50 protein-coding genes (1 of these 50 running past the window's edge) are annotated in these 57,671 nt (G+C 60.8%); 28 read left to right on the top strand and 22 right to left on the bottom strand.

The genetic code is table 11. The features are described 5' to 3' along the window. The 14 genes from AWB69_RS22380 to AWB69_RS22445 all read left to right on the top strand — a co-directional run. Positions 1–480 (top strand): Hsp70 family protein (locus tag AWB69_RS22380; protein ID WP_156528936.1); only part of this gene is annotated, 480 nt, incomplete at its 5' end. Between the two features lie 590 nt (positions 481–1,070). Further along, the gene (locus AWB69_RS22385; RefSeq protein ID WP_062088845.1) at positions 1,071–2,114 is read left to right on the top strand and encodes an NAD(P)-dependent alcohol dehydrogenase; all 1,044 of its coding nucleotides are present in this window, start codon (positions 1,071–1,073) and stop codon (positions 2,112–2,114) included. 48 nt (positions 2,115–2,162) lie between these two features. Next, positions 2,163–2,459, top strand: coding sequence for a hypothetical protein (locus tag AWB69_RS22390; RefSeq protein WP_062088985.1), 297 nt, complete (start codon positions 2,163–2,165; stop codon positions 2,457–2,459). Further along, positions 2,456–3,460 carry a CobW family GTP-binding protein gene (locus tag AWB69_RS22395; protein WP_062088847.1) on the top strand — a complete coding sequence of 335 codons (1,005 nt, stop codon included), beginning with the start codon at positions 2,456–2,458 and terminating at the stop codon, positions 3,458–3,460. The genes AWB69_RS22390 and AWB69_RS22395 overlap by 4 nt, the downstream gene beginning before the upstream one ends. Then, positions 3,457–4,548, top strand: a complete 1,092-nt coding sequence (locus AWB69_RS22400; protein WP_062088848.1) for a WD40 repeat domain-containing protein — start codon at positions 3,457–3,459, stop codon at positions 4,546–4,548. The genes AWB69_RS22395 and AWB69_RS22400 overlap by 4 nt, the downstream gene beginning before the upstream one ends. 42 nt (positions 4,549–4,590) lie before the next feature. Beyond that, positions 4,591–4,782, top strand: a complete 192-nt coding sequence (locus AWB69_RS22405; RefSeq protein ID WP_062088850.1) for a hypothetical protein — start codon at positions 4,591–4,593, stop codon at positions 4,780–4,782. Positions 4,783–5,308: 526 nt separating this feature from the next. Further along, positions 5,309–6,979 carry an aromatic/alkene/methane monooxygenase hydroxylase/oxygenase subunit alpha gene (locus tag AWB69_RS22410; RefSeq protein WP_062088852.1) on the top strand — a complete coding sequence of 557 codons (1,671 nt, stop codon included), beginning with the start codon at positions 5,309–5,311 and terminating at the stop codon, positions 6,977–6,979. An 84-nt stretch (positions 6,980–7,063) separates the two neighbouring features. Next, the gene (locus AWB69_RS22415) at positions 7,064–8,155 is read left to right on the top strand and encodes an NADH:ubiquinone reductase (Na(+)-transporting) subunit F (RefSeq protein WP_197500298.1); all 1,092 of its coding nucleotides are present in this window, start codon (positions 7,064–7,066) and stop codon (positions 8,153–8,155) included. 63 nt (positions 8,156–8,218) lie between these two features. Beyond that, on the top strand, positions 8,219–9,304 hold the full coding sequence (locus tag AWB69_RS22420) for a ferritin family protein (protein WP_062088854.1): 1,086 nt from the start codon (positions 8,219–8,221) through the stop codon (positions 9,302–9,304). 44 nt (positions 9,305–9,348) lie between these two features. Further along, complete coding sequence (locus AWB69_RS22425; RefSeq protein ID WP_047897150.1) at positions 9,349–9,702, top strand: MmoB/DmpM family protein; 354 nt, start codon at positions 9,349–9,351, stop codon at positions 9,700–9,702. A 98-nt stretch (positions 9,703–9,800) separates the two neighbouring features. Next, the gene (locus AWB69_RS22430; RefSeq protein WP_062088856.1) at positions 9,801–10,820 is read left to right on the top strand and encodes an amidohydrolase family protein; all 1,020 of its coding nucleotides are present in this window, start codon (positions 9,801–9,803) and stop codon (positions 10,818–10,820) included. Between the two features lie 5 nt (positions 10,821–10,825). Further along, positions 10,826–11,605, top strand: a complete 780-nt coding sequence (locus AWB69_RS22435; RefSeq protein WP_062088988.1) for a metal-sulfur cluster assembly factor — start codon at positions 10,826–10,828, stop codon at positions 11,603–11,605. Between the two features lie 44 nt (positions 11,606–11,649). Continuing rightward, positions 11,650–13,287 (top strand): molecular chaperone GroEL, encoded by a 1,638-nt coding sequence (groEL, locus tag AWB69_RS22440; protein ID WP_062088857.1) that lies wholly within the window; start codon positions 11,650–11,652, stop codon positions 13,285–13,287. A gap of 492 nt (positions 13,288–13,779) precedes the next feature. Next, the gene (locus AWB69_RS22445) at positions 13,780–15,804 is read left to right on the top strand and encodes a sigma-54-dependent Fis family transcriptional regulator (RefSeq protein WP_062088859.1); all 2,025 of its coding nucleotides are present in this window, start codon (positions 13,780–13,782) and stop codon (positions 15,802–15,804) included. A 56-nt stretch (positions 15,805–15,860) separates the two neighbouring features. On the opposite strand, the gene AWB69_RS22450 is transcribed toward AWB69_RS22445, so the two are convergent. From AWB69_RS22450 to AWB69_RS22460, 3 genes are read right to left on the bottom strand one after another with little or no spacing between them, the layout of a single operon-like run. Beyond that, positions 15,861–17,012, bottom strand: a complete 1,152-nt coding sequence (locus AWB69_RS22450; protein ID WP_197500297.1) for a serine hydrolase domain-containing protein — start codon at positions 17,010–17,012, stop codon at positions 15,861–15,863. Between the two features lie 35 nt (positions 17,013–17,047). Further along, complete coding sequence (locus tag AWB69_RS22455) at positions 17,048–18,430, bottom strand: GIN domain-containing protein (protein ID WP_063977878.1); 1,383 nt, start codon at positions 18,428–18,430, stop codon at positions 17,048–17,050. After that, the gene (locus tag AWB69_RS22460; protein ID WP_197500299.1) at positions 18,427–18,741 is read right to left on the bottom strand and encodes a PadR family transcriptional regulator; all 315 of its coding nucleotides are present in this window, start codon (positions 18,739–18,741) and stop codon (positions 18,427–18,429) included. The genes AWB69_RS22455 and AWB69_RS22460 overlap by 4 nt, the downstream gene beginning before the upstream one ends. Before the next feature lie 1,192 nt (positions 18,742–19,933). Between AWB69_RS22460 and AWB69_RS22475 the strand changes: the two genes are divergently transcribed. After that, the gene (locus tag AWB69_RS22475) at positions 19,934–21,349 is read left to right on the top strand and encodes an NAD(P)/FAD-dependent oxidoreductase (protein WP_062088867.1); all 1,416 of its coding nucleotides are present in this window, start codon (positions 19,934–19,936) and stop codon (positions 21,347–21,349) included. A 73-nt stretch (positions 21,350–21,422) separates the two neighbouring features. Here the strand turns inward: AWB69_RS22475 and AWB69_RS22480 are convergent, their stop codons facing one another. The 7 genes from AWB69_RS22480 to tauA all read right to left on the bottom strand — a co-directional run bounded on the left by AWB69_RS22480 (position 21,423) and on the right by tauA (position 28,648). Beyond that, a complete protein-coding gene (locus tag AWB69_RS22480; protein WP_062088869.1) occupies positions 21,423–22,394 on the bottom strand; it encodes a CobW family GTP-binding protein in 972 nt (323 codons plus the stop codon). Further along, the gene (locus tag AWB69_RS22485; RefSeq protein WP_062088872.1) at positions 22,391–24,046 is read right to left on the bottom strand and encodes an amidohydrolase; all 1,656 of its coding nucleotides are present in this window, start codon (positions 24,044–24,046) and stop codon (positions 22,391–22,393) included. Before AWB69_RS22485 ends, AWB69_RS22480 begins: the two co-directional genes overlap by 4 nt. 37 nt (positions 24,047–24,083) lie before the next feature. Next, entirely contained in the window at positions 24,084–25,469 is a 1,386-nt protein-coding gene (locus AWB69_RS22490) for a sodium:solute symporter family protein (protein ID WP_062088874.1), read from the bottom strand. 13 nt (positions 25,470–25,482) lie between these two features. Continuing rightward, complete coding sequence (locus tag AWB69_RS22495; protein ID WP_062088876.1) at positions 25,483–25,692, bottom strand: DUF3311 domain-containing protein; 210 nt, start codon at positions 25,690–25,692, stop codon at positions 25,483–25,485. Positions 25,693–25,814: 122 nt separating this feature from the next. Then, entirely contained in the window at positions 25,815–26,732 is a 918-nt protein-coding gene (locus tag AWB69_RS22500) for an ABC transporter permease subunit (RefSeq protein ID WP_082913530.1), read from the bottom strand. Positions 26,733–26,736: 4 nt separating this feature from the next. After that, the gene (locus AWB69_RS22505; protein ID WP_062088878.1) at positions 26,737–27,552 is read right to left on the bottom strand and encodes a taurine ABC transporter ATP-binding protein; all 816 of its coding nucleotides are present in this window, start codon (positions 27,550–27,552) and stop codon (positions 26,737–26,739) included. A gap of 31 nt (positions 27,553–27,583) precedes the next feature. Next, positions 27,584–28,648 carry a taurine ABC transporter substrate-binding protein gene (tauA, locus tag AWB69_RS22510; RefSeq protein WP_062088880.1) on the bottom strand — a complete coding sequence of 355 codons (1,065 nt, stop codon included), beginning with the start codon at positions 28,646–28,648 and terminating at the stop codon, positions 27,584–27,586. 265 nt (positions 28,649–28,913) lie between these two features. Here tauA and pdxR point away from each other — a divergent pair, with 265 nt between their 5' ends. From pdxR to AWB69_RS22535, 4 genes are all read left to right on the top strand, one after another. Then, on the top strand, positions 28,914–30,431 hold the full coding sequence (gene pdxR / locus AWB69_RS22515; RefSeq protein WP_062088882.1) for a MocR-like pyridoxine biosynthesis transcription factor PdxR: 1,518 nt from the start codon (positions 28,914–28,916) through the stop codon (positions 30,429–30,431). 159 nt (positions 30,432–30,590) lie between these two features. Further along, positions 30,591–30,995 (top strand): nuclear transport factor 2 family protein, encoded by a 405-nt coding sequence (locus tag AWB69_RS22520; RefSeq protein ID WP_062088884.1) that lies wholly within the window; start codon positions 30,591–30,593, stop codon positions 30,993–30,995. A 308-nt stretch (positions 30,996–31,303) separates the two neighbouring features. Beyond that, positions 31,304–31,567, top strand: a complete 264-nt coding sequence (locus AWB69_RS22530) for a FitA-like ribbon-helix-helix domain-containing protein (RefSeq protein WP_062088887.1) — start codon at positions 31,304–31,306, stop codon at positions 31,565–31,567. Then, on the top strand, positions 31,564–31,980 hold the full coding sequence (locus AWB69_RS22535; protein ID WP_062088889.1) for a type II toxin-antitoxin system VapC family toxin: 417 nt from the start codon (positions 31,564–31,566) through the stop codon (positions 31,978–31,980). The genes AWB69_RS22530 and AWB69_RS22535 overlap by 4 nt, the downstream gene beginning before the upstream one ends. A gap of 80 nt (positions 31,981–32,060) precedes the next feature. On the opposite strand, the gene AWB69_RS22540 is transcribed toward AWB69_RS22535, so the two are convergent. Together AWB69_RS22540 and AWB69_RS22545 are read right to left on the bottom strand one after the other, a co-directional pair. Beyond that, entirely contained in the window at positions 32,061–32,816 is a 756-nt protein-coding gene (locus tag AWB69_RS22540) for an IclR family transcriptional regulator (protein WP_062088891.1), read from the bottom strand. Positions 32,817–32,989: 173 nt separating this feature from the next. Continuing rightward, positions 32,990–33,874: an IclR family transcriptional regulator gene (locus AWB69_RS22545; RefSeq protein ID WP_082913526.1), complete on the bottom strand. Its 885-nt coding sequence runs from the start codon at positions 33,872–33,874 to the stop codon at positions 32,990–32,992. 223 nt (positions 33,875–34,097) lie between these two features. Here AWB69_RS22545 and AWB69_RS22550 point away from each other — a divergent pair, with 223 nt between their 5' ends. Together AWB69_RS22550 and AWB69_RS22555 are read left to right on the top strand one after the other, a co-directional pair. After that, positions 34,098–35,756 (top strand): GMC family oxidoreductase, encoded by a 1,659-nt coding sequence (locus AWB69_RS22550; RefSeq protein ID WP_062088892.1) that lies wholly within the window; start codon positions 34,098–34,100, stop codon positions 35,754–35,756. A gap of 191 nt (positions 35,757–35,947) precedes the next feature. Continuing rightward, complete coding sequence (locus AWB69_RS22555; protein ID WP_062088894.1) at positions 35,948–37,252, top strand: MFS transporter; 1,305 nt, start codon at positions 35,948–35,950, stop codon at positions 37,250–37,252. A gap of 54 nt (positions 37,253–37,306) precedes the next feature. Here AWB69_RS22555 and AWB69_RS22560 read toward each other — a convergent pair whose 3' ends face one another. Next, positions 37,307–38,071, bottom strand: a complete 765-nt coding sequence (locus tag AWB69_RS22560) for an IclR family transcriptional regulator (RefSeq protein ID WP_062088896.1) — start codon at positions 38,069–38,071, stop codon at positions 37,307–37,309. A gap of 203 nt (positions 38,072–38,274) precedes the next feature. Between AWB69_RS22560 and sauS the strand changes: the two genes are divergently transcribed. From sauS to AWB69_RS22575, 3 genes are all read left to right on the top strand, one after another. Next, a complete protein-coding gene (sauS, locus tag AWB69_RS22565; RefSeq protein WP_062088898.1) occupies positions 38,275–39,720 on the top strand; it encodes an acylating sulfoacetaldehyde dehydrogenase in 1,446 nt (481 codons plus the stop codon). Further along, positions 39,717–41,342 (top strand): AMP-binding protein, encoded by a 1,626-nt coding sequence (locus AWB69_RS22570; RefSeq protein WP_062088900.1) that lies wholly within the window; start codon positions 39,717–39,719, stop codon positions 41,340–41,342. The genes sauS and AWB69_RS22570 overlap by 4 nt, the downstream gene beginning before the upstream one ends. A 139-nt stretch (positions 41,343–41,481) precedes the next feature. Beyond that, positions 41,482–42,873 (top strand): MFS transporter, encoded by a 1,392-nt coding sequence (locus tag AWB69_RS22575; protein WP_062088908.1) that lies wholly within the window; start codon positions 41,482–41,484, stop codon positions 42,871–42,873. Between the two features lie 42 nt (positions 42,874–42,915). Here the strand turns inward: AWB69_RS22575 and AWB69_RS22580 are convergent, their stop codons facing one another. From AWB69_RS22580 to AWB69_RS22590, 3 genes are all read right to left on the bottom strand, one after another. Continuing rightward, the gene (locus tag AWB69_RS22580) at positions 42,916–43,827 is read right to left on the bottom strand and encodes an NAD(P)-dependent oxidoreductase (protein ID WP_062088910.1); all 912 of its coding nucleotides are present in this window, start codon (positions 43,825–43,827) and stop codon (positions 42,916–42,918) included. A 133-nt stretch (positions 43,828–43,960) separates the two neighbouring features. Continuing rightward, the gene (locus tag AWB69_RS22585) at positions 43,961–44,296 is read right to left on the bottom strand and encodes a GNAT family N-acetyltransferase (RefSeq protein ID WP_062088912.1); all 336 of its coding nucleotides are present in this window, start codon (positions 44,294–44,296) and stop codon (positions 43,961–43,963) included. Between the two features lie 49 nt (positions 44,297–44,345). Next, complete coding sequence (locus AWB69_RS22590; RefSeq protein WP_062088998.1) at positions 44,346–45,098, bottom strand: IclR family transcriptional regulator; 753 nt, start codon at positions 45,096–45,098, stop codon at positions 44,346–44,348. Between the two features lie 516 nt (positions 45,099–45,614). Here AWB69_RS22590 and AWB69_RS22595 point away from each other — a divergent pair. After that, complete coding sequence (locus AWB69_RS22595) at positions 45,615–46,775, top strand: 2-aminoethylphosphonate--pyruvate transaminase (protein ID WP_062088914.1); 1,161 nt, start codon at positions 45,615–45,617, stop codon at positions 46,773–46,775. Between the two features lie 64 nt (positions 46,776–46,839). Here the strand turns inward: AWB69_RS22595 and AWB69_RS22600 are convergent, their stop codons facing one another. Continuing rightward, on the bottom strand, positions 46,840–48,597 hold the full coding sequence (locus tag AWB69_RS22600) for a cobaltochelatase CobT-related protein (RefSeq protein ID WP_062088916.1): 1,758 nt from the start codon (positions 48,595–48,597) through the stop codon (positions 46,840–46,842). Beyond that, positions 48,597–49,580: an AAA family ATPase gene (locus AWB69_RS22605; RefSeq protein WP_062089000.1), complete on the bottom strand. Its 984-nt coding sequence runs from the start codon at positions 49,578–49,580 to the stop codon at positions 48,597–48,599. The genes AWB69_RS22600 and AWB69_RS22605 overlap by 1 nt, the downstream gene beginning before the upstream one ends. Before the next feature lie 277 nt (positions 49,581–49,857). Here AWB69_RS22605 and xsc point away from each other — a divergent pair, with 277 nt between their 5' ends. Together xsc and pta are read left to right on the top strand one after the other, a co-directional pair. After that, positions 49,858–51,690, top strand: a complete 1,833-nt coding sequence (gene xsc, locus AWB69_RS22610) for a sulfoacetaldehyde acetyltransferase (protein WP_062088918.1) — start codon at positions 49,858–49,860, stop codon at positions 51,688–51,690. A 114-nt stretch (positions 51,691–51,804) separates the two neighbouring features. Next, entirely contained in the window at positions 51,805–52,842 is a 1,038-nt protein-coding gene (pta, locus tag AWB69_RS22615) for a phosphate acetyltransferase (protein WP_062088920.1), read from the top strand. Here the strand turns inward: pta and AWB69_RS22620 are convergent. After that, positions 52,836–54,176, bottom strand: a complete 1,341-nt coding sequence (locus tag AWB69_RS22620) for a TAXI family TRAP transporter solute-binding subunit (protein WP_075643968.1) — start codon at positions 54,174–54,176, stop codon at positions 52,836–52,838. The genes pta and AWB69_RS22620 overlap by 7 nt on opposite strands. A gap of 376 nt (positions 54,177–54,552) precedes the next feature. Then, positions 54,553–54,945, bottom strand: a complete 393-nt coding sequence (locus AWB69_RS22625; protein ID WP_062088923.1) for a hypothetical protein — start codon at positions 54,943–54,945, stop codon at positions 54,553–54,555. An 809-nt stretch (positions 54,946–55,754) separates the two neighbouring features. Between AWB69_RS22625 and AWB69_RS22635 the strand changes: the two genes are divergently transcribed. Further along, complete coding sequence (locus tag AWB69_RS22635) at positions 55,755–56,636, top strand: transporter (protein WP_062088927.1); 882 nt, start codon at positions 55,755–55,757, stop codon at positions 56,634–56,636. Positions 56,637–56,723: 87 nt separating this feature from the next. On the opposite strand, the gene AWB69_RS22640 is transcribed toward AWB69_RS22635, so the two are convergent. Further along, complete coding sequence (locus tag AWB69_RS22640) at positions 56,724–57,485, bottom strand: bestrophin-like domain (protein ID WP_062088929.1); 762 nt, start codon at positions 57,483–57,485, stop codon at positions 56,724–56,726. A 108-nt stretch (positions 57,486–57,593) separates the two neighbouring features. Continuing rightward, positions 57,594–57,671, bottom strand: partial view of a hypothetical protein gene (locus AWB69_RS22645; protein WP_062088931.1) — the 3' end only. Its footprint extends 2,373 nt past the window's final position; the window shows 78 of its 2,451 coding nt (coding positions 2,374–2,451); its start codon lies off the right edge, out of view; it ends in the stop codon at positions 57,594–57,596.

The raw sequence follows: 57,671 nt of genomic DNA on the forward strand, positions 1-57,671 counted from the left end.
ATCGTCATCAAGGCGAACTCGGGTCTGTCGGACGCCGAGATCGACAAGATGGTCAAGGACGCCGAAGCGAACGCCGAAGAAGACCGTCGTCTGCGTGAACTGGCCGACTCGCGCAATCAGGGCGACGCGCTGGCGCACAGCACGAAGAAGGCCGTGGCTGAATACGGCGACAAGGTTGAAGCGGCTGAGAAGGAGAAGATCGAAGCGGCGTTGAAGGACCTGGAAGAGGCGCTGAAGAGCAGCACGGCTGACAAGGCAACGATCGACGCAAAGATCGAAGCGCTGGCCACGGCGTCGCAGAAACTCGGCGAAAAGATGTACGCCGACATGGCGGCAGCGCAGGGCGTGGGAGGCGAGGCGGCGAGCGCGACAGGTGCGGCGGGCGCAGCAGGTGCAGCAAGCGGTCCCGGTGCACAAACCGCGCCCGAGCAGGACGACGACGTTGTCGATGCCGACTTCAAGGAGGTGAAGAAGGACTGAGTCGACGAAGCTGTCGCACGCGCCGTGCGAGTGCCTTGCAGACAAACCACGTGATTCGCGAGGCCCGGCTTATCCAGGAGGGAGCCGCCGGGCCGATCAACGTTAATCGAGCGTAGTGGCACCTCAAAGCGAAGGCGAGGTCTTGTTGGCTGAATTGAATAATATTATGGCCAGCTTGTGCAATGACGTCCGGTCACCTGCACCGCCTGATGCCTTTATCGAAAACCAAAAAGAATAAGTAAAACGCTCTTTCCTGATGGCCGTGTATAAACCGCGCGAATGATTTGATCCGCTGCGCACAGTGCACATGTCTCATTTCGCGACAGGTGCGGTCGCAGCTAGCCGGTCAAGCGTCCGATTCTGCGACAGTGGCTCGAATTCCTGAGCTGGCCGGGTCGCTTTCAATTCATTCAATTCCTTTTGTCCGTCAAGCGCCAAGGCACTGTTTCGATGAGGTGCGCGTCATCGGCATGGAGATTGCATAAACGAAAGCGATAAAAACGCGTTGGACAAACCGGTGAGCCTGCTCGCTTCATAAAAGGCCGGCAAGTTCCCATGCAAGCCGTCAAGCGGTGATAAGGAGACGAAACGTGAAAGCTTCAGTGCTGCATGAGTACGATGAATCATTGAGCCGTGACGAGTTCGTGCGTTACGAGGAAGTCGCTGATCCGAAGATAGGGCGGCCCACCGACGTTATCGTGCGTATTGGAGGGGCCGGTGTGTGCCGCACCGACCTGCATGTCGTCGAAGGCATCTGGCGCAGCAAGGTCGACGTGGTCCTGCCCTACATCATGGGCCACGAAAACGCCGGCTGGGTCGAGGCGGTGGGCTCCGCGGTGGAGAGTGTCAAGGTCGGCGACGCGGTGATCTGCCATCCGCTCGTGACAAGCGGTTATTGCCTGGCGTGCAGGCGCGGTGACGACATGCATGCGACCGACAGCAGTTTTCCCGGCATCAACGCCAACGGCGGTTATGCCGAATATCTGCTAACGGGCGAGCGTTCGCTGATCAAGCTGCCGAAGTCTCTTGCGCCCAAGGACGTTGCGCCTTATACCGACGCCGGACTGACCGCGTACCGTGCTGCCAAGAAGGCATCGCGCCATTTGCTGCCTGGCCAGTTCGCCGTTGTCATTGGCGCCGGCGGCCTGGGACACATCGGCATCCAGGTCTTGAAAGCGCTTTGCGCTGCGGAAATCATCGTGGTCGACCGCTCGGAAACTGCGTTGCAACTGGCGAAGGATTGCGGTGCGGATCATACGGTCAAGGGCGGCGGCGACGAGGTGCAAAGCGTGCTCGAGTTGACCAGCGGCAACGGCGCGGAGGCCGTCATCGATTTCGTCGGTGAAGGTGATGCGGTCGCCAAGGGCCTCGCCATGACGCGCAACGGCGGGTTCTATTACATCGTCGGTTATGGCGGGAAGATCGACTTGCCGACCATCGACATGATCACCAGCGAGAAAACCATTGTCGGCAATCTGGTCGGCACTTATCCCGAGCTGGTCGAGTTGATGGCGCTCGCCGATCGTGGACTGGTTCATCTGGCGACGAAGGAATATCGCCTGAGCGAGGCGAACCAGGCGCTCAAGGACCTGCATCACGGCAAGGTCAGGGGCCGCGCGGTGCTGATTCCATAGCGATAGGGATCCGACAGGGAGGACGCCGTGGCGTCGCAGCAAAATTCAATGCCAATTCCCGAACGCGTGCGCCTGGTCATTGCATTGACCGAGGTTAATTCCCGCTACTTGCGTGGTGAAAACCGCTGCGCCGGCGCTGAGATCGAGTTGGCGTGTGCGCTTGCGTGCGAGGAGCGCGAAGGCGCCACGCCGGATCGGACACGGGATATCGCGGAGTTGCGGGAGCGGTTGGACGCTTCGGAAAACGAGTTGCTGGCTATCGAAGCCGAGCGTGACTGGCTTGAGAACGAGCTGGCGAATTTCGACACGGCGCAGTCCGGCAAGAAACCAGGGGAGTGGCAATGAATCGAATTCCCGTCACTGTTCTTACCGGCTTTCTCGGCGCAGGAAAAACCACGCTGCTCAATCGCATACTGCGCGAGCAGCACGGCCGGCGTTATGCGGTGATCGTCAACGAATACGGCGAACTCGGCATCGACGGGGACCTCGTCGTGGGCGCGGAAGATGAGGTAATTGAACTGAACAACGGCTGTGTGTGCTGCAAGGTGCGCGGCGACCTGATCCGCGTAGTGTCGGGGCTGGTCAAACGCAAGGGCGGCTTCGACGGCATCCTGATCGAGATGTCGGGAATGGCGGACCCCGCGCCGGTGGTTCAGACATTCTTTGTAGACGATGTCATTCGTCAACGCACCCGGCTCGACAGCGTGATTTGCGTGGCCGACGCGCTGCACCTCCAGGCACGTCTGGCGGACAGCCGTGAGGCCGCGGAGCAACTGGCGCAGGCGGACATCGTACTGCTCAACAAGACGGATCTCGTCGACGCAACTGGCCTGGCTTCGGTAGAGGTGGCCATACGAGGCATCAATCCCACTGCGGAGTTGCTGCACAGTGTTCGCTGCGCTGTGCCCCTGGCTACGCTACTGGATCGAGGTGCATTCGATCTCAAGCGCCTTCATCTTGCCAACTCGCCAGGGAATACGGACCAGCCGCCCCGTGATGAACGCCCCTTCCGCCACATATCCGTGAGTCCCGGCCGTCACAGCCACGGCATAGATTGCGTGTCGCTGCGCGTCGAGAAGCCGCTTGAACGCAGCCGATTCCTTTCGTGGCTGCAGCAACTGGTGGTCGAGCAAGGCCAGGATCTGTTGAGAGCCAAAGGGATCGTCGACCTGGCGGGATCAGACCGCCGCTTTGTGTTCCAGGGCGTGCATATGACCATGGACACGGATTTCGACCGGCCCTGGCGAGTGGACGAAGTACGCGATAGCAGGCTGGTGTTTATCGGGCGCAATCTCGATCGGCTCGGATTGCGGGAGAGTATTGGGCATTGCAAGACCGACCTATGAACGCGCCACTGCCTTTGATTGAACTGCTTGGGGCCAGTTGGATGACGGAGGCGCCCGTGGTTGCGCTTGCGTGGGACGTTGCCGGGCGCAATGCGGGATTTGCGCTCGGTGACGGTACGGTGGCGCTCGCGGCGGGCGAATGGCCTGGCGGCCCGGCGCTCAAGCCCCGGCAGGGTGGTGGAGTCGAGTTCGTGCAGGCGCGGGAACCCCCAGCGCCAGTGGCCCGCTTCAGCGTGCATGACGGCACCTGCCTGGCGCTTGCTGCCGATCCCGAAGGAGGTTTTCTCAGCGGTGGTGACGACGGCCGGCTTGTCCACTTGAATGGGGATGGCGCGAGCGAGGTGCTCGTCAATGTCGATGGCGAATGGATCGACCTTGTGGCAACCAGTCAGGCCGGGCGAGCTTATGCAACGGGGCGCCGGGTTCATTGGCTGGGGACGAAGCCTGCCAGTCTCGCGTTACCGGGTTCGGCAACAGCCCTTGTTTTCAATGCCGCCGGCGACCAGTTGGCGATCGGCCATCATGGCGGAGTCACGCTGTGGCCGCTTGACGCTCACGTTCCCCGCCTGCTTGCGTGGCCCGGCTATCACCGCAGCGTCGCCTGGAGTCCCGACGGCCGCTATCTCGTGAGCGGCATGGAAGAGAACGCGCTGCACGGGTGGCGTTTGCCGGACGGCGGCGACATCGAGATGGGCGGTTATCCCGGGCAACCCCGGTCGCTATCGTTTTCAGCGGACGGCCGGGTGCTCGTTACGAGCGGCGGTCCGCGCGCGGTTTGCTGGCGATTCGACCCGCCCGGTGGCGATGACCAGCCGCGAGAATGCGGCATCGTGGGGAAGACCCCCGTCACTCAGGTCGTTTGTCATCCCACTCATCCTTTGATTGCGGTTGGGTATCACAACGGCGCGGTACTGCTGTGCCAGCCGGGCGGCAGTGATGTGCTGTTCGTCAAGGCGGCCGGCGACAGTCCTGTCAGCACGATCGCGTGGTCGCCCGATGGCGGACGGCTGGCAATGGGCACGGAGGCAGGCGAGATTGGCCTGGTGTCGTTGCCGGAGGCGCTGTTTCATTTCGGAAGCCCGAGATGAGCGAGCGGGCAAGATCCATTACATACAAAGAAGGAGACAACGATGACCCATGAAAACCTCACCAAGGACCAGTTCTTCGAGCGGCTGGGGGCGATTGGCGACGAAATGATCGCAGCTTACGGCAAGGACTTCGCGATGGGTGCGCTGGTCCTCGCCGCGCGGTTTATTGCCGAGAGGAAACCGGATAGCGGTAAAGCCGAGAGCGTGATCTATACGGGAGAAACGCGAGTGTAGGTGGTTGTGCATCGAACCTTTGGGCCGCGACGACTCCCTATCCAGATAGATAATTTGTTTTCCTAATTAATTAAATAATCTGCTTGAAAATACGATGATGCCTTTCCAACTTCGTCATATGGCCGCTGAGCGTCCGCAGATTTGCACCCGTACCTGCTCAGCCGAGAGTGGAAGGAGCGTCCCAATATCGGACAGACAGGTTGAATGCGAATGTCGCATAACAAAACAGAATTCCTGGCCGGGAGATGACGCAAATAACCGCATGCACCGCACAGCCTTATAGGGCGCGACGTTAGCCTCGTTGGCACGCAAATCGCTCTATGAGAGCAGATCAAGACGCAAGCGTCGATGATCCGAAGTGCATAACAAAACGACAGGAGGCATGGATCGTGAAGACCGGACCATGACCACCGGCCTGTGTTGTTGATTGTTGACTCTGGCCGTGGCGTTACGCGGCCCTGCCCGTAGCACCGCCGTATGACCGTGAAATACGACGGTGATTCGTGAAATGAAAAAGGAGAGCTCAATGTCTGATGGATTAACCCTCAACAAGATCACCTCCCAGCGTGGGATCAGCATTGGCGAGGCGGCACGCCGCGTTGCCGATCTCGGCTGGACACCCAGTTACGTTCAGGAGGCGATGACCTTCCCGACGGACTACAAGATCAGCAAGGCGCCTCGCGACCCGATGAAACAGGTGCTGCGCTCCTATTTTCCGATGCAGGAGGAAAAGGATAACCGCGTCTACGGTGCCTTGGATGCGGCGTTGCGCGGCGACATGTTCCGCAACGTGCAGCCGCGTTGGGTCGAGTGGATGAAGCTGTTCCTGGCGATTATCCCGTTCCCGGAAATTTCGGCGGCACGGTCGATGGCGATGCTCGGTCGCCTGGCGCCCGGAGAAGAACTACGTACGGGTTTCACGATGCAGATGGTCGACGAGTTCCGGCACTCGACTATCCAGATGAACCTCAAGAAGTGGTACATGGAGAACTACATCGACCCGGCCGGGTTTGATATCACCGAGGCGGCATTCGGCAAGTGCTACGCGACCACGATCGGTCGCCAGTTTGCTGAAGGGTTCCTGACCGGCGACGCCGTCACCGCAGCGAACGTGTTCCTGCAAGTGGTCGCCGAAACGGCCTTCACGAACACCTTGTTTGTCGCCATGCCTTCAGAAGCGGCACGCAACGGCGACTATGCATTGCCGACGGTGTTCCTGTCCGTGCAGTCCGACGAAAGCCGGCACATAGGCAATGGCCATTCGCTGGTGATGTCGGTCATCAACGACCCGGACAACCATCTGTTGCTCGAGCGCGATCTTCGTTACGCCTTCTGGCAGAACCACGCCATTGTGGACGCAGCCATTGGCACGTTCATCGAGTACGGCACCACGGACCGGGACAAGACCAAGGAGTCGTATGCCGAGTTGTGGCACCGGTGGATCTATGAGGATTACTACCGCACGTACATGCTGCCGCTGGAGAAATACGGCATCAAGATTCACCACGACGACGTGGGGGCCGCATGGGATCGCCTGGTGAAGAAGAATTACGTGCACAAGGTTGCACAGTTCTTCTCCGTGGGCTGGCCGGTCAACTTCTGGCGGATCGAGGCGCAGACCGAAAAGGACTTCGAGTGGTTCGAGCACAAGTACCCGGGCTGGTACGCAGAATTCGGCGACTACTGGAAGTGGTACGCGAAGAAGAGTGTGCCTGGCGAGACCAACATGCTGTTCGACCAGGAGAATGGTTACGTGTACCCGCACCGCTGCTGGAGCTGCCTGGTGCCGTGCCTGATCCGGGAAGACTTCGTAGTCGATGAAGTGGACGGGCAGCTGTACACGTATTGCTCCGAGTTGTGCCGCTGGACCCACAAGGTAGCGTTCGCCTCGGAATACGAGGGGCGGCCGACGCCGGCCATGGGGCGCTTCAGCGGACGCCGCGAATGGGAAGAGTGCTACCACGGCTGGGATCTGGCTGATTGCATCAAGGATCTCGGTTTTGTCCGCAGCGACGGCAAGACCCTGGTGCCGCAGCCGCATCTCCGGTTCGACGACAAGAACATGTGGACGCTCGACCATGTTCGCGGTCACATCATCCAGAGCCCGATCGTCCTGCTGCGGGCAATGACGCCGGAGCAGCGCGAAAAGCACATCGCTGAATATCGAGCCGGTTTCAAGATTAATCCGGTGAACTGACGAAGCGGTGCCGTCCGGGAGAGATTCAGCGCACGAGTGGGTGATCACCGCTCCCGGACGAATCAGGAGGGGACGATGAGCAGCATGAACGATACGCAATGGAAGAGGGATGCCATGCCGGAAACAGTCGATTACCAGACAGTTCATACAGTGCGATTCGAGCCTGTCGGCGTCGAGATGGAGGTCGCGGAGGGCGAGACCGTGCTGGATGCCGCCTTCCGCCAGGGCATCTCGGTGATGCACGGATGCAAGGAAGGACAATGCAGCAGTTGCAAGTCCCTGTTGATCGAGGGCGACGTGGAGTTGAAGAAGTACTCGACCTTCGCGCTGCCCGACTATGAGCGCGAGACGAATCACATCCTGCTGTGCAGGACGCTCGCCTTCAGCGACCTGACGGTGGAACTGCTGAACTACGACGAAGACCTGATGCGCCGCTCCATTGCGGTGAAAGAATTCGGGGCGACGCTGACGAAGATAAGTGCGCTGACGCACGACATCAGGCTGCTCGAAGTGGAACTGGACCAGCCGCTGAGGTTTTGGGCCGGGCAGTATGTCGACCTGACCATTCCTGGGCTGGACATCACACGGTCGTTCTCCATGGCAAGCGTTCCGAGCGAGCCCGGGGGGCAGACGAGCCTTGCGTTCATCATCAAGAAGTATCCCAACGGCGCTTTTTCTTCCCAGCTTGACGACGGCCTCAAGCCGGGTGACCGGCTGGTGGCGAAGGGACCGTACGGCACTTGCTTCCGACGGGAAGAACAGCCGGGGCCGATGGTGCTGGTGGGCGGCGGCTCCGGAATGTCTCCCTTGTGGTCGATCCTCAACGATCTCGTCCAGAACGGCGAGCAAAGACCGGTGCGCTTCTTCTACGGCGCGCGTACCCGTCGCGACTTGTTCTATCTCGACGATTTCGCCGGACTCACGGAGAAGCTGGCCGACTTCCGCTTTATCCCGGCACTGTCGCACGCTGAAGCGGGCGATGACTGGACCGGCGAGACCGGCTTCATTCACGAGGTGCTTGGACGGACCTTGCGCGAGGAAGCGCTTGCCGGCGAGATCGATGCTTATACGTGTGGTCCGACACCGATGATCGACGCAGTGATGCCCGTGCTGCAGATGGCGGGCGTTTCACCCGAACGGCTTTATTTCGACAAATTTACCCAGGCCGTCCGATGACCGGCCCCCTGGCAGGGCTTCAGACCGGAAGTTCCGATAAATGAAAGACGAAGGAGGATCGACATGAGCACCACGATAGAGCAACCGGCGCCATTTGCATCAGGCGCGGCCGGCGCTGCCCAGTTCGCCGGCTGGGACAGCCGCAAGTACAACTACTTTGAACCCAAGGGGCGCAAGGCGACCCATTACGAGGACATGACCGTCGACGTTCAGCCGGACCCGAAGCGCTACCTGCTGCAGGACTGGATCATCTCGTTCGCCGATGGCACGCCGACCTACTCGGAAACATGGACCGCCGTGAAATGCACGGACTGGCACAAGTTCCGCGCGGTCGATGAAGAATGGGAGCGCACCCACTATCAACGCCAGTCCACGATCATCGGCATGATCAGCGGCGCGATTGGCAATGCCCGGCGCTCGGGCGCGGTGAAGCGTTTCGACAAGGCGTGGCTCAAGGTGCTGGAGCAGCATCTTGGCGCATACAAGCATGCGGAATTTGGCCTGGGTACCGCGACCATGCATGCCCAGCGCTACGGCGTGACGCAGATGATCAACAGCGCCATCCTCACGAATGCATCGTACAAGCTGCGCTTTGCGCAGGACCTGACGCTGTACCTGGGGGAGATCGCACTGGACGCGCCGAACCTGGACCTCGACGCCGGCAAGTCTCACTGGCTGAACGACCCGATCTGGCAGGAAACGCGCCGGGCGGTGGAGGCTATTGGCGGTGCAACCGACTTCCTCGAAAAGTACTTCGCGGTGAACGTGGTCTTCGAGCCGCTGGTGGCGGACCTGTTCCGCAGCGGTTTCATCATGCAGATGGCCGCATCGCAAAACGACTTCCTGACGCCTACGGTTGTTTCCGCGGCTGAGGGCGACTATGAGCGCAACCTGGCCAACGCGGTCGAGCTGTTTCACATGCTTGCCAACGACCCCAAGCACGGCGACGCCAACCGCAAGCTGTTCGGCGAGTGGCTGGAAAAGCACGGCGCCCTGGCGTCCGAGGCAGCGAAACGCCTGCAGCCGGTCTGGTCGATTCCGCATGTCAAGGTGGTGCAGTTCAACGACAGCATGAACAGTGCGATCGAGCGCGCCGAGATGATTGCCCGTGAGATCGGCATTCATTTCCCGCTGGCGATCCAGGCCTGAGCCATTCTTTAGTCACACCACCTAACCGGGAATAGGAGTACGCGATGTCAGTGCATACCGACAACATCTTCAAGTCGATGAAAGACGTTCGTTTCGAGCAAACCATTTCTCACCAGTGCGGCGTCACCATGAACGATAGCGTCGAGGCACGCGCCATTGCGGAGTTGATGGCGCATAAACCCGGCATCACGGTGACCTACCTGCCCGCGATGATTCGTATAGACGGGCAGGGGAAGATCGAGTTCAAGATGAGTGAGATCAGCGAATCGCTCGGCCGCGAGATGACCCCGCATCTGTTCGAGATCTCCACCTCGACCCACTACGGGCGGATGGTGATGATAGACGACGACACCGTCGTGCTGTTCGGCAACATGGACGACGCCATGGCTTACGAGTGACAACCTGGGCGCGACCGTATCGCACTTCGCGACCGGCTTTGCATGACCTTTGCGTGGCATGAAGCCGGTCGTTCTCGCACAACCATGGAGACAATGTCATGTATCGAACCAAGGACGGTGAAGAGATCTTCATCATCGACGGGCACGTCCATCTCTGGGACGGCAGCAAGGCGAACCTCAAGAATGTGCATGGTCAGCAGTTCATTGATTGCTTCTATGCCTATCATTCGAACCTGAGTCCCAAGGAGTATTTGTGGCCGAAGGAGAAGTTCGACAAGTACGGCGAGAAAGCCATGTACGACGACCTGTTCGTCACAGGCTACGACGACATGGCAATTTGCCAGCCGACCTACCTGACGGACTTCTACAAGAACGGCTTCAACACGACCGAGGCCAACTATGTATTGAAGGAGAAATACCCGAACCGGTTTATCGTCAACGGTGCGTTTGACCCCCGTGACGGCGAGGCCGGGCTCGATCACCTGGAGGAGTTGTCCGAACGCTACAAGATCCAGGGCGTCAAGCTCTATACCGCTGAATGGCGCGGTGACAGCAAGGGCTACAAGCTGTCGGACCCGGGCATGCAGAGATACTTCGAGCGCTGCGAAAAACTGGGCATCAAGAACATCCATGTGCACAAGGGCCCGACAATCCTGCCGTTGAACCGCGATGCGTTCGATGTTGCCGATGTCGACGACGCGGCTACGAGTTTCCAGAACCTGAACTTCATTGTCGAGCACTGCGGCTTGCCGCGCCTGGACGATTTCTGCTGGATCGCGACCCAGGAAACCAACGTATATGGCGGCCTTGCGGTGGCGCTGCCGTTCATCCACACGCGCCCGGAGTATTTCGCTCATGTGATTTCGGAGCTGCTTTTCTGGATCGGCGAAGACAAGATCCTGTACGGCAGCGACTACGGTATCTGGTCGCCGAAGTGGCTGATCGAGAAGTTCATGGCGTTCGAGTTGCCCGAATCCGTTGCCAAGGAGACCGGCGTTCAACTGTCGCTGACGGCGAAGAAGAAAATCCTTGGGCTCAACGCGGCACGGCTGTATGGCGTGGACGTGGAAGCGCAGAAGAAGCTGCTGGCTGATACGCGCCAGACGGTCACGGTATGACCATCATGGCAGATGTTGCTACCGATGAGCGGACCGCGGAGGTGTGGGCGCAACTGGAGTCCGTTATCGATCCCGAGCTCGACGAATCGGTGACGGAACTGGGTTTCGTCACCAGCGTGGGGGTCGATGCCGGCGGACAGGTCCGCATCGATTTTCGCTTGCCGACCTACTGGTGCGCCGCCAATTTCGCCTTCCTGATGGCCGACGACATGCGTATTGCCGTTGCCTCGTTGCCGTGGGTCAGGAAGGTCACGGTAGGTCTCGGCGAGCATATGTATGCAGACGAGATCAATCTTGGCGTCGCGGCCGGGCTGTCGTTCCAGGCCACGTTCGGCAGTGAAGCCAGCGGCGAACTGGAAGAAGTTCGCCGGACCTTCATGGTCAAGGCTTTCCAGCGAAGGCAGGAAGCGCTGTTGACGTATCTGCTCGATCACGGGCATGAGCCGGCGGCATTGCTGCGGCTAACCGTGGCGCAACTTGCCGCGCTACCTTGCAATTCAGCGGGTCGTCGCCTGGTCGAACGCTATCTGGAGCGACGTCCTGTGGTCGGGGCAGGCGCTGACGCTGACGCAGTTGCCTTCGTCGACCGGGACGGCGCATTGCTCGATGCCGGGCAGATCCACGCCTACTTGCGCGGCTTGCGACGGGTCGGCGTCAACGCCGAATTCAACAGTGCGCTGTGTCGCGGTCTGCTTGCCACCCGATACGGCACGGGATGCGCGTCTCAAGTGGAGGTCAAGCCGGTGCATTTTGTTCGTTCAATCAGCGCGCTCAGGGCAATCTAAAATGGTTTGTAATCCAAACCAATCATAAACGGAGACAGGCAATCATGCCGAATATCATGTTGCACGATGATGAGGCCCGCATGGCTCTCGGCCGAGGAGTGGCCAAGCTCGCCAAGGCGGTACGTGGCACGCTCGGCCCCCGCGGGATGAATGCGATCATCGACCGGCCAATCGGAACGCCGATCATCTCTCGCGACGGCGTGAGTATCGCCAACGAGATCGAACTGGAAGACGTGTTCGAAAATATCGGCGCGCAGGTGGTCAGGGAGGTCTCGAAGCAGACCAATGAAGTCGCCGGCGACGGTACCACCACGGCGACCGTCCTGGCCGATGCACTGGTGCAGGACGGCCTTGCCTGTCTCGCGGAAGGGGCGAACCCGGTGGAACTCGTGCAGGGTCTCGAGACCGCTGTCACCGAGGTCATTGCAGCGCTGAAACGCACCGCGACTCCGCTGCGTGGCGGCGAGGAGGTGCGAGCGGTAGCCATAGTGGCCGCCAACGATGAGGTCACCGGCACAATGGTGGCCGAGGCGCTTGAGCGGGTCGGGCCGGATGGCATTGTCGACGTCGAATATGGGACAACGGTCGAAACGCTTCTGGAAGTGGTCGACGGCATGGCCTTCGATCGTGGCTACCTGTCTCATCACATGGTCACGGACCTGGAACGAATGCAGGTGGTGCTCGATAACCCGCTCATTCTGATGACCGACCAGCGGCTGCAGTCGGCGGAGGAGGTGGCGGCCGTCCAGGCGCTCATAGCGAAAAGCAAGCGCCCGCTGCTGATCATTGCGGAAGAGGTCGCGCCCGCCTGTGTGGTGAGCCTGCTCGCCTGGCGAGACAACGGCGGGGTTCCCGTGGCGGCCATCCATCCGCCCGAGTACGGGCATTGGCGCAAGGCTATGCTCGAGGACATAGCCATTGTCACGGGAGGCCGGGTGATTGCCCGCGACCTGGGCGGAAAACTCGAGACCACGGAACTGCGGGATCTCGGCAGCGCGCGGCAAGTGCGCATTTCAGCCAACCAGACCATCATTACGGCCGGTGGCGGGGACCCGGTCGGCATTATCGCGCGTCGTCAGCAGGTGGCACGCCAGTACGAGATGGCGCCGGAGAATGTTGAACGGGACAAGTTCCAGGTGCGCCTCGCCAAACTATCGGGGGGCACCGCGATGATCCTGGCAGGCGGCGCCACGCCGGTCGAACAGAAGCGCCGGCTTCATTTGATCGAGGATGCGATCAACGCGGCGCGCGCGGCCATTGCCGAGGGAGTTGTGCCGGGAGGGGGAATGGCACTGTTGCGGGTGTCTTCTGAACTCGAAGGGATCGTTTCCCGGACCCAGGGGAGTGTCCAGCAGGGCGCGAGACTGCTGCAGCGGGCTCTGACGAAGCCGCTGTTTCACATCGCGACGAACTGTGGCCTGAATGGCGAGGCGATCGTGGCCGAGGCGGTGCGGTCGAGACCGGGCATGGGACTCGACGCACGCACTGGCGCCTTTGTGAACCTGATTGAAGCGGGCATCATCGATCCGGTGAAGGTCAGCTACAGCGCGGTGCGCAATGCCGCATCGGTTGCCGGGTTGATCCTGACCACCCAGACCCTGATTGCCAAGAAACCGGAGACAATCGATCCCACCGCGGGCCCTGCGCTTGGCGGCGGCGCCGAAGTGTTTGGCCGGAAATAGTCCTGCTGTGGCCGGTCTCCATGCGGAGGCCGGTTATCCAGGTGTAAATAATTCGGAATCCGAATCAGGTGGCGGCGTTTAATTACAACTGCCTGATATAAGGTGTCGAATCCATTTCACACGAACCGCGGCCGGACTGGCCACGCTTTGTAATAGCGGGCTACTACGTCTTCAGCCGTTGAGTCATTTTTTCTGGGAATCACGCTCCAGGAACCCGGACTATGTCTGCCATGTGCCGCATAAAAGAATAGTTGATCATGTTGGCCGGGGCGTGTTTTCCCGAGCGGACCTGATCAAAAGCTAGGCATATACTAGTCCGTGGTGTTGTTGCCAGCTTACAGATTGAATAGCGAGAAGCGCCAGCTGCAACGCCAGATAGCGAGTCGCGACGAAGCCTGCCTTGAGGGGTTTCGCGTTGACCAATCGCATCGGAGGAGACTTGTGGCGAGACATCAAATCGAGAGTGCATCGGGTCCTGCTGATCGGGCCGTGATGCATGGCCTGATGGCCCAGGCGCAGCGCGCCGACGTCCTCCACTCTGACCGCGACACCATGCGTGCATGGGAGCGTTTCCTCGCGGGCGAGTCAGCAGTAGCGGTTCCTTCGGCTCTCATTGCATCCTGGCAGCGTAGTCTGGAATCCGGCGTCAGTCCATCTGCGCGCCTCGCGCCGTTCGCGGTGCACGGCGATGCGGTCGAGGCTTTGCGTTGGCGTCATCGAGAGTTGCTGGCAGCGTCCGACCGGCTGTTCACCGCGACGGCGGATCTGTTTGCGGATTCACATTCCATCCTGCTCCTGACCAACCAGGATGGGGTGATTCTCAAGGCGGCAGGGGACCTGCGCACGTTGACGGCCGGCGAGAAGATCCATTTGACGATAGGCGGCGACTGGCGTGAAGGGATGGCCGGCACCAACGGCATCGGCACCGCGCTCGCGACCGGCGAGCCAACGTATATTCATGGATCAGAACACTTCTGCGAAGGTATCAAGTCCTGGAGTTGCGCGGCGGCGCCGATTTGCGAACCGGGGACCGGTGCAATCATCGGTGTACTCGATATTTCCGGGCCGCCTTCTACTTATCAGATCAATAACCTGACCTTGGCGATTACGGCGGCACGACAGATCGAGATGGTGCTGGCCGAGCAGTCCGCCCGTCAGCATATGCGTCTATTGGCGTTCTGCCTGCAACGGCTTTCATCGTCTGACGCAGCGGGGATGATCGCCATCGACCGGCGCGGCCGGCTCGTACACACTACCGGCCGGGTGCCGCTTCCCGTCGGTTTAGGAGAGCGGTTCCCGGGGATGGACGAGAGCTCGGCCGTGGAGGACTGGGCCCGGCACCTGCCACAAGGCTTGCGTGCCGAATGGTTCAACCCGGTCGTGGTGGAAGGCAGCACGATCGGCGCAATGCTCGTGGTTCCCGCGATTCGATCGCGCTCCCCGGGCAACCGGACGGCCGAGCGCAACCATGCGCTTGGGAACGGAGCGGATAGTGAAAGAGGTGGTAAGCCGGGTAATGAGCCCGGAAGCGAGGCCGACCCGCAACGTAACTGTTTTGCCCAGATACTCGGGCAGAGCGCCGTCATGCTCGCGGCTGTCAATCGGGCTCGTCAGCTTGCCAGCAGGCGTGTACCGGTGTTGATCGAGGGCGAGACCGGGGTCGGCAAGGAACTGTTCGCACGGGCAATACACGGAGAGGAACGTGGGGGCGGAGCTTTCGTCGCGTACAACTGCGGGGCGGCGTCGAAGGAGCTGATCGGCAGCGAGTTGTTCGGCCACGTCCGCGGCGCGTTTACGGGAGCGACTGCAGAGGGACGCCCCGGCCGGTTCGAACTGGCGCACGGCGGCACCCTGTGTCTCGATGAAATCGGCGAGTTGCCGCTCGACCTGCAACCCGTGCTGCTGCGGGCGCTGGAGGAGGGCGTGGTCTACCGGTTAGGAGACACGCAACCACGGCGCGTCGACGTACGCTTGCTGGCAATGACCAATCGTAATCTGCATGACGAAGTAAAATTCGGGCGCTTCCGTGGCGACCTCTACTACCGCATCAGCGTCACCCGCATACGGATCCCGCCGCTGCGCGAGCGGGACATCGACATCGACCTGCTGGTCGAGCATTTCAACCGTCGGCTTGCCCTTCGCCACTCGGTCGCGTTGAGGCGGCTGAACCCCGAAGTCATGGCCGTGCTGCGCGCTTATTCCTGGCCGGGCAACGTCAGGGAGATGCGCAACATCATCGAGAATTTGCTGTTGACCTCGCGCGAGGAGGAGGTCGGGCTCGACGAATTGCCTGCTGAACTGCTCGCCGAAACGGCGACCGCCGGCACGGCGGAGCCGGTGCTGCTTCAATCGACCAGCCTTGAAGAAACTGAGCGTGTTGCCATTGCTCGCGCGGTGTATGACGCTCATGGCAATCTCGCCCAGGCGGCACGTTCGCTAGGCGTGTCGCGCAGCACGCTGTATAGAAAGCTGGAGCTCTATCACCTGGAAGGCATTGTCAAACCCGCCATGGAATGACTGGCTCCATGTCGCAAACAGCTATAGGCGGATTGAACACTGCGTCCGGGCTGTAATCAGCAAGTACTTCGAGCCTTGAGATTCGGCAGCACAAAACGGCGCAGCACGGCATCGGGCACTTGCCAGTCGTTCGGATCGTTGTAATTTCCGGCGGTGACCACCACCACGAGTGCGCGTGCCGGAACGATAGCCAGCAATTGGCCGCCATTGCCGAAACCCATCAAATAGTGTTCGCCGCGAGTTCCCGTCTTGCTCGGATAGGCGATTTCGCCGACTCGCCAGAAGTAGCCATATGACTGCCCGTCACGCACCGTGGCGGCAGGCGTGAAGCAAGCGTCGAGCCACGCCGCGGGCACGATCGTCTTGCCCTTCCATTGGCCGCGGGCGAGCACCAGTTGACCAACACGTGCAAGCTCACGTGGCGTCAGACGCAGCCCGGATGCGGCAATCGCTTCTCCATCCTGGCCTTTCGCCCATGAGAATTTGTCGATACCAAGCGGCTCGAAAAGAACCGAGCGCGCGTAGTCCTCGAGCGGTTGCCCGGTGCCCTTCTCGATCAGTCGGCCGATAAGCGCAACGGCGCCACCGCTGTAGATCCACACTTCACCCGGTGCAGCGACAATCGGGCGTTCGAGCACGTAACGGAATCGATCTGGAGCCGCGTCCATTCCCGTCTCGCTGTTGGCCGGATCCTTATACGAAACATGCTCGTTCCATTGCATGCCGAGGGTCATGGTCAACGCATTGGCGATCGTGAGACCTGCCCGTTGCGGATCACGCGCGAGGTCCGGGTATTCGGGGAACTGCGCCAGAAGCGGCTGGTCGGGTGGCGGGACGCGCTTGTCCGCGAGCGCGATGCCGTAGAGCAACGAAACAAGGCTCTTGGTGACAGAGCGCAGGTCGTGCTGCACGTCGGGACCGAACACGACTTCGCCAGCAGTCGGTTGACCCCGGGTTTCATCGGGACCCGAAAAATAGCGCTCGAACGCTATGTTCCCGTCCTGCACCACCAGGACACTGTGGAGGTTGTGCAGAGGGGCCGCCGCACGAAAGGTCTCGAAGCGGGCGCCGAGATCGGGTGCGAAGCCGGACGCCGCGGAGGGTGCGCTCGCCCACGTGGCGGCTTCAACGAACGATTGCATCTGGCTCATGATGATTGCCGCTCCGGTGAGTTTCAGAAAATCGCGTCGGCTGGAAATCCTGGTCATCAGCGTCTCCTTGAAGGCCCTGGTATGCGATTCCGCTAGGGCATGTTTTCGATGCGGCCACTACCCGATATGCTCGAATGCACCTGTGCCGGATGGCCGTGCAGTTTCACGACACCGCTGCCGGCTAGAGCGATATCCGCGTTGTCCTGCGCCGCGACCTCCACTTCGCCGCTGCCATGGACCACGATCTCCGCCGACCTGGCTGAGAGGTCCTGCAATTGCGCCTCACCCGAGCCCGCGATATTGAGCGCGACAACCCGCACCGTACCGTTTGCGACAATACGACCGCTCCCCGCAACGCGCAATTGCAGCGTTTGCTGGTCGATGCCTGTCAGAACGAGGTTGCTGCTACCTTTGATTCCCCACTTGGTGATCGACGGAGCCGTCAGCCGGACCGAGAGATGCGTGTCCGGGGCACAAATGGTCTCGCTGTCAAAACCGAGCCTGCCATCGACTATGTGCACGTGGCTGATGAGCGAGGGGTCTCCGGTCACGGTCGCCTCGGCCTTGGGGCCGGGCTGGTACGTAACCGAGGCAGGCAGTTCGATGTCGATGCTGTCGCTCGCGTCGAACGGGAACGTAACGGAGGCTGGCGAGGCACCGGTTGAGTTCGTGGCATCTGCGCCGCCTGTGCTGTGTTTGCTTGCAAGCGCATGGTCGAACCATGTCCGGCCGCAACGCCATCCCGCATCCCGCCACAAGGGCGCTCCGCCGGCCCATTCCGACCGGACGAGCGAACTGCCGAGTGCAAGGAGGGCGATGACTGCGGCCAATCCCGCGACTGAAACCACGGCGAGTCTCTTGCGCAAGTTCGACTTCTGTGCCGGAACATCCTTGCCCGGCTCTCGCGTGCTGTCCTGATTGGGCTCGAGCAGGCGGTAATGCAGCCGTACATAGTGTCCGAGCATCCGCACGCCCGCGCCAAGTCCGAGCAGCAGCAGCGAGCCACCGGCGACAAGGCAGGCGATCAGCCCGATGCCGACCACGAAGCGGATCACCGCGCCCACGATCGAGCCGCCGTGCCCAAAGAATACGGCGCCGAAGATCATGTGCACGCCAACCGCACCCAGGGCCACGAGGCCGATGCCGAGCCCCAAGGTAACGGCCGCCACGACCAGCAGCAGCGGCAGTAGAAACAGGATGTCGACCGCCGCGAGGCCTGCCAGTGCAAGCATGGCCGTGACGAGGTTGGCAAAGCTGCGATGGGCTTCAAACCGCCGCAGGCCGGTTTCGGCGCGTAGTTCCCGCGCGAGCCGGGCGGGGTCCCCGAGCGCCTCGGCGACCTCCGCCTCGCTGCGTCCCGACGCGCTCGCCTCGGCAAAATGCGCTGCGTAGTCGGCGATGATCTCTTCGATCTCCTGTTGCGACAGGCCGGCGAGCCCAGCTCGCAGAGTGCGCAAGAATGCTTCGCTGTTCACGTCTGAGCTCCAAGAAGTTGATCGACTGCGGCCACGAAGGCCCGCCAGTCACGCCTGTGCGCCTCGAGAGCGTCCTGGCCCATCGGCGTGAGCCGATAGTATTTGCGCGAAGGCCCGCTGCTCGATTCAACCAGGCGGGTTGCGACCAGCCCGTCGTTCTGCATGCGGCGCATAAGCGGATAGATCGTGCCTTCGCCCATGCCGACTGCGCTGGCGAGGGTGCTGGCGATCTCGTAGCCATAACTCTCGCCGCGTGCCAACAGAGCGAGCACACACAGGTCGAGCGCACCTTTCTTCAGTTGAACCTGGATCGATTCGGTCATGGTCAAATTCGGTGGATAAGTAAAACATATAACATGCTACCTGTTTATACAAGGTAGCTGGATTGATTCTTAACGGGGAGGTGTCCGCACGGTCGATGGCCGCAACTCATGCGGCGATGCACAAAGCCGGCCATCGCGGAAGGAGAGGCGAGGGCGCCGAAACGCTTGTGTTCGCGGCTCATTACCGTTTTTCAGACGGGAAAGGAGCGCATCAAAGCGGAATTTTGTTACCGAAAAAAGGTGAGCGTGACCCTGGATCAGCTTGTGATGCGGTTTATAAAAGCGCACGATAATCGAATCGACGATGACTCCGCGGACGAGTTCTTGATCAGCCGATCACCTCCTTATCGTTTCGGATCAGGCGTCGTTGGACAAGCCACGGGCAGCGTAAATGGCCAGGTCGCCGGTTCAACCGACAAGTTGGTTTCCGTGGCTGTGCGTACTTGCAAAGGAGACGCTCATGACCAAACGGAAACTTGTCTTTGGCCTCGTATGCTGTTGTTGCTTAGCCGGAACGAGCAATGCGTCGGGGTTGAATAACCGAACCCAGAAGCTGCTGGAAACGCAATCGGTGAGTTCGCAGTCTTCAGGCAAAACACAGTCAAATAACGGCTCGCAGACCTCGCAGACAAATGTTAACGCGAGCCCCAACTACGGACCCACTCACGGCGTGTTCTCACCGGCAGCCACCAGCGGCGGCACCGTTCTGCCACGAAAATAATTAAACACGCAGACGGAATCGCAGTCGTCCCGGCCCGGCAAGCGAGCCGGGTGAAGCGGCAATGGGTGATCTTCGGCGCTAGCCAGACGAGCTCCGTCAACGGGCGGAGCGGGTCGCTCTATGCACAGCTGCGCAGTTGAGACGAATCCAAAAAATAGATAACCATCAGCGCTGCGAAAACCGCAAACCAGATCGCCAACACCTCCCCGCTTGCACCAAACGAAAGCAACTGACTGGACCTACCGTCGGTCGCGTGGCCTTTCTACAATCGTCACAAATGAGTCGCCGGTAAAGGCAACGTCATAAGGTTTGTAGAAGAGAGCACGCGCACCTATGGCAGACGCATCGAAGCAAAAAGGTGACGCCGCTTCGAGTTGGACGACGACGCCATGGTCTTCCAACGCGCGTTCCTCAATGAACGTCCAAAGCAGAACTTTTGATCCCGACGAGGAGTGTCGCATGGAGCAAAGTGCAATCGAACGGGTTGCGCAAGGCGTGTCTGTTGAACGAAACAGCGCGACGCAATACGATCCGACGTACGATCCGCTGATTTCACCCGGCCCCGGTCATGGCAAGCAATATGCGCCTACCTACTGGGTCGCAACCGCCGGTGCTCCACCGCCCGACGACGGCCCGATCACGCAAGATATCGACGTGGACGTGGCGATCATCGGTGGCGGCTACACCGGCCTCGCAACGGCGCTATGCCTCGCGCGCGAACATGGCATCAAGGCCGTGGTCCTCGAGGCCAACAAGACGAGCTGGGGTTGCAGCAGCCGCAACGGCGGCCAGGGCCAGAACGCTTCCGGACGGTTATCGCGCTCGCAATGGATCGAACGATGGGGTAAAGACGTCGCGCTGAAAATGCACGATGAAATCCTCGAGGGCTTCCAGAATTTCAAGTCGCTGGTCGCAGAAATTGATTGCGATCCGCAGCCGGGCGGCCACTTCCTGATCGCGCATCGTCCGCGCATGATGGAGAAGCTCGCCGCCGAGGCGAAAGTATGGAAGGACGTGTTCGGCTACCCGTCCGAACTGCTCGATCAGGAGACCTTTCGGCGTGAGTATGTGAACGACGCCGAAGCGGCCGGCGCGCTCCATGAGCCCGAGGGTATCGGCATTCATGCATTGAAGCTTGCGTTCGGCTACTTGCGGCTTGCCCGGGAGGCGGGAGCCCGTGTGCATCCGGCCAGTCCGGTGATCGGGTGGGAAACCATCAATGGCGTCCATCATCTCCGTACCCCGGGCGGTATTGTGCGGGCGCGTTCAGTGGGCATAGCTACGGGAGCCTATACGGCACCCAATCTCCACCCGTCGCTGACGAGCCGTGTCATGCCGATCCTGTCCAATTCGATGGTGACGCGCCCACTCACGCAGCAGGAAATTGCAGCATGCAACTTCCGCACGACGCAGGTGCTCACTGATACACGTACCCTGCGTTTCTATTACCGCTTCTTGCCGGATAACCGGCTGCAGATCGGCAGCCGTAGCGCGATCACAGGTGCCGATGCACCGAATTCCCGCCACTACGATTTACTCGTGGAAGGCATGGTCCGCAAGTTCCCGGCGTTGCGCTGCGTTGCGATTGACTACTCGTGGTGGGGCTGGGTCGATGTCGCTCACGACATGATGCCGCGCATCTGTCAGCCGGATCCGAAGCAATCGGTCTATTACGCGCTGGGCTACGGCGGCAACGGCGTGTCCTATTCGCAGCAGGCGGGGCGTCGGCTGGCCGAGCAGATAGCAGGAAAAGGAGGAAAACAGACGCTGCCGATTTTCACATCGCAGTTACCCGGCCACCCGTTCGCACCGTTCCGCCGGATTGGCCAGCGAATGCTCTATCAGTTGTATTTCAGGCGCGACGAGAAGCCGTGAGCAGGGTGCGTGTGATCACTTGCGCGCACCTGGCTTTGAAGCCTGGTGCGCGCAAGTTGTTGGGTAGCACGTGTTAGCTATGGCAAGCGGTCGATGTTGCAGCCGTAAGCGTGTCGAGCGTTGCCTGTTTCGCTTCGTCGTTGAATACGCCGATGAGAACAATCGTTGACTCCGTACCCGCTGCTCCAAAAAACGGGGTGATGAGGATCCGGCCACCCGCGACATGAAGTTCGTGCGTTGTCGTTGCATCGTCCAGTTGGATCAGGCCTTTCGCTCGCAATAACTGCCCGGAGACGTTGCGCAACGCGTCCTTGAGCTTCTTGCGATCAAACCGCGCTTCTGTGCGAAAGGCAAAGCTGCAGAAGTCCGGCGGAAGGTTCGGACTCCGGATATTCAACGAGCTCAAACCGCCGGCGCGAACGCGACCCGTCACGTTGTCATCGAAGAAGAGTTCCAGGGGAACTGCGCCGCATGTTGTTTCCAGCATGATGCCGGTATGGGCCGACATCGCCAGCTCGGCCACAATTTCAGTTTTCCTGCCTTCGTCGACAAGATCCGGTTTGGTCAGCAGGATTGCCGTTGCCCCAGCGATCTGTTGCCGCGCTATATCGCCCACATAGGGGTCCAGCAGCGTCTGCGTGATGCAGGACACATCCACCGCGACCACGATTCCGTACAGCCTGTACGAACGATCGAGAAGGCCGATCTGAGCAATGCGCACAGGGTCCGATACCCCGCTTGCTTCGATAACCAGGAAGTCGGGCGGATCGGGCCGGTTGCTGATCGAGAGCAGGGTATCGACGAACTGTCCGCCGATCGAACAGCAGACACAGCCGTTCTCCAGGTTGATGACGTCGTCGGTGCGTTCGCGGATCAGCGCCGCATCTATATTGATGGCGCCAAAGTCGTTGACGAGCACGGCGATGCGGCGCTGTCCCGCGTTCGCGAGCACATGATTGAGCAACGTCGTCTTGCCCGCGCCCAGATAACCGCCGACCACAATCAGCGGAATCGGCGCGCGCGCGCCGGTGACGCTCGCGGTCATCCCGCCGGCCCCTGGAATACGCGGCCGCCGAGCACGGTTCCCCACACGTCGAGGTCTTTCAACCGCGCGGGCGCAACCTCGCCTGGGTCCTCTTCCAGCACCGCGAAGTCGGCGAACTTGCCCACTTCAATACTGCCGACAAGATGGTCCATCTTGAGCGTGTAGGCGGCGCCCAGCGTGATTGCGCGCAGCGCATCCGCCACCGGCACACGCTCGCTTGCGCCCAGCACCCGGCCTGAAGACGTCTCGCGCTGCGAAGCGCACCATGCCGTGAAGAGAGGATTCAATGGCGTGATGGGCGCATCGGAATGAAAGGCAAACGGAATGCCAAGTCGCCGCGCCGATTCCGCGGCGTTCATGCGATTTGCGCGGTCGGCGCCCATGGTCTGCTCGTAGTGCGCGTCGCCCCAGTAGTAGAGATGGTTCGAGAAGAAGTTGATGCACAAGCCCAGTTTTGCCGCGCGTGCAAGCTGGCTTGCGTCGGCCATCTGGCAGTGCTGGAGCGTATGCCGGTGATCGTGGCGAGGGCAGCGATCAAGAATTTTTTCGAGGGCATCAAGGACCAGTTCGGTCGCCTCGTCGCCGTTGGTATGAATATGCAGTTGCAGCCCGGCTTCGTGAAACGGTGCAAATACTTCGACGAACTGGCTGGGCGGAATCAACCACAGTCCATTCGGTTTTCCGTTCAGATATCCCGGCCATTTGAGGCGCGCAGTGAAGCCCTGAATGGATCCGTCGACAATGAACTTGACCGGTCCGAAACGCAGCTTGTCGGTGTTGTCTCTGATAGCCGACAGCACGCGTTGCGGGCCGCCTTCGGGGGAGCGCTGGGGTGCGAATGCGGGAACGATCCTGAGCGGATAGGCCGGGTCGTTTGTCACGTCCCGCAGGTTTTGATTGCCCCGTTCAGAGAAGTCGTTCACCAGGTCGGTCGCAGTCGTGACGCCGGCCAGTTGCGCGACCCGGCCGAAATTCCAGATGGCTTGTTTCTTCTCGCTGGCCGCAATGGAAAGCCCGCCGCCGATCAACCGGTACACAGGAAACATGGCAGCGAACTCCTGCAGTTCGCCGGTTGGCTCGCCGTCGGCATCCTTGCCGATTCCGTCGATGTCCGTTTCGCTGTCAATACCCGCGAGCGTGAGCATCGGAGAGTTCACGTTCATCAGATGCACGCTGGCATGGAGGATGACGATGGGCCGCTGTGCGCAGACGGTATCGAGTTCCTTGACCGACAAACGCTTCGTGCCGAAGAAGATCGGATCAAAACCCCACGCGAGGAGCGGGGCTTGCTCGTCTGTCATTTCGTCATGTGCTGCCTTGAGGCGGTCGATCACCGCGTCAAGTGTTTGCAAGCCGGGGCAGCGAACGCCATCGGGGCCGCGTCGATCGTGATAACCGACATAGACCGCGTCCCACATGGCACCTTCCATCAGATGGCAATGGCCTTCCACCAAACCCGGCATCAGCACTTTGTCCCTGAACGTATCGACTATTTCCGCATCGCCCCACTGTTTCACATCGTCGCCATTTCCAACCGACAGGATCCTGCCGTCGCGAATGGCGACGTGGGTGGCATACGGCTGTGCCGGATTCATCGTGAGGATCTTCTTCGCCACAAGAACCTGTATGGGACTTTTCGCTGCGTGATTCATGGATGCTCGCTAGATGATTGGGCAGTCGAAACACCGGTCAGGACAGAGCATGCACGTGGGGCCGCCGCATCGCAAGATGCACCGCGGCGAGCACCGCAACATTCACGGCCAGGCAAACCAGGCCCAGGTTCAAGCCGCCCAGATCCAACTGCAAGACATAGAGGACGATCGCCAGGATTTGCCCGATAAGCATGCCTGCTGCAATGGCTGCAGGCCGTACGCGCAGCCCGAACAGGATCGCGATCACGCCGGGGAAGAACTGAGTCACGCCGTAGTACGTGGTGTTGATGAGCGTGAGCATCAGGTTAGGCGTCAGCAGGGTCATCACGATCGAGACTATCAGGTAGATGACGATCACCACCTTTGCACTCGTTTTCTGCTTGTTTTCAGGCATATTCGGCAGCAGGTTGCGCGTGACGATCGGTCCGATGGAAAGGCAGATGCCTGCCAGCACGAGCAACCCGGAAAGCGATGCGCCGGCAGCCACGAGACCCAGCAGCCATCCTGGCAGCAAACGGATCGCCGCCGCGAAGAACGCTTCGTTGGGCGATGCAAGATGCAGGTTCTGGCTGATCGCGTAGTAGGACGCGACCACGAGAAACGGGTACATCAGCATGTAGAGCGGCATGGCGACCTGCGTGCGGCGGATCGTGTTGGCGCTTTTTGCCGTGAAGAAATTCTGCACCGCAAACGGCATCACATAGAAGCCGAGTGACTGGAACAGCATGGTGCTCATCGAGAACGTCAACTGATGTGCATCCATGCGGTTGCTGACGTGCAGGCTCGCTGCATGGAAGACCTCGGTGACACCCACTTCCGCCGAGACCGCGACGCCCGTGATAACAATGGCGAGGACCATGAGCACGTCTTTCAGCACCGCGATATAAGCCGATGCCCGCACGCCCGCAATCGCGATATACGTGAACGCCAGCATGGCCGATATCAGGATCAGGTAGAACGGCTGGAAATTCCAGCCTAATCCCTTGAGCGCGGCCACGAGCCCGGTGAACTGCAATTGGCCCCAGGGCAGCAGGAACAGAATGGCGGACGCAGCCACGACAAGTTCCAGCGTGCGGCTCTGGAAATGGCCCTTGAACAGGTCGGGCAAGGTGATCGCGTTATAGCGTTTGCCCGCTTGCCATATCTTGGGCCCGAGAAAATAACCGACCGGATAAGCGAGCAGGATATAACCCAGGAACCACACGCCGTAAGTCGGTCCCTTGGCGTAGATGCCGCCGGGAAAACCGACCATTGTGCCGATGCTGTAGATCTCACCCGCGGCGAGAAAGAACACGAGGTACGCGCCGAACTGCCGCGAGGCCACAAAGAAATCGTGCACGCTTTGCGGGCCGCGGCCCGATTTCGAGCGGATCGCGAGGTAGAGCGAAAAGACGATGAAGCCTAGAAATACGGCGGTAGCCATCCGTCATCCTCCTTCAGTTGTTGTCAGGATGTGCATCGTCGAAATGGCAGTCGAACAGACGCCAGCAGAGCATCAGGCAACCCGACGTCAACACGAACCACCCGAAGATCCAGGCGTAGATGAACGGGATGCCCAGCACGGTCCGGTCGATGGATGCAACCCACGGCAACAGGCCGATGACACCGATATAGGGAATGCCGATCCCGATGAAAAGCTTGAGCATGTCGTCTCCGGGTATTGTGGATCCAGTATCGCAAGCCATAAACAAGGATGAGTAGGGCCAGTGCGGGTCAATCGCTAAGTCCACATGCCGCCGCCCGGGAGCGGCGGCATGGCCGGGGAGGACTAGACCTTTCCCTTCCAGGGCACGAGCACCCGCTCTACGTAGCGCATCAGTACGTCGAAACACAGCGCGAAGAATCCGATCACGATAATGCCCATGATCACCACATCGCTTGCGAGAAACTCGGCGGCATTGAGCACCATGAAACCGAGTCCGCTGGTCGACGCCACCATCTCGGCGGCGACCAGCGTGGTCCAGCCCACGCCAATGCCGATCCGCATGCCCGTGAAGATCTCCGGCATCGCGGATTTGAGAATCACGTAGAGGACCACTTGCGTGCGTGACGCACCCATCGAATAAGCGGCATGAATCTGCTCGATCGACACTGAACGCACGCCGGCACGCGCGGCAATGGCAAGCGGCGCAAAGATCGCGAGGTAGATCAGGAACACCTTCGAGAACTCGCCAATGCCGAACCAGATGATGATGAGCGGCAGGTAGGCAAGCGGCGGCAGCGGGCGATAGAACTCGATCGGCGGATCGAACAGGCCGCGCGCGATCCGTGACACACCCATCATCACACCCACGGGTATGGCGGTCAGGCACGCGAGCGCAAACGCACCGAACACACGCAAGAGGCTGATGCCGGTATGTTGCGCGAGCGTCGAGTTCGCGAAGCCGTCTGTCGCCACCAGGATGAACTTTGCATAGACGGCTTGCGGCGAAGGCAGGAAGAGCGGCTTGATCAAATGCAGGTTCGTCACCGCGAACCACAATCCGAACAGGGCGAGGATGGTGAACATGCTGGCGGCAAGACTGCTGCCTTGCCCGGGCACGCCAAACGAGTCGCCGGGCTTGACCGGTTTCTTGGCGAGAACCCGCACACGGCGGCGCGGCCGTTGTGGCGGTTCGGCGGAGGTCTCGGGTCTCATTGGCAGGTCGCGGTGAGGTAGCGCGTCGATCGATTTCGAACCAGACATGAAATTAGACATGAGCCACCTCCGCCGCTGCGCCGTGCGACTTCTCATCGCCGTAGATAATGCTGAGTATGCGCTCGCGCATTTCAATGAAGTCCGGGCTCGATTTGACCGCCCGAGCGTCGCGGGTGTCGAGAAAACGCCGGTTGAAATCGAGCTCGTAGGTATGCGTGATACGCCCCGGGCGAGGCGACATCACGATCAGCCGGCTGGCGAGAAATAGCGCTTCCTCCACGCTATGGGTGATGAAGAAGAACATCTTGTTCGTCTTCTTCCAGACATCGAGCAGCAGTTCCTGAATGGTTTCCCGAGTGAGCGCGTCGAGTGCGGCCATGGGTTCGTCCATCAGCAGCATGGCGGGGTCGCAGGTCAGCGCGCGGGCAATACCCACGCGCTGCTGCATCCCACCGGATAACTGATAGATCATATGCTTGTGGAAGTCCTGCAATCCGACAAGCGCGAGGTTGCGCACAGCGATCTCGCGGCGCTTGGCCTTGGCCACCCCCTGCAGCTTCAGCCCGAATTCCGCGTTATCGATCACGTTCAGCCACGGCAGCAGGGCGTGTTTCTGGAACACCACGCCGCGATCGGCGCCGGGTCCGGCAATAGGCTCGCCCCCGAGCAGCAGCTCGCCGCTGCTTGGCGCGATGAACCCCGCCATCAGCGACAGCAGGGTCGTCTTGCCACACCCTGATGCGCCCAGCGCGACCACCAGATCACCCGAGTCGATCTGCAGGTTGATGTTGTCCAGCGCGTGCACGCTCTCGCCGGCACGGCGGCCCGGAAACGTCACGCTGACGTTCGTGATCTTCATGCTTTCCATAGATCCTCCTGATCGATGCCCCTGGCGTTGTTCACTTGAGCTTCATCGCGGCTTCCGCATACTCGGGCGTGACAAAGCTCGAGTAATCGGACGCTACCGCATCAATGCGCTTCTGGTCCTTGAGGAACATCGACGTGTCCTTCAGCGCGAGCGTTGCGCGGCCCGCATTGCCGCCACCGAGCCACTGCGCCGACACCTGGTCGGCAAGCGACGGGAATGCATACAGCGAGAGCGATTCCGGCACGTCGCCGGGCGCGCCGCCGATCATCTTGGCAATCGCTGCCGCCTGCGGTGAAGCCGCATTCCACTGAGCGGTATTACGGCGATATTGATCGTCCGCGTCGGCAATGGCCTTCACCAGTTTAGCCATGAAGTCCTTATGTTCCTCGCCCCATTTCCGGTCGACTGCGATACCGTCGAACGTCGGTTTTCCAAGCTTTGAAAGATCCCCCGACGTGATCAGCACCTTGCCGCTTTTCTTGAGTTCGGCCAGCGCCGGATTCCATACATACGCCGCGTCGATATCACCCCGTTCCCATGCAGCGACGATCTGGTTCGGCTGCATGTTGAGGATCTTTACATCGGATGGGTTGATGCCCCAGTGCTGCAGCGCAAACATCGTGTGATAGTGGGTGGTCGAAACGAACGGGACGCCGATCGTCTTGCCTTTCAGGTCGGCCGGCTTTGTCACGCCGGAGCCATTGCGCACGACCATTGCTTCAGCCTGGTTGATATTGTCGAGGATCCAGAAAAGCTGCAGGTCCACGCCCTGGCTCACGGCCGCGGCCAGCGGGCTCGATCCGATGACCCCTACCTTCACGTCGCCCGAAGCCATCGCCGTTGCTACTTTCGCGCCCGACTCGAACTGCCGCCAGTTGATCTTGTAGCCGGTCTCCTTTTCGATGGACCCGTTGGCGATCGCCACGACCCAGGGATCGACGATCTGCTGGTACGCGATAGTGACTTCCTTGTCCTCGGCGTGCGCGGGTTGCACCGCGATGGTGACGAACGTCGCCAACACGGTCGCGGCTGCAATGACGCGATGCATCGGGCGGGCGAACCACCTCGAAAATTTTGATCGTTTATCGTGTTGCATTGCGGATCTCCTGGCGGGCAGCGTGCATGGCACGCAAGTCTTGTCGGAACGACCGGGGCTTGTCCCGATCGCGGGAACACGGTCGAATCGAGTATCGTCAACTAAAAATCGGCTGAGTTAGTACCAGACGCCGCCGATCGTTGAGTCCACATTCGCCGCGCCGTTTCGGCGCTGCACGCCTGGCTCGCAGGGGGCCACGCCGACGGCCATCGCGCCAGATCGCGTTAATTCCGAATCAACCACCCTAATCAATCACGGAGGAAATATGGCTAGCCGGATGTCGTCGGCAATGTGGTCGCAGCGGTTCCAGCGGTCGGCTGAATCGAATATCAGCCTGCAAGGGCAGATTCGGCAGATGCTGGTAGCCGCCATTCTCGACGGGCAGATGTCCGTCGATACCGCGTTGCCCTCGAGCCGCGAACTGGCCGACCAGTTGAGCGTGGCCCGCAATACGGTCGTGCTCGCCTACCAGCAACTGGTGGAAGAGGGTTACCTGATTTCCCGGGAGCGCAGCGGGCACTTCGTCAATCCGGCCATGCTCGAAGGCCGGCACGGGTTTGTCCCGACTCAAACCGTCGCGGCGAACGAGGCGGTAGGGCGGCCCGACTGGACCCAACGCATTGCGCGTTTGCCGTCCTTGCAGCGCAATATCGTCAAGCAGGCGAGTTGGCAGAACTACGAGTTTCCTTTCATCTATGGTCAGTTCGACCAGACGCTCTTTCCAACGAGCGACTGGCGCGAGTGCTGCATGAAGGCGCTCTCCGTCATGGAGATCCGCAACTGGGCGCCGGACCTGATCGAACGCGACGACGACACGCTGATCCAGCAGATTCGTACCCGCGTGCTGCCGCGTCGCGGCGTCTTCGCGATGCCGGACGAAATTGTCGTGACCATGGGGGCACAGCAGGCGCTTTATCTCATTGCCGACCTGCTGGCGAACGAGCGCACCACGATTGGTTTTGAGAACCCCGGGTATCCCGATGCACGCAATATTTTCCTGAACCGCCACGCGCCGCTGCTGCCGCTGCCGGTTGATGAAGGCGGCGTGCGCCCGGTCGCCGACGCCCATCTGCTGGCGCAATGCGACTACGTGTATGTGACGCCGAGCCATCAGTGTCCGACCACCGCGACTTTGCCGCTCGAACGCAGGCACGCGCTGCTCGAACTGGCGCAGAAACATGATTTTGTCGTGATCGAGGACGATTACGAGAGCGAGAACAATTTCTCCGGCGCGCCGCATCCGGCGTTGAAGAGCCTGGACACCGCCGACCGCGTGCTCTATGTGGGCAGCTTGTCGAAGAGTTTCGCTCCGGGCTTGCGGCTCGGTTATGTGGTCGGCCCGCGTGACCTGATTCGCGAGCTGCGGGCGTTGCGGCGGTTGATGGTGCGTCATCCGGCGGCGTACATCCAGCGCGCGTTCGCGACCTTTCTCGCGCTCGGCCATCACGACGCGTTGCTGCGGCGGCTCGCCTTCGCCTACAAGGAGCGTGCGGAGGCGCTCAAGGCCGCGCTCGACACCCATCTGCCGGAGGTCGGGCACGCGCGGATTACCGGCGGCTCCTCGTGCTGGGTGGAAGGTCCGCCCTGGCTTGACGCAACACGTCTTGCTGCTGAAGCCGAGGCGCACGGCATCCTGATTGAACTGGGCAGCGTGTTTTTTATGGAAGGGCTGGAGCAGCGCCAATGCTTCCGCATGGGCTTTTCGGCCATCAAGCTGGAAAAGATCGAACCCGGTGTGCGTGCGCTGGCGGAGCTCGTGCGGGCGCAATGTCCGCAGGCGTGAGCGCTTGGGGTGACAGCATGAGGCGGGCGCTGGCCCAAGCGAATCGGCTCGACTGGAACTACCGCGGGAGCTGAGAGTTACTTAACGTGTCGGTGAAACTTGGCTGCAGCCGTCGCCGACCGGCGTGCGGCTACGCCAGTCATCTGACAGGAGACACGTATGACAGACTCGCGCACCGCGACATCCGAAGTGACGGCCGACACGCTTGCGGCTTTTTCCGACGCCTTCAACCGTCACGACGCCAACGCGCTGATGGCCTTCATGACCGAGGACTGTGTCTTCGATACCGCCGGCGGCAACGAGATCCACGGCACACGGTTTGCCGGACGCGCGGCCGTGCAAGCGGCCTTTGAAGGTGTCTTCAAGACCTTTCCCGATGCCCACTGGGGACACGGCCGGCACTACGTAGCCGGTGAACGCGGCGTGTCGGAATGGGTCTTTACCGGTACGCACGCCGAAGGCTGGCGTATCGAGGCTGAAGGTTGCGATCTCTTTGAGTTTCGCGACGGCCTGATTGCGGTAAAACGCGCGTTTCGCAAGGAACGTCCGAGGCAGGCTGCCTGAGCGCTCCGCTGGACGGCAGCGGGGTGCGGCAGGCGGCGCTGGCAGGCCTGCGGAGCGTGTGACGGGCAACTGCGTGTCCGTCGTGACGCAGGGACGCCTGAAGGCTGTTGAAATTCCGTCATTGATGCGCTTCTCCCGCCGGCATGAAGATTTGCCGACGCTCGGCGCGGGATTAAAACCAGACGCTGATCATCAAGCGGAACGAAATCACGCAGGTGAACGGGACGACGACATAACGATCTCGCTTGCGATAACGCATTCAAAATAACAGAATGAATGCGTTGAACGCATTTTAGTGAGATGACTCCATGGCGATGCTTACAGTACGGAACTTGCCCGATGATGTACACCGCGCGCTGCGGGTGCGGGCCGCTCAACACGGGCACAGCACCGAGGCCGAAGTCCGCGAGATTTTGGCGAGCGCGGTCAAGCCAGAGACGCGTGTTCGTCTGGGCGAGGCGCTTTCGGAATTGGGTCGGAAAATCGGCCTGACGAACGAGGATTTCGAGGATTTCGAGGTCTTCGACCGGGTGAGAGACAAGACGCCGGCCGAACCGCCGAGGTTTGAATGATCGTCCTCGATACGAACGTTGTTTCCGAGGCGATGAAGCCCGAGCCACACCCGGCCGTCCGGGCCTGGTTGAATGAGCAAGCCGTCGAAACGCTCTATCTGTCCAGCGTGACGCTTGCCGAGTTGCTATTTAGCATTGGGGCGGTCCCGACCGGCAAGCGCAAGGACATGCTGGCACAGGCCCTTGACGGTTTGTTGGGGCTGTTCAGGGATCGGGTGCTGCCATTTGATACCGACGCAGCACGGCGCTATGCCGAGCTGGCCGTGACGGCCAAAGCCGGCGGGCGAGGATTCCCCACACCCGACGGCTACATTGCCGCGATCGCGGCTTCGCGAGCGTTCATCGTGGCTTCACGCGACACGGCCCCCTTTGAGGCCGTCAGCATCGCAGTTATCAATCCGTGGGAAGCGTAGAGCGCTGATGGCTTTTCATAGGATCGTTTTGCAGCAAGTTCTTATGAACGATGCACCCAAAATCGGATTGATATCAAGGGCTAGAAGGTGTTTGCCAGTTCTCGCGCCGCTTCCTGCAGGCGCGGCACGAATTCGAGCGAGCGGGAGAGCGGCGCGCGGGAAACGGGCGCGTGCACGGCAATGGCGGCAATGCTCATGCCTTCTTTGTTCATCACAGGCACCGCGACGCAGGCTATGCCTGCAAGAAATTCCTCGTTGTCGATGCCAATGCGCTTGTGTGCGGTGCGATCAAGTTCGGCTTCGAGCATTTCGGGGTCGGTGATGGTATTCGGCGTGAAGCGTTCGATTTTCAGCGCGCGTACCAGCGCCGAACGCTGCTCGCGAGACAGCATCATGGCCAGCAGCAATTTACCGCTCGCGGTGCAATACGCCGGCACTTTCGAACCGGGCTTCAGGTCGAGCCGCAGGGGCCAGGGCGCTTCCATGCGGTCCAGGTAAAGCACTTCGGTTTCATGCAACATGGTGAGGTTGCAGGTTTCCCCGAGGTCCGCCACCAGCCGTCCGAGAATGGCGTGCCGCAGACGCCGCGCGCCTGAGTGCATGACAACGCCGAGACCGAGCTGCGCGAGACGCGGGCCGATCACGTAGGCATTCTTGTGGCCCGGATCGCGGATCACGAGGCCGCCCGCTTCCAGCGACGCCAGCATGCGGTGCAGCGACGGCTTCGGCAGGTCGACGTCCTGCGCGATGTCGGCAAGCGACACCGGACCTTCCGCCTTGACGAGATGCTCGAGCAGCGCGAAGGCACGCAGTGTCGGCGTATCAGCAGTGGTCATTGCAACCGTTCCGAAAAATAGATGATGACCATTGTACAGAAACGCCCTATGGCGTGGCCTGCCTTGATTTCAGGGCGAAGTTTCTGCCCGGCTCCATTCCGGTTTTCGATATTGCGGCGTTCGGGCCCTGGCCCGGCAACGCCCGGGATGAAGTGCGTTCCATCTTCACAGCGCTACCGTTGCGGCATTGCATCCGCGTGAAGCAGGGGAGCCAGGCGCGCCGCGGTTTCCTTGATCTTCGGCACGTTCTTGAGCAGGTCGTCGAGGCTTGCCCGCGCGGTGGGCGCATGCACGGCCAGCGAAGCCAGTACGCCGCTACCGCCGGGTTTGCGAACCGGCACGGCGACCGCCACCATCCCTCGTACGAATTCCTCATTGTCGATACCGAGACCCCGCGAGGCCAGCCGGTCAAGCTCCGCACCGAGCAGGGTGGTGTCGGTGAAGGTGCGATAGGTATGCGCCTTGAGCGGCATCCGGGCAAGGAACAGCGCCCGCTCGGCAGGCTTCATCAGCGAGAGGAACAGCTTGCCGCTCGCCGTGCAATGCAGCGGCACGCGCATTCCCGGCTGCATATGCAGGCGCAGGGGTTCGCTTGTCTCCACGCGCTCGACGTAGAGCACGGCGTCGCCGTCGAGCACGGTGAGGTTGCAGCTCTCTCCAAGCACATCGACAAGTCCGCGCAGCAACGCGCGGCAGGAGCGGGTAAACGTGCTGTTCGCGAGCATGGTCAGCGCGAGTTGGGCCGCGCGTGGACCGAGCGTTATGCCACGGTCGGCGCCGCGTGAATCCGGTATGTGTGTCACGTAACCCAGCGCTTCCAGCGATTCGATCATGCGCGCCAGGGTCGCCTTCGGAATATGCAGGCGTGCAGACAGTTGCGACAGTGAAAACGGTTGTCCGGCCGCGGCAAGGTGCTCGACCACGATGAGCGCCCGCAGAACGCGGGTGTCCTCGGGAGTCGGGTCCTGGTGCAGGGCAGCATGCGAAGCGGCATGTGACCCGGCATGTGAGGCGATGGATAAAGCCGCATTTGACGCGGGGCTCGCGGCGTCTTTCATTCGCACCTCTGATTAGGGATGACGGGTGTTCAATGCGGGCAACCGGGTCCGGGAGAACCCGGATAAGCGCCCGAATGCAGCCCTGAAAGTGGAACAAAAAGGCTCTTTTTGAACCGGTTTCATCGATCGTAGCCGGATTTTCTTGAAGGTGGAACGAACAATCAATAAATTTCAACGAAACGTATCGAAAATTTGAGAGACAAAAAACAAGGAGACGCTAGTGATGGCACGCAGTTTTGACTACGTCATTGTCGGCGCGGGATCGGCCGGCTGTGTCCTCGCCAACCGCCTCTCGGAAAACGGCCGTTATTCGGTGTGCCTGCTCGAAGCCGGTCCGCCGGACCGGTATCTCTGGATTCATATTCCTATCGGCTATGGCAAGACCATGTTTCATCCGGTCTATAACTGGGGCTTCAATACCGACCCGGATCCGAACATGAATGATCGTCAGTTGTACTGGCCCCGCGGACGCACGCTCGGCGGCAGCAGTTCGATCAACGGGCTGATCTATGTGCGCGGCCAGAAGCATGACTACGACCACTGGAGTGCGCTGGGAAACAAGGGCTGGAGCTGGCAGGAGTGCCTGCCGTACTTCCGGCGGCTCGAACACAACGAGCTGGGGGCGTCGCCAACACGGGGTGTGGACGGACCGCTCTGGGCCTCGACCATCAAGCAGCGTCATGAGCTGGTGGACGCCTTTATTGCTGCATCGAACAAGATCGGCGTGCCCACGGTTCAGGATTTCAACAGCGGCGACCAGGAAGGCGTCGGCTACTACCAACTGACTACGCGAAAGGGCTGGCGCTGCTCGACCGCCGTGGCGTACCTCAAGCCCGCGCGCCGGCGTCCGAACCTGCATGTGGAAACCGATGCGCTCGCGTCGAAGATTATTTTCGAAGGCACGCGCGCCGCTGGTGTCCGGTACCTGCAGCACGGACAGACACAAGAGGTGCGCGCGAATCGCGAGGTGCTGCTTGCGGCCGGCGCGCTTCAGTCTCCTCAATTGCTGCAGGTCTCGGGCGTGGGTCCGGCCAGGCTGCTCGGCGACTTCGGCATTCCGGTGGTCGCAAACCGGCCGGGTGTGGGCGAAAATCTTCAGGATCATTTGCAGGTGCGCCTGATCTATGAAGTCTCGCGGCCGATCTCAACCAACAACCTGCTGAATTCCTGGCAAGGCCGGGCGAAAATGGGCCTGCAATGGGCGCTGTTTCGCGAAGGGCCGCTCGCCGTCGGCATCAACCAGGGCGGGTTGTTTTGCCGGGCGCTGCCCGACGAGGCAAAGACGCCGGACATCCAGTTCCATTTTTCGACGCTCTCAGCCGATTCCGCCGGCGGCGACGTTCACTCGTTTCCCGGCTGCACGTATTCGATCTGTCAGCTACGGCCCGAGTCTCGCGGGGTGTTGCGCATTCGCACGAACGACATGCGCGACGCACCGTCGATGCAGCCGAACTATCTCTCGACCGATCTCGACCGGCGCACGACTGTTGCGGGTGTGCGTTTCGCGCGCCGGATTGCTGCTGCGGAGCCTATGGCGTCCCTGATGAAACGCGAAGTCCGTCCCGGCGCCGACGCGCAGACCGACGACGAACTGCTGCAGTTTTGCCGCGAATACGGGCAGACGATCTTTCATCCGTCAGGCACTGCCAAGATGGGCGTCGCAAGCGATCCGCTTGCCGTGGTCGACGAGCGCCTGCGTGTATACGGCACGCGCGGGTTGCGCGTGATCGACTGCTCGATCATGCCGACGCTCGTCTCCGGCAACACCAACGTGCCCATCGTGATGGTCGCCGAGAAGGCCTCGGACATGATTCTTGCCGACGCCCGAGCCGACGACCGTTCCACGGCAGCACCCATTGAAGAGGCCCTGGAGTCACATTGAATTTGCATTGAACGTAGTAATCCGAAATTGTTTTAAGAAGCAAAAAAACAAGTCCTGGCTGCATGCTGAACACAATTTGATAACACAGCGTGCACACCGGGTAATTCGTGCCCCGGAGGAGACAGCTTTTGGGGCATTGCGCCGGGCGGCACGCTGAGGCCGCCGCCCGGCCATCCATCGGAGAAGACAGAATGGCAATCGATCACAAGGTTATCCGCCGCGTTGCATTCGCGAGCGTCATCGGGGCCACGGTCGAGTGGTACGACTTTTTCCTGTACGGCGTGGTGGCGGGCATCGTATTCAACAAGCTGTATTTTCCGGCGCACGATCCACTCGTTTCCACCATGCTTGCCTACGCCACATTTGCGGTCGGCTTCGTGACACGGCCGCTCGGGGGCATTATTTTTGGCCACTTCGGGGACAAGGTCGGGCGCAAATCCGCGCTCATCTGCACGCTCATCATCATGGGTGTCTCCACAGCGGGTGTGGCTTTCGTGCCGACTTACGCGCAGATAGGCATCTGGGCGCCGATCCTGCTGCTCGCGCTGCGTGTTCTGCAGGGCATCGGGCTCGGTGGGGAGTGGGGCGGGGCTGTGCTGATGGCTTATGAATATGCGCCGCCTAACCGGCGCGGACTTTACGCGAGCCTGCCGCAGATCGGTTTGTCGATCGGCTTGTGCCTCGCGTCGGGCGTGGTGGCCGCCATTTCGAAGCTGCTGCCGGAGACCGCGTTTCTCTCGTGGGGCTGGCGCCTCGCGTTCGCCATGTCGCTCGCGCTGGTGGTAATCGGCCTCTATATTCGCGTCAAGGTCATGGAGACGCCCGAGTTCCTGGCGCTCAAGCGCACCCGGCGCGACGTGAAAGTTCCCTTCATCGACATGATCACGCGGTATCGCCGCTCCGTGCTGCTCGGCATGGGCGCGCGCTGGATTGACGGCGTTTTCTTCAATATCTTCGCCGTGTTCATGATCGGCTATCTCACGCAGCATCTGGCGATGAGCCGGACCGAAGCGCTCACGGGCGTCATGATGGCCGCCATTGTGATGTGTTTCTTCATTCCGCTGTTCGGCACGATGTCGGACCTGTTGGGGCGCACCCGCGTGTACCGGTGGGGTTCGTTGATTTGCGGGCTCTCGGTGCTGCCGGCATTCTGGCTGATGGAGAACCAGGCCGGCAACACCATGATCGTGTGGCTCGCGATCGTGATCCCGTTCGGCATCTTCTATGCAATGGTCTATGGGCCGGAGGCCGCGCTTTTTGCCGAATTATTCGATGCCGAGGTCCGCTATACCGGTATCTCGTTCGTGTACCAGTTCTCGGGAATCTTCGCGAGCGGCCTGACCCCGATCATTGCAACCGCGCTCATGCGGCTGAACGGCGGCAAACCGTGGGCCGTATGCGTCTACGTGGTGCTGTCCGCGCTGCTGTCGGCATGGTGCGCGCACAAGATGGAACCGCGCAGAGACACATTCGACGCAGTCACCCGGGCTCATTGAACGACTGAATGAGGGGCTGAATGAGGGGCTGCTCGTGCCCCCTCGGGCCGCTCTTCAATCGTGGAATGTCTTCGCCGTTTCTTCGGCGGCGAGACGCAGGTCGGGCACGAAGGCGAGCAGGTCGTCGAGTGCAACGCGGCCGATCGGCGCCTGCACGGCGATGGCCGCGCAGGCGCGATTGCGATCGAGCATGACCGGCACCGCGATCGCGATCAGTCCCTGCAAGTGTTCCTGGTTGTTGATGGCGAGCAGGCGCCGGCGCGTCGTGCTCAGTTCCTTGCGCAACGCGTCACGGTCGATGATGGTCCGCTCCGAGTAGGCGCGCAGCGGCAGGGTTTCGATCATCCGCTCACGCCGTTCGCGGGGCATGAAGCTCAGGAGAAGCTTGCCGCTTGCCGAACAATGCAGGGGCACGTGCGAACCCGGCTGCAGATGCATGCGCAACGGCCACTCCGTCTCAACGCGGTCGACATAGACCACGTCGTTACCCGACAACATTGTCAGGTTGCACGTCTCGCCGATCTTTTCCACCAGTTGTTCGAGCAGCGCATGGCGCGCCGCCGCGGGGCCGGCATGCATCAGCACGTTGACCGCGAGCGAGCGCACGCGGGGCGAACATTCATACAACCGGTCGCCCGCGCCGCGTGTGATGAGGTAAGCGTCCGTCAACTGCACGAGGATGCGATGCACCGTCTGCTTGGGCAGCGCGAGGGCGTCCACAAGGTCTGTCATCGAAAGAGGGCGGCCGGCCTGGGCCAGCGTTTCCAGCACCCGGAATGCTCGCACGGCGGCCGCGTTGGATTGATTGGACGTTGGCATTCCGTCTCCTGAACGGCGTAGATTTTTTTTGGAGGATCTGCATCAACTTTATCGCTTTTCGGGACTGCGAAACGTCCCGAAAACTGAATTTTTCGCTGCTGCGGGAGGGGTAGCGAGCGTTGGATCGGAAAACGGGACCTCACCGTGCGCGTGGCTGAGTAGATTGCAATTCATCGTGATTCTTTTAGCCGGAGCAACGCGTAATGAACGGACACATCAGCGCAGCAGAAGAGGAGGCGGCGGCCGTCGCCGATAGCGTCGAACGGGACGTGGCGGAACAGGTCGCACGGGCGCGCACGGCCCAGAAAGAATTCGAGCAAGCGGGGCAGGAAGTCCTGGACGCAGCCGCCGCCGCTGCGGCATGGGCGATCATGGAGCCGGGCCGTAACCGGCAACTGGCGGAACTCGCCGTGCGAGACACAGGCCTTGGCAACGCCGACGACAAGTTTCGCAAGAACTATCGGAAGACGCTGGGTCTTTTGCGCGACTTGCACGACGCCAAAACCTGCGGCGTGATCAGCCGGAATGCAGCCAACGGAATTGTCGAAATCGCGCGCGCAGTGGGGGTTGTTGCGGCGATCACACCGTCGACCAACCCTGCCGCCACGCCCGCCAACAAGATCATCAACGCGCTGAAATGCGGCAATGCGGTAATCGTTGCACCTTCGCCGAAGGGCTATTCGTCTTGCGCGCTGCTGATCGAATTCATCCACGCGCAATTCGCCAAGGTGGGCTTGTCGCCCGATCTCGTCCAGGTGCTGCCGCCGCCCATCACCAAGGCGGCAACGGCCGCGCTCCTGCGGCACTGCGATCTGGTCGTCGCCACGGGGTCCCAGGCCAATGTCCGCATGGCTTATGCCAGCGGGACGCCCGCGTTCGGCGTGGGTGCGGGGAACGTGGCGTCGATTGTTGCCGCATCGGCGGATCTGAATGACGCGGCGCGGAAAATCCGCCTCTCCAAGACTTTCGACAACGCCACCAGTTGCTCGTCCGAAAACAGTGTCGTGATGGTGGAGGCGGTGTACCGGCCAGCACTCGGCGCACTCGCTGAAAACGGCGGGGTGTTGCTCGACGCGGCTCAGAAAGAACGCCTGCAAGCCGTGATGTGGACCGGGGGCAAGCTCTCCGCCTGCTGCACGGCGAAGTCAGCAGTTGAAATTGCGCGGTTGGCGGGTCTTGATGACATCGCGGCCAAGGCGCCGGCTTTCCTGATGGTCGAGGAAGACGGTTTCGGCGCGGACCATCCGTTCTCCGGCGAAAAGCTTTCACCTGTGCTGACGGTTTACCGCGCAAGGGATTTCGCCGATGCGACCTCGATCGTGCAGCGCATTTATGCATACATGGGCGCGGGGCACTCGGTCGGGCTGCATTCCGCCGATCCCGCGGAGGCCGTGCAACTCGGCATGAACTTGCCGGTTGCACGCGTTATCTCCAACCAGGCGCATTGCCTCGCAACGGGGGGCAACTTCGACAACGGCCTGCCGTTTTCGCTATCGATGGGCTGCGGCACCTGGGGCCGCAACAACTTCTCCGACAACCTCGGTTTTCGCCATTACCTGAACATTACGCGGGTCGCGTATCCCATCGAAGAACGGGTTCCGGAGATGGACGACCTGCTCGGCGATTTCTTCAGGAGGTACGGTCGATGAACACGCCTGCCACCTTGCGTGCGTTGATCGACGAACGCGCCACGCAGTTCCCCGACAAACCTTTCCTGCTCGCGCCAGCCGACGACGAGACGAATTCGACGTCGAACGCCAGTCGCGCGGGCGTGCTGACGTTTGGTCAATTACGCGACGCTTGCCAGACGCTTGATTCTCGCTTTCGCGACGCGGGGTTGAAGCCGGGCGATGTTGTCTCGGTGTTCATGGGCAACGGCATCCAGACCGCCACGCTGCTGCTCGCCGCGATGTACAGCGGTCTCGTGGCCAATCCGTTGAACCTGCTATGCCAGCCGTCACAGGTGCGTTACATCGTCGAGCATTCCGACACACGAGCGATATTTGTATCCGGGGAATCGCGGGCTGCGATTACGTCTGCCATTGCGGCGTTGCGCGAGGAAGGTTTCAATCGCGAGATCCTGCTTGTCACCACGGAGCCTGACGCGCTTGAAGCGCCGGTGTTCGCACCACTGGAACTCGCGCTCGCCGATGCCGCAGCACAGCCTGTAGTGCGGCCTGTTGCATTGAAGCTGGTTACCGTCAGCGAGAACCCGCCGTGTGCCCAAGACGTTGCGCTTCTCATGTACACGTCGGGGACGACCGGTCAGCCCAAAGGGGTGCTCCTGACGCATCGAAACCTTATGGTGAACGCGCGCACTATTACAGCCGAGCATCGCCTCACCACCGACGATCGCGTGCTCGCCTCGCTGCCGCTCTTTCATATCAACGGCCTCGTGGTGACGCTCCTGGCGCCGCTGTTTCACGGCGGGTCAGTCGTGGTGCCACCGCGTTTTTCCGCTCGCACGTTCTGGCGCGATGTTACGCGCCACGGCTGCACCTGGATCAATGTCGTGCCTACGATCGTCGCTTATCTTCTCAACCAGCAGGATGACCACGCCTTTGACCTGTCCGCGCTCAAGTTCTGCCGCAGTGCGTCCGCGGCGCTGCCGGCCGAGCATCACCGGGCGTTCGAAGCACGCTTTGGCCTCGGAGTGATTGAAACAATGGGTATGACGGAGACCGCTGCTCCTGTATTTAGTAATCCCTATGAAATGGAGCGGCGGCGGGTTGGCAGTATCGGCTTGCCATCCGGTGCGAACGCCCGGGTGATCGACGCGCACGGCCGTGACTGTGCCAACGACGAATGCGGCGAGATCGTGTTGTGCGGCGAACAGGTGATGAGCGGTTACTACAAGCGCCCGGAAGAGACGAAAGCGGCGTTCACCGAGGACGGCTGGCTGCGCACGGGTGACCTCGGCTACCGCGATGCGGAAGGCTATTTCTACATCAATGGCCGCTCGAAGGAACTGATCATCAAGGGCGGCGAGAACATCGCGCCGCGCGAGATTGATGAGGCATTGCTGAAACACCCGGGCGTGCTGGACGCAGCGGCGGTCGGCATGCCGGATACCGATTATGGCCAGGAGATCGTGGCTTTCGTCGTGCCGCGCGAGCCTGACGGTCCGCTCGCCCTCGATCTCGCCGATCTCAGGGATCACTGCCTGCGCGAACTCGGCCGCTTCAAGACGCCGAAGGAATTCCGCCTGATAGATGAGCTGCCGCGCGGGCCGTCGGGTAAGGTGCAGCGGCTGAAACTGCTGCAAAGCTGATCCGCAAAGCCCGGCGACATCCACTTACGCGAAGGGAAGCACACGACACAGGAACGCGCATTACGGAACAAGCAACAAGCAGCACCGAAGCACCGATCACGAACGTCAAAGACGTCACATGGAAGAGACAGGAGACAGCATGGAACAGCAACAGACGCATCCGCGGCGTGTGAAGACGCGTCACATCATTCTTGCAGTCATGTGCCTGATGTATTTCATCTCGTACATCGATCGCGTGAACATTGCCGTGGCAGGTCCCATCATCCGGCATGAGATGGGACTGACTTCGGGGCAGCTTGGCCTCGTGTTCTCCGCGTTCGCGTATCCGTATGCCGTCATGCAGATCGTGGGGGGATGGCTTGCGGACAAGTACGGACCCAAGCGCGTGCTGACCGTGCTATCGCTCATCTGGGGCGTTGCAACACTTGCGACCGGTTTCGCCGGCAGCGTGGCGATGCTCGTGGGCTTGCGTTTCATGCTCGGCGTGGGGGAGGGCGGTGCATTCCCGACGGCTACCCGTGCCTTTACCTACTGGATGCCGGTCGCCGAACGCGGTTTTGCGCAGGGCATCACGCATAGCTTCGCGCGGCTCGGCGGCGCCGTGACGCCGCCACTCGTACTCGCGGTGGTCGCGACAGGCGGATGGCGCGATGCGTTCATCCTGCTCGGTGCCGCAAGTCTTGCGTGGACCGTGCTTTATTTGTGCGTGTTCACAAACTCTCCCGAACAGCACCGTCGCATCACGCCGCAAGAAACAGCGGAGATCGGTTATCGCGTGGGCGACTGCGACCGGGCCAAACATTCCGCTACACCGTGGCGAAAACTCATGCACCGGATGTGGCTGGTGACTTTCGTCGATTTTTGCTACGGCTGGCTGCTGTGGGTGTATTTGACGTGGCTGCCGTCCTATCTCAAGGAGTCGCGGGGATTCGACCTCAAGCAACTCGCGCTCTTCACCGCGTTGCCGCTGCTGGCGGGCGTGATAGGCGATACGCTCGGCGGGACCTTGTCCGACCTGATCTTCAAGATGACTGGCCGGCTGCGTTTCGCTCGTTGTTCAATCCTTGTGGTCGGGCTGGGGGGCTCGCTCGCATTCCTGGTGCCTATGGTTAGTACAGCGAATCCGCTGACGGCCGTGCTGTTCCTGTCGGCGTCGTTCTTCTTCCTGGAGATCACCAATCCCGTGCTCTGGACACTGCCGCTCGATATCGCGGGCAAATACGCGGGCACCGCCGGCGGCATGATGAACACCGGCTTCGGCGTGGCAGGCATGGTGTCACCGGTCGTGTTCGGTTACCTGATCGAAACAACCGGCAGCTATAACGTGCCGTTCACCATCTCGGCGTGCCTGCTTGGCGTGGGCATGGTGGCGGCGCTGTTCATCAACCCGCTGAAAACCGTTGATGCCGACGAGGAACGCGACCGCACCGCGGGTACCTCGCTCGACGGCGTGCCGGCGTTCGCGCACGCAGCACCCGGCCTGGCGCTTGAGCGGCATCACTTGCGCCGGCCGTTGCGCTGGCGCAAGTGAAGGGCGGCTCTTGAGTCTGGTCCTTGAGTCTGACCCTGGAGTTCAGCTCTTGAGTTTGCGCAGGCGCCAGATCAGGCTGGACGTGTCGAAGCGTTTACCGCCAAGGGCCTGCACGTCGCCGTAGAACTGGTCGACGAGCGCGGTCACGGGCAGCGAAGCGCCGTTGCGCTTCGCTTCGTCGAGACAGAAGCCCAGGTCCTTGCGCATCCAGTCGACGGCAAAGCCATAGTCGAACTTGCCGTCGATCATGGTCTTGCCGCGATTGTCCATCTGCCAGCTCGCCGCCGCGCCCTTGCCGATCACATCGAGTACGAGCGGCATGTCGAGGCCCGACAACTGGCCGAAATTGATAGCCTCCGACAGGCCCTGAACCAGTCCGGCGATGCAGATCTGGTTGACCATCTTCGCCAGTTGTCCGGCGCCGGCCGGGCCGATCAACGTGACGGCCGTCGCGTAGTGGTCGAGGGTCGCGCGGACTTGATCAAAAACCTCCGAAGCGCCGCCGCACATGATGGTGAGCTTGCCGTTCTGCGCGCCTGCCTGGCCGCCGGACACGGGGGCGTCCACGAAGGCCAGCCCGCGTGCGTCCGCGATCTCCGCCAACTCACGCGCGACGTTGGCGGATGCTGTGGTGTGATCGACGAATGCGGTTCCCTGTGTCATGCCGGCGAAAGCGCCGTCGTCGCCCAGCGTGATGCTGCGCAGGTCGTCGTCGTTGCCCACGCACGCCAGCACCAGGTCTGCTTTCGATGCGGCTTCGCGCGGTGTCCGCGCCGTCTGTCCGCCGTGCTCGGCGACCCATTGTTCCGCCTTGGCGTGCGTCCGGTTGTACACCGTGACGTCGAGGCCGGCTTTGGCGAGGTGGCCGGCCATCGGATAACCCATGATGCCTAGTCCAAGAAACGCGACACGGCGCACAGAGCCGCCGGAAGAGGAGTTTGCAGGTTCGCTCACGTGTGGATCCTTTCAGAGTGGGAGAGAGAAAAACCGATTATCCCAGCGATGCAGGGCGTTTGCTTTACAGCCGCTGCGCCGGACGCGGGTCGATTGTTCCAGGTGTCTCTTATCCTCAGGGGAATTTAGCGCGTCAAATCCGGACGAGCAGGCCCTCGAGCATGAGATGGCGGCAAAGCGTTTCGAAGGCGGGCGACAATGGACAGGTGTCCGGGGCGACGCCGACAGGCTGACCCATCTCGCGGCATGCGAAAGCGAGCAGGGTATGAGCGATCCCGCTTCGTCGATAGGCCGGCTCAACCTCGACATCCAGCAGCGTTGCTGACGTTGTGTTTGCGTGGATATCGTTGTCGAAACGTAATTCACCGACCTGCTGATCGCGATGAAACGCCGTCGCGCGCATGCCTTCATCGTCAAGTCCGATCCGGATCACCCGGTTGCATCGGTCCTTGAATACCAGCACACGCATGTCACTCCCCTTGATGAAGCGGCGTCTCCGTTTTCAGGTACGGGATACGCTAGAAAGTTTTCGCGAGCTCCCGCGCGGCTTCTTGCATCCGCGGGACGAATTCGAGCGCGCGTGACAGCGGCGCCCGTGAGACGGGCGCATGCACGGCTATAGCCGCGATGCATTGATCGTTTGCGTCCATTACCGGTGCAGCCACGCAAACAATGCCGACCACGAACTCCTCATTGTCGATGGCGACGCGCTTGCGCGCGGTCCGGTCCAGTTCTGCTTCGAGCAGTTCAGGGTCGGTGATGGTGTTCGCCGTGAGGCGCTCAAGTTTCAGCGCACGAACGATCGCGCTGCGCTGTTCGCGTGTTTGCATCGCCAGCAGCAGCTTGCCGCTTGCGCTGCAATAGACGGGGACATGGGAGCCGGGTTTCAGATCGAGCCGCAGCGGCCACGGCGCTTCCATCCTGTCGAGATAGAGCACTTGCGCCCCGTGAAGCATGGTCAGGTTGCAGGTCTCGCCGAGATCGGCGACGAGGCGCGCGAGGATTGCATGACGCACGCGGCGTGCACCGGAGTGCATCATTACGCCAAGGCCCAGTTGAGCGAGACGGGGCCCGATGACGTACGCGTTCTTGTGATCGGGTGCGCGGATCACGAGGCCGCCCGCTTCGAGCGAAGCCAGCATCCGGTGCAGCGACGCCTTGGGCAAACCCACGTCGTGCGCAATGTCCGCAAGCGACACGGGTCCCTCTGCGGCGACCAGATGTTCGAGCAGCGCGAACGTGCGCAGCGTCGGCGTGTGCGCTTCCTTCATTTGCGTCATTCTGGAAAACGGGTCGGTCAGATTGTAGGCAAGCCTTCCGCCATCGTCAGTTTGTGCGGTCCCGTGGCTACCTGGGTACGCGGCGCCAATCTCAATTCGGGAACGAGTTTCACCGGCGTCGATCAGGTCCTCGGCAGTAGTCGTTTCGGTGTAGTCGGTCGGCACGGCGAATCCGGATCAAAGAGGTTCTGACACATGGTCTCGTTTTTCATATAAAACGGAACACATAGTTCCGAAAAACGATGTTAATGTAGAAAGATAAAATAAGATCAATCCATCGTCAATCCATATTTTCAATAAACGGTACGATTTGTATCTATTAATGATACGTTTCTGGGCCACGGCCACGGCCGGGGCCAAGGCATCGCCACAGACGGTACGCGGTTAAAATGTCGCCATGCGCCGAGGGCCTTGGCATACGTGAACGCCTCGCAGCCTGCGAATCACACGCCCATCTACTCTTCGTGCAGCCTTTGAACGCCACACATCGATACGGATACCTTTCCCATGAATCAATCCGCGGTCCTCGAACCAGCCGCTACCGAAACGGGCGATCCCTTCCTCCTGACGCCCGGACCGTTGACTACCTCTCGTACCGTCAAGGCATCGATGGTGCACGACTGGGGCTCGCGTGATGCGAGTTTCATCGCAATCAACAAGGCCGTGCTTGCGCGACTCGCGGAGATCGTTCACGGCGGGGGCGCCTATATAACCGTGCCCATGCAAGGTTCCGGCACGTTTGCCGTCGAAGCCATGCTGACCAGTTTCGTGCCGCCTGCGGGCAAGGTCCTCGTGCTCATCAACGGCGCTTATGGTCAGCGCGCGAAACGCATTCTCGACATTGCCCGGCGCAAGACCGTCACGCATGAAACGGCCGAAGACGCGCCGCCGGACCTGAAAAAGGTCGAGGCCATATTGAAGCGCACGCCTTCGATCACGCATATATTCGTCGTCCATTGCGAGACGACCTCGGGCATTCTCAACCCGATTGCCGAGATCGGTGCACTTGCGGCCAAGTACAAAAAGAGCTATCTCATCGACTCGATGAGCGCGTTCGGTGCACTGCCTGTTGATGCACCTGCGATTCACGCCGACGCGGTGGCGGCTTCGTCGAACAAGTGCATAGAAGGCGTACCGGGACTCGGTTTTGTCGTGTGCCGGCGCGACGCGCTTGCAGCGACGAAGGGCAACGCCACCACGCTGGTTCTCGATCTGTACGACCAGTGGGCGAATTTCGAAAAGACCGGGCAGTACCGGTTCACGCCACCTACGCATGTGATCGTCGCGTTTCACCAGGCGCTCGAGGAATTCAATGCGGAGGGCGGTGTCGAGGGGCGAGGGGGACGGTATCGGAACAACTGCCGCGTGCTGGTCGACGGTATGAAGGCGCTCGGTTTTGAGCTCTTGCTGAAGACGGATTTGCAGGCGCCGATCATCGTGACCTTCCGGATGCCTGGCCATCCGGGTTTTGTCTTCGAGCGTTTCTACGATGGCCTCAAAACGCGCGGTTATGTGATCTATCCCGGCAAACTGACGATCGCGGAATCGTTTCGTATCGGCTGCATCGGCCGGCTCCACGAAAAGGAGATGCACGGTTTGATCGCCGCCGTGCGCGATGTGCTCGATGAAATGGAAATAACCAGCCTGAGCGCCACGGCTGCCGCATAGGGACATAGCGGGCGCCATGCTCGGCATGCTGGGTATCCAAGCGCATTTGGTTTCCATCGCGTGCTTACCTGACACCCGTTGCATGCCTGCGTCCGCCGATCCATCGCACCAGTTCGCCGAACATCGCCATGGTGGGCGGCACGGACAGGTCCACCGCGAGGCAATGCCGGTAGTACGGGCTGAGGTCCAGCCCGACACCTAATCCCAGCACCTCCACATCTCGCACGGCCTCGTGCCGCGCGATGACTTCCCGCAGATGATTGTCGAGATAACTCGCGTGGTTGGCGAGGACGGTGGCGCCCTCCATCGGGCTGCCGTCGGAAATCACGATCACGATCCGTCTACGCTCGGCGCGAGCAAGCAGCCGCGTGCAGGCCCAGTCGATCGCCTCGCCATCCACGCCTTCGCGAAACAGGTCCGCCTTGAAGAGCGCGGCGATATCGGCGCGGGCTCGTCGCCAGTTGGTGGACGCATCCTTGAACACCATGTGCGAGAGTTCACAGAGCCGGCCGGGATGAGGCGGACGCCCTCGCGCCAGCCAGTCGAGCCGGGCCTGGCCGCCGTTCCAGGCGCCCGTGGTGAAACCCAGCACCTCGGTAGTCACGCCCGCCTGGTCCAGGGCGCGCACGAGCGTGTCCACCATGACGGCCGCCGCTTCGATGTGCGCGCGCATGGAGCCCGAACAGTCGATCAGGAAACTGACGGCGCAATCGGCCAGCAGCGTGTTCCGTTCCAGCAGGAAGAGACGTCGCTCAGCAGGAGAGCTAACGAGTTGCGCGAGGCGCCTGCCGTCAATGCGGCCATGCTCCTCTCCGAACGACCAGCCGTCGCGCTGCGGGATGGCAAGGGCGATCCGCAGCGCGTGGGCCAGCCGTGGCACGTTGATGCCTTGCGTTGCAATGAGCGCGTCAAGGCGTTCCCGATACTCCGTCAGCAACGCCTTGCGCACTAGCGCACCCGGGTGAATCTCCTGGTCATAGCGCTGGGTGAAAATACGATAATCATCGCTGGACGTCCCCGGCACGCGTCCCACGCCGGCAACGGCAGCTGCCATCGACTCGTCTTCATCCGCGTCGTCGTTCTCGTTGTCGTCGAAATCGAACCATAGCGATAACGCCGTGCGTGTGGCCTCGTCATCCGTTTTATCCACTGAATCGTCCAGCACGTGCTGCTCGCGCGCGTCCCGGATCATTTCGCTCACCAGGCGCGCCAGCTCAAGCGCGTGGACCGCAAACGCACTCTGCTCTCCTCGATGCCGCCGCAGCCCCGCCAGCGACATGCCAAACACCGGCGCGATTGCTGCGCGCGTGTGCTCTATCAAGGCCTCGGTTTCTTCGAGCACAGGCCAGCCCGAGAGTCGCGACCAGGAAATTTGCGCGACGGTATAAAGCAGGTTGCCGATATGGCTTTCCGCCTGTCCGGAGCGATAAAAACCTCGCGACCAGGCTTCGAACTGGTGACGCAGGTTCGACACCAGACCCGGCATGCCGGGCGGCGTCAGGCTTTCGCAGCGCAATTGCTCGAGCAGTTCGAATACGAGGCGCTCGACCGGATCGGCGGGGCATAACCGGCTATACAGGGTCGCATCGGAACGCATGAGACGCAGGGCGGCGCCATCGGCTGCGCCGCGCAGGGAGTCCAACCTGTTCTCCACCGTATCGCGGCGCAGATGCGGCGCGTTGAGCGGCAGCGGGCGCAGGTCTCGGCACAAGCGGCCGTTGCGGTAGTCGAGCGAGGCGTCGCCTGTGAGGGCGCGTACCGTCGATGCACACAGGTTCTCGCGCTGCTCGCGACGTCGAGCCGCCTGCCTGTCAGGCTCCATCAGCGAGACTCCGTTGCGAGGCTCTTGCGCTCGGACGGGTGATCCAGCTCCTTGCCGAAGCAGCGCTGGAAATACTCGGCTACGATCGGCCGCTCCGCCTCGTCGCACTTGTTCAGGAATGTCAGACGAAAGGCGCGCGCCGGATCGTGGAAGATCTGGCAGTTCTCCGCCCAGTCGATCACCGTACGCGGCGACATGAGCGTTGATACATCGCCGGTCGTGAAACCCTTGCGCGTGAGTTCGGCCACGCTCACCATCGATTCAATCAATGCACGGCCGGCGTCGTCGGCAAGCTCCGGCACTCGAGCGAGCACGATCCCCGCTTCTTCCGCACGCGGCAGGTAATTGAGCGTGGCGACCACGTTCCAGCGATCCATCTGCGCGTGGTTCAACATCTGCGTGCCGTGATACAGGCCGTTGATGTTGCCCAGGCCCACGGTGTTGGTGGTGGCGAACAGGCGAAAGTACGGGTGCGGACGGATCACGCGGTTCTGGTCGAGCAGGGTGAACCTGCCGTCGCGTTCCAGAATGCGCTGAATCACGAACATTACGTCGGGGCGGCCGGCGTCGTATTCGTCAAAGATCAGCGCGACCGGGCGCTGCAGCGCCCACGGCACGATGCCTTCCTGGAACTCGGTCACCTGCAAGTCGTCGCGCACCACGATCGCGTCTTTTCCCACCAGGTCGAGGCGGCTGATATGACCGTCCAGATTGATGCGTACGCACGGCCAGTTGAGCCGGGCCGCGACCTGTTCGATATGCGTTGATTTGCCCGTGCCGTGCAGCCCCTGGACCATGACCCGGCGGTTGCGGGCGAAGCCTGCGAGGATCGCGGTCGTCACTTCCGGGTTGAAACGATAAACCTCGTCGATTTCCGGAACGTGGTCGTCAGGTTCGCTGAAGGAGGGCACCATCAGGTCGGAATCGATGCCGAACAAGGTGCGCACCGCGACCATCTTGTCCGGCTTGTTCATTGCGCTCATCCCGTTCGTTGCACCGCCTGTCATACCGGCTGTCATACCGCTGGCTGCACCATCAGTCACTTCCGTCTCCTAGCTCTCGTGTCAAACGCGGCGACGCTTTCTTCCACGCGGCCGGCTTCCTGGCGTCCATGATAGCTTTCTTCTTTTTTAGATACAAATCGTACCGTTTATTGTAAATGTGGATTGACGGCGGGTTGATCTTATTTTATCTTTCCTCATGATTTTCACTTTTCGGAACTCAACGTTCCGTTTTATAGGTAAATCCGGAGACATCACCATGAGCGAGCAAGACCCCGCAGCCAAGAGCGCTTCTTCCACCGCCGCGCGCACCGGCCCCCAGGCCATGACCCCGTCTGAAGCGTTCGTTGAAACGCTGGCCGCCAACGGCGTCACCGAGATGTTCGGCATCATGGGCTCGGCCTTCATGGACGCCATGGACATCTTCGCGCCAGCAGGTATTCGTCTGATTCCCGTGGTCCACGAACAGGGCGCGGGCCATATGGCCGACGGCTATTCGCGTGTTTCCGGGCGCCACGGCGTGGTTATCGGTCAGAACGGGCCGGGGATCAGCAACTGCGTCACCGCTATCGCAGCGGCTTACTGGGCGCACAGCCCGGTGGTGATCGTGACGCCCGAAGCCGGCACCATGGGCATCGGGCTAGGCGGTTTCCAGGAAGCGCGCCAGTTGCCGATGTTCCAGGAGTTCACCAAGTACCAGGGCCACGTCACGCATCCCGCGCGCATGGCTGAATTCACCGGACGCTGTTTCGATCGCGCCAAGGCCGAGATGGGGCCGACCCAGCTCAATATCCCGCGCGATTACTTCTATGGCCAGATCAAGGCCGAGATCCCGAAACCCCAGAACCTGGATCGCGGCCCCGGCGGCGAACAGAGCCTGAACGAAGCGGCGGAATTGATCGCACAGGCCAAGTTCCCGGTGATCATCTCGGGTGGTGGCGTGGTGATGGGCGATGCCATCGAGCAGTGCCAGGCGCTGGCCGAGCGTCTAGGCGCACCGGTGGTCAACAGCTACCTGCACAACGATTCGTTTCCGGCGAAGCATCCGCTGTGGTGCGGCCCGCTGGGCTACCAGGGCTCCAAGGCAGCCATGAAGCTGCTGGCGCAAGCCGATGTGGTGATCGCGCTTGGTTCGCGCCTCGGACCTTTCGGTACGCTGCCGCAGCACGGCATGGACTACTGGCCCAAGGACGCGAAGATCATCCAGATCGATGCCGATCACAAGATGCTCGGACTGGTGAAGACGATCTCGGTGGGCATTTGCGGCGATGCGAAGGCGGCAGCCATTGCACTGAGCCAGCGGCTCGAGGGCCGCACGCTTGCGAGCGACGCCACGCGTGAAGAACGCGCCGGCCAGATTGCCGCAGAGAAGGCGGCATGGGAGAAAGAACTCGACGAGTGGACCCACGAGCGCGATGCCTACAGCCTGGACATGATCGAGGAGCAGAAGCACGAGCGGCCGCTGGGCGGTGGGCAGTATCTGCACCCGCGTCAGGTGCTGCGCGAGTTGGAGAAGGCGATGCCTGACGACGTCATGGTGTCCACCGACATCGGCAATATCAACTCGGTGGCCAACAGCTACCTGCGTTTTAACAAGCCGCGCAGCTTCTTTGCCGCGATGAGCTGGGGCAATTGCGGGTATGCGTTTCCGACCATCATCGGGGCGAAGGTGGCAGCGCCGCATCGGCCGGCGGTGTCCTATGCGGGCGACGGCGCCTGGGGCATGAGCCTGATGGAGACCATGACCTGCGTGCGCCACAACATCCCGGTGACAGCGGTCGTGTTTCATAACCGGCAGTGGGGCGCGGAGAAGAAGAACCAGGTCGACTTCTATAACAGGCGCTTCGTGGCGGGTGAGCTGGATAACCAGAGCTTCGCGGAGATTGCCAAGGCAATGGGTGCTGAGGGGATCGTGGTGAACCGGCTTGAAGACGTGGGCCCTGCGCTCAAGCGTGCAATCGACCTGCAGATGAATCACGGCAAGACGACCATCATCGAGATCATGTGTACGCGCGAGCTGGGAGATCCGTTCCGCCGGGACGCACTGGCCAAACCCATACGCCTGCTCGACAAGTACAAGGACTACGTGTGAACGTTCCATCTTCCGGGGGCTGAGGCTCTCGTGGAGCCCGACGTGCTGGAAACGGATTGCCGCCGTTTCCAGCACCGGTCTTTCCCGTCTTTGGAAACCGTGACCGAGTGACCCATGAAGCCGATTAACCGCATCATCGAGCGCGCCCGCGTTCATCCCATGCGCATCGTACTGAGCGAGGGAGAGGACCCGCGGATTCTCCAGGCGGCGCAACGCGTGACCGTCGAACGCATTGCCCGCGTCATTCTGGTGGGGGATGCTCCCCGCATTATTCAAGTTGCGGCCAGTGAGGGTATCGATCTGGCTGGCATCGAACTGGTGGATCCGTCCAATTCGCCGCTCGGGCCATCTTTGTACCGGTCTCTCTTCGAATTGCGATCGGCCAAGGGCATGACGCTGGATGAAGCTAAGCGGGAGGTGCTCAACCCGCTCTGCTTTGCCAACCTGATGGTCCGGTTCGGTCATGCCGATGGTTCGGTATCCGGAGCAATTAACACTACGGCCGACGTGGTCCGAACCGCGATCCAGGTCATAGGCATCGACCCGGCGTTCAAGCTGGTTTCAAGCTTCTTCTTGATGATGCTGTGCGAGCCTTTCCACACGCTGAAGGGCGGCCTTATTTTCTCCGATTGCGCTCTGGTGGTGAACCCCGACGCGGGTGAACTTGCCGAGATCGCGATGGCTGCAGCGGACAGCGCGCACAACCTTCTGATGGATGAACCGCGCGTGGCCATGCTGTCATTCTCGACGAGCGGCAGCGCCCGGCATGCGGCGGTCGACAAGGTGGTGGAGGCAACGTGCCTCGTCAGGCAGCAGCGTCCGAACCTGGCGATAGATGGCGATGTGCAGCTTGACGCGGCGCTCGTTGCCGAAATCGCCGAACGCAAGATCGATCACTCGAATGTCCACGGCCGGGCCAACGTGCTGGTCTTTCCGAGTCTGGAGGCCGGTAATATCAGCTACAAACTCGCGGAAAGAGTAGGTGGCGCGAAGGCGATCGGTCCGTTATTGCAGGGCCTTCGAAAGCCCGCCAACGACCTTTCACGCGGCTGCAGCGCCGAGGACATCTATTACGTCATTGGCGTGACCGTGGTGCAGGCGCAAGCGGCATTGGCTACCGAACAAGCATCCATGGATCACACTGTTCATTGAATCTTTGCGGCTGCCTGGAAAATCCGTTCCCGCACAATGCCTATCGCCTGCTTGAGGGCATAAACGTCCTGAAAATAACGCTGAGGCACTCTTATCTGGCTGGCGTTCGCATCAATGTTCTCGATCTCTTCGCGCCATTGTGCAATCTGGTCAGGGGTTGGCTGCGGGGTTCTCCATATTTCATCTTCCAGCGACTTGATTTCCCGATACCAGACCACGAGCCGGTTTTTGATCCGCGCAGCCGCCATGCGCGGTAATGCTTGCAACAAGCCGATCAGCAGGGCCATGAAGGGCACAAGGATCAGCAGGCGCCTTTCGATAAAGCTGGCCAGCCAGAACGGAAGGTACCGCTGCAGGAAAGGGCGGCCGGATTTGAAGTAGCGCACGCTTTCGTCCGAGATGGGAAATTCATCGGTGTTCAGGTTGGGAAACGCACCGAGCGGCGTGAAGTAATCTTCGCCGCCGTGCACGGTCCTGGCCGCTTCCAGCAACAGGTAAGCGAGAGCCGGGTGCAGGGTGTCCTTGGACACAAGGAGAGCCGTGGCTGCCAGCAGGGTGACATCGGCCCGCGGGAGATCGTTGACGATGCTGGTCGACGCACGCGGAAAAGTGATCTTGGAGAGCGACGGGAATTTTTGCACCAGCGCGTCGGCCTGGGCAAAACTCATCAGCTTCAGGTCGCTGTTAAGCAATGTTTGCTGCATGGACGCGTCTGGCCTGCCGATAAAGAAAGCGGCATCGAGCGTGCCATTTTCGAGGTCTTGATAGGCCTTGGCCGCGTCCATTTCCAGGAGCGTGGTGTTGTCGCCGGTGACGCCGCTATAAGAAAGCAGTACCTGGGCGACGTTGAGCAGGCCGCTGCCGGGAACACCGGTGGCAATCCGCTTGCCGCGTAGCTGCGCCAGCCGATTGACAATCGTATCGGCACGATAAAACACCCAGATCGGTTCATATGAAACAGCCGCAATGGTCTGCAGGTGGTCTGTCTCTTTCGGACTGGTGGTGCCTGACTGGATGAAGCCCACTTCGTATTCGCTGTCAGGATCCTTCAACCGCTGATAATTTTCGATCGATCCGGTGGAACTGCGGATATCAAGCGTAATGCCGTCGCGCTTAAGGAGTGGAGCATACCGATCCGCAAAGCCGCGATAAATACCGTTGTCAGCCCCGGTTGTAATGACAATGGTGCGCTGGATGGCGGGCTTCAGAACAGTCGCCAGCGCCCAGCCAAGTGCGGCGATCAGCAGTACGGCGCCGATGATGAGAAGCCGCCTGCGCCCCGGCGTCATGGGGGGTTTCTGGCTACGATGAAGCGCTGGGTTGTGCCTGGGCATTGCGTGGCCTTTTCGTCAGGTCTAGCGCGTGTGGGCAGGGCCAGGAGTACGCGGTCATGTGGCTGCGTTGCTGGCAGGCGGCGCTGACACTGCGAGTCCAATCACACTCGGAGCATCTGGCTTCTGCCTCGCCAGCGGCGGCAAAGAGCGGATAATGCAGCCCCTTGAGCGCCTTGTCCAGATTTCGCATTCAAGCCAGCTATTTGTCGAGCAATTCTTTCGTTTTCACAACCGGCTCAGAACCGGCCCACAACCGGCAATAACGGGTCGCGTGTTGACGAAGCGGAGCTCTCCATCGTTCAATATTTTCCCGTTACTTATATACGGCATCCTTATCATATTATATTTATCAAACGGATCAATATCTCCATGCATATCACGCGCGGCTGTGTTCACCCGGGGCTTCAGCGGGCGCAAGCGTCAACGCCTGATTGAGCACGCGGTCAAACTCTTCCTGGCTTTTCGCATCAACGTCGATTTCGCGAATCCGCAGGCTGATCCTGCGATCCGCCCGGCCGTTTAACCATGCGTGTGCAGCCGCACCCAGCGCAGGCCCTGCAAGCTGACCGAGGCTAACGACGAATTCGCCGCTGAAGCCGCCTTGTAGACCCGCGGTGTCCAGAGCGAAACCTGCTGGATTAATCCGGCTGCCATCAGCCCGAGCCTCGACATAGAACCGCGTGATTGCCTGCTGGCGCTTGCGACTAAAAAGAGGACCGTCGTTATTCGATGGCAGCAGGGTCAGGTGAAGATCGTGGTCGGTGCACATCGTGTCTCCTTTCGCCGGCTTCGTGTCTTTCTCAGCGTCAAGCTGGCACACCGCTAGTCGGCTAACATCGTTGCATCTGTCCTCTGCAGGTTTCAGCGCCGGTGCCGGCAAAGGAACTCAAGGGCGTGCTTTTCCCAATGCTTGCAACCGCATCCCCCGTGCCGTCACGCTCTTCAGTTGCAGCCTTGATTGTTGGCGGTCTTCATGCACGTCTTGCCAGTCGGGCTTTTGTATACACCTTTTCCATTCTTGGTTTTCGCCTCGCCGCCCTTGCTCGTCTGAGTCGTCGCCACTCCGTTCTGGTTCCTCTCGGACTTCCACGCGGTGCCTGTGTTCGGGTTATATCCGCCAGCCTGTTGGCCGTTATTGCAAATGGTACGGCCAGTCGCGGTGGTTGTGCACTCCGCGAATGCGTGGGTGGAAAACACGACGCATGCCAACAGCGCAAGAATTCTCATGGTGACCTCCGGATGTCACGGGTGCTAAGCGGTTGCAATGGCGCACCCGTCATTCAATAGTAGGTCACGCTTGCAGCTTCCTGCATGTCCTTTACATCTAATCGCGCTAAAGGGATGAGTTATCTTTTTAGTTCGAAGACCTATGGGTGCTTTAGCGTTACTTGTGTGACCTCTGGGACGAACCCCGGGTCATAATGACATTCCGTGCGTTGCTCAGCTTGCGATCAACAAGGAACGACGGTCATGACAATGCCGAGAGCATCGATCACTTCGAATTGCGCGGACCGATCTGGCTGCATGCCGGAGGTCCGTTCGCGGACGCTGACTGTCCGGTCCTTTCGGCATGCGGGTATGAGTACTGTTGTCATCTGGTCCGCATTGGCGGCAGCCCAGGAAATGGAGCCGCGCACCTATTCAGCTGTCCCGATCGGCACAAATTTCATCGTCGTGGACTATGCAAGATCAAGCGGTGACATCCTGTTCGATCCATCGTTGCCAGTAACAAATCTGCAGGCCAAAATAAACACATATTCGCTTGGGGTTTCTCATAGCTTCGGCGTTTTTGGCCATGTCGCAAGCGTCGCTTTCTCGATGCCATACGCCAATGCGAATTTGACGGGAAATGTCGAGGGCGCGCCGGGGCAGGCGTACCGATCGGGATTGGGCGACGTGCGGTTCAGATTCGCCGTTAATCTTCTCGGTGGTCCTGCGCTCACGCCGGCAGAGTTCGCTCAACGCAGCCCCGGGACTATCCTCGGTGCCAGCGTGAGCGTCATCGCGCCCACAGGCCAGTACGTGCCGTCCCGACTGATCAACGTGGGCTCGAACCGATGGGCGTTCAAACCCGAAGTCGGGCTGTCGCAGCCGCTAGGCAACTGGTTCGTGGAGGGGGCTGCGGGGGTCTGGCTATTCACTGACAATCCTGATTTCTTCGGTGGCCGGCGGCGCAGCCAGGATCCGCTGCCGGTGTTCCAGTGGCATGGCGGCTACACATGGCGACCTGGGCTATGGATCTCCGCAGACATGACGTTTTACACAGGCGGCCAGACAAGCGTCAACGGTGTTCAGGACAACGACCTGCAACGCAATGTCCGCTATGGCGTCACGCTTTCATTTCCGCTCTCGGCTCAATGGTCCGGGAAGCTTGCGTGGTCGCGCGGGCTGACGACGAGTTCCGGCGGAAATTTCCAGACCGTCTCGGTCGCACTTCAATATCGCTGGTTCAATCGCTAACCGTTTGCTGACTCATACACCCAACACGCGCCATTCGCCTCGGTTGGAAGATTGTTCACCATGCCTTTGTCGCGAAGCGCATGCCTGTTATTCATTGAGCCGGGCCAGCGTGTCACGCATTGGCGCGACTGACACCCTCACAGTGCCGCTAAGCGGAGTGCTCATTTCCTGAATCAGGAAGATCGCTCCGGACGTGGATAGTGCGCACAAGACCATGGCCGCTACGACGGTCCCGTTGCGAAGAGTGAACAGGCCAAACGTTCCGAAGATAATAGATAACCACGCCACGAGAATGATCAGCAGCGGTGCAGGGATCGTGCCTTTCGCCTGCAACAGCGCGAGCCAGCGCGCCGCGTACGCCTGATCGACGAGTTGGATGGCGCGCGTCTTGAGTCCACGCTGCGTGTCGTTGGATGGAGAAAGTTCTTCCACTTTGCGTTCGAAGTCTTCGGACCTGTTAATTGTGTCGAGGTTGTTGAGTTTTGCCAGTTGAGCAGCATCGCCTGACGCGAGTACCTGGACCGCGCCGGCGTAGTTCTGCTTGAGCGTCAAACGAATCTCCCGGGTTTCCGGTCCGTATCTCGCCAATACGCGATCGAGCTGGACGACGGTGGCAGCGTTTTGCATAACTTCGCCGGTGGCCGTGTCGAATGAGCTTTTTGCCGATGAAATCAAGAGGCCCAGCACCAGCGCGGCCATGGTCGCGATCAGGCCCGTTGCAAGCTTGACGACACCGATCGATTCATCGCTAAGGTGGTTTGCAGGCAGCAACTCGCGCAAATACAGGCCAAGCAGCCCGCTGCCAAATACACATGCAAACACGATCGAAGCGATAAGGAGGTGGCTCACTCTGCGTCCTCCATCATGCGTGTTGCGCCTGTGGGTATCCGACGCGGCCACCGTAGTCGGGCATACCATGTCCTTTGAGTCGTCGACATGGCCTGGGTATTCGACGGCTTATCGACGAAAGCCGCCGCCGCGGTTGCCGCCGCCAAATCCGCCGCCGTTCCCGGCTTGTGAGAACCGTTGACTCTG

This window comes from Caballeronia udeis (assembly GCF_001544555.2).
In the GTDB taxonomy this organism is placed as follows: domain Bacteria; phylum Pseudomonadota; class Gammaproteobacteria; order Burkholderiales; family Burkholderiaceae; genus Caballeronia; species Caballeronia udeis.

Coding starts and splice junctions, on each gene's coding strand:
- AWB69_RS22390 (WP_062088985.1), top strand. CDS start 2,163: ATGCCAATTCCCGAACGCGTGCGCCTGGTCATTGCATTGACCGAGGTT.
- AWB69_RS22395 (WP_062088847.1), top strand. CDS start 2,456: ATGAATCGAATTCCCGTCACTGTTCTTACCGGCTTTCTCGGCGCAGGA.
- AWB69_RS22400 (WP_062088848.1), top strand. CDS start 3,457: ATGAACGCGCCACTGCCTTTGATTGAACTGCTTGGGGCCAGTTGGATG.
- AWB69_RS22405 (WP_062088850.1), top strand. CDS start 4,591: ATGACCCATGAAAACCTCACCAAGGACCAGTTCTTCGAGCGGCTGGGG.
- AWB69_RS22410 (WP_062088852.1), top strand. CDS start 5,309: ATGTCTGATGGATTAACCCTCAACAAGATCACCTCCCAGCGTGGGATC.
- AWB69_RS22415 (WP_197500298.1), top strand. CDS start 7,064: ATGAACGATACGCAATGGAAGAGGGATGCCATGCCGGAAACAGTCGAT.
- AWB69_RS22420 (WP_062088854.1), top strand. CDS start 8,219: ATGAGCACCACGATAGAGCAACCGGCGCCATTTGCATCAGGCGCGGCC.
- AWB69_RS22425 (WP_047897150.1), top strand. CDS start 9,349: ATGTCAGTGCATACCGACAACATCTTCAAGTCGATGAAAGACGTTCGT.
- AWB69_RS22430 (WP_062088856.1), top strand. CDS start 9,801: ATGTATCGAACCAAGGACGGTGAAGAGATCTTCATCATCGACGGGCAC.
- AWB69_RS22435 (WP_062088988.1), top strand. CDS start 10,826: ATGGCAGATGTTGCTACCGATGAGCGGACCGCGGAGGTGTGGGCGCAA.
- groEL (WP_062088857.1), top strand. CDS start 11,650: ATGCCGAATATCATGTTGCACGATGATGAGGCCCGCATGGCTCTCGGC.
- AWB69_RS22445 (WP_062088859.1), top strand. CDS start 13,780: ATGCATGGCCTGATGGCCCAGGCGCAGCGCGCCGACGTCCTCCACTCT.
- AWB69_RS22450 (WP_197500297.1), bottom strand. CDS start 17,012: ATGACCAGGATTTCCAGCCGACGCGATTTTCTGAAACTCACCGGAGCG.
- AWB69_RS22475 (WP_062088867.1), top strand. CDS start 19,934: ATGGAGCAAAGTGCAATCGAACGGGTTGCGCAAGGCGTGTCTGTTGAA.
- AWB69_RS22480 (WP_062088869.1), bottom strand. CDS start 22,394: ATGACCGCGAGCGTCACCGGCGCGCGCGCGCCGATTCCGCTGATTGTG.
- AWB69_RS22485 (WP_062088872.1), bottom strand. CDS start 24,046: ATGAATCACGCAGCGAAAAGTCCCATACAGGTTCTTGTGGCGAAGAAG.
- AWB69_RS22490 (WP_062088874.1), bottom strand. CDS start 25,469: ATGGCTACCGCCGTATTTCTAGGCTTCATCGTCTTTTCGCTCTACCTC.
- AWB69_RS22495 (WP_062088876.1), bottom strand. CDS start 25,692: ATGCTCAAGCTTTTCATCGGGATCGGCATTCCCTATATCGGTGTCATC.
- AWB69_RS22500 (WP_082913530.1), bottom strand. CDS start 26,732: ATGTCTGGTTCGAAATCGATCGACGCGCTACCTCACCGCGACCTGCCA.
- AWB69_RS22505 (WP_062088878.1), bottom strand. CDS start 27,552: ATGGAAAGCATGAAGATCACGAACGTCAGCGTGACGTTTCCGGGCCGC.
- tauA (WP_062088880.1), bottom strand. CDS start 28,648: ATGCAACACGATAAACGATCAAAATTTTCGAGGTGGTTCGCCCGCCCG.
- pdxR (WP_062088882.1), top strand. CDS start 28,914: ATGGCTAGCCGGATGTCGTCGGCAATGTGGTCGCAGCGGTTCCAGCGG.
- AWB69_RS22520 (WP_062088884.1), top strand. CDS start 30,591: ATGACAGACTCGCGCACCGCGACATCCGAAGTGACGGCCGACACGCTT.
- AWB69_RS22530 (WP_062088887.1), top strand. CDS start 31,304: ATGGCGATGCTTACAGTACGGAACTTGCCCGATGATGTACACCGCGCG.
- AWB69_RS22535 (WP_062088889.1), top strand. CDS start 31,564: ATGATCGTCCTCGATACGAACGTTGTTTCCGAGGCGATGAAGCCCGAG.
- AWB69_RS22540 (WP_062088891.1), bottom strand. CDS start 32,816: ATGACCACTGCTGATACGCCGACACTGCGTGCCTTCGCGCTGCTCGAG.
- AWB69_RS22545 (WP_082913526.1), bottom strand. CDS start 33,874: ATGAAAGACGCCGCGAGCCCCGCGTCAAATGCGGCTTTATCCATCGCC.
- AWB69_RS22550 (WP_062088892.1), top strand. CDS start 34,098: ATGGCACGCAGTTTTGACTACGTCATTGTCGGCGCGGGATCGGCCGGC.
- AWB69_RS22555 (WP_062088894.1), top strand. CDS start 35,948: ATGGCAATCGATCACAAGGTTATCCGCCGCGTTGCATTCGCGAGCGTC.
- AWB69_RS22560 (WP_062088896.1), bottom strand. CDS start 38,071: ATGCCAACGTCCAATCAATCCAACGCGGCCGCCGTGCGAGCATTCCGG.
- sauS (WP_062088898.1), top strand. CDS start 38,275: ATGAACGGACACATCAGCGCAGCAGAAGAGGAGGCGGCGGCCGTCGCC.
- AWB69_RS22570 (WP_062088900.1), top strand. CDS start 39,717: ATGAACACGCCTGCCACCTTGCGTGCGTTGATCGACGAACGCGCCACG.
- AWB69_RS22575 (WP_062088908.1), top strand. CDS start 41,482: ATGGAACAGCAACAGACGCATCCGCGGCGTGTGAAGACGCGTCACATC.
- AWB69_RS22585 (WP_062088912.1), bottom strand. CDS start 44,296: ATGCGTGTGCTGGTATTCAAGGACCGATGCAACCGGGTGATCCGGATC.
- AWB69_RS22590 (WP_062088998.1), bottom strand. CDS start 45,098: ATGAAGGAAGCGCACACGCCGACGCTGCGCACGTTCGCGCTGCTCGAA.
- AWB69_RS22595 (WP_062088914.1), top strand. CDS start 45,615: ATGAATCAATCCGCGGTCCTCGAACCAGCCGCTACCGAAACGGGCGAT.
- AWB69_RS22600 (WP_062088916.1), bottom strand. CDS start 48,597: ATGGAGCCTGACAGGCAGGCGGCTCGACGTCGCGAGCAGCGCGAGAAC.
- AWB69_RS22605 (WP_062089000.1), bottom strand. CDS start 49,580: ATGAGCGCAATGAACAAGCCGGACAAGATGGTCGCGGTGCGCACCTTG.
- xsc (WP_062088918.1), top strand. CDS start 49,858: ATGAGCGAGCAAGACCCCGCAGCCAAGAGCGCTTCTTCCACCGCCGCG.
- pta (WP_062088920.1), top strand. CDS start 51,805: ATGAAGCCGATTAACCGCATCATCGAGCGCGCCCGCGTTCATCCCATG.
- AWB69_RS22620 (WP_075643968.1), bottom strand. CDS start 54,176: ATGCCCAGGCACAACCCAGCGCTTCATCGTAGCCAGAAACCCCCCATG.
- AWB69_RS22625 (WP_062088923.1), bottom strand. CDS start 54,945: ATGTGCACCGACCACGATCTTCACCTGACCCTGCTGCCATCGAATAAC.
- AWB69_RS22635 (WP_062088927.1), top strand. CDS start 55,755: ATGAGTACTGTTGTCATCTGGTCCGCATTGGCGGCAGCCCAGGAAATG.